We start from the raw sequence: 54960 nt of genomic DNA on the forward strand, positions 1-54960 counted from the left end.
CGCTGATGTGGCGTCGGAACTGAATTTACCAAGGCGCGAGGTGTATCAACGCGCGCTGCGGTTGAGCGAGGAGGATGATGCATGAGTGGATTGGTATCCTATCGGGCCGGACTTGCCGCCGAAGACGCCGTTGCACGCCACTACGCAGACGCAGGGCGCGTGATGGCGGCTTCGCGGTGGCGTGGTGCATCAGGCGAGATTGATTTGATCATGCGTGACGGGGCTGTGATTGTTTTTGTCGAGGTCAAGAAAGCCGCGACCCATGCAGAGGCTGCTTTGCGCCTGACCAGCCGGCAAATGGCACGGATCTATGCGTCTGCTTCCGAATTTTTGGCGGGGGAACCTGCTGGACAGATGACGGAAAGCCGGTTTGACGTGGCTTTGGTTGATAGTTACGGGCGCATCGAGGTTTTGGAAAATGCATTTGCCGCGTGAAAACAATCTGTGATGACGGATTGCATGGCGCGAAGCCATGCGGCAAGTAAAGGCATCACATGAAGGGATGCGCCATGAGCCTGAAAGTCGCTTTGCAAATGGATCCGATTGGGTCCGTAAACATCGACGCCGATAGTACGTTTCGGATTGCCATTGAGGCGCAGGCGCGGGGGCATTCGTTGTTTTTCTACACGCCGGACAAATTGGCTTACCGCGAAGGGCGCGTTGTGGCGCGCGGATTTCCGATTGAGCTGCGTCGCGAAAAGGGAAACCATGTCAGCTATGGCGATGAGGTCGAGGTAGATCTGGCCGATTTTGATGTGGTCTGGCTGCGTCAAGACCCGCCGTTTGATATGGGTTATATCACCACGACGCATTTGCTGGATATGATCCACCCCAAGACATTGGTGGTGAATGATCCGTTTTGGGTGCGCAATTTTCCAGAAAAGCTGTTGGTGTTGCGTTTTCCCGATCTGACCCCGCCAACCTTGATCGCGCGCGATTTGGCCACGATCCGCGCGTTCAAGGCCGAGCATGGTGATATCATCCTCAAACCGCTTTACGGTAATGGCGGCGCGGGGGTGTTTCGCTTGGGGCCAGATGATCGCAACCTGTCATCGCTGCATGAGCTGTTCTCAGGCATCAACCGCGAGCCTTTGATCGCGCAGAAGTTTTTGCCGGCCGTGGCCAAGGGCGACAAGCGGGTGATTTTGGTGGATGGAGAGCCGGTTGGCGCCATTAACCGCGTCCCGCAACCGGGGGAAACGCGGTCCAATATGCATGTCGGCGGGCGGGCTGAAAAGGTTGAGCTAACGCCGCGTGACCGTGAGATTTGCGCGCGGATCGGGCCGACCTTGCGCGACAACGGGCAGGTGTTTGTCGGGATTGATGTGATCGGCGATTGGTTGACAGAGATCAACGTGACCTCGCCCACCGGTATTCAAGAGCTTGAGCGGTTTGACGGCACCAACACGGCCGCCAAAATCTGGGACGTGATTGAGGCCAAGCGGGCCTGAGGCCTTTTGCAGCCTATTTCTCTTTGGGACCAAAGGCGAGGCGAAAGCTGACCGCTTCGGCGACATGCGGGCTGCGGACATCGGTGGAATGGTCCAGATCGGCGATGGTTCGGGCCACCCGCAAAACACGGTGATAGCCACGCGCCGAAAGGCCAAAGCGTTCGGCGACTCGGGTCAGCAACGCTTTGCCCTCGGCATCGGGCGTGGCGATATCTTCCAGCAGCGCGCCTTCGGCTTCGGCGTTCACGCGAATACCGTCGGCCCCTTCAAAGCGTTTGGTTTGCACCGCGCGGGCGGCGGCCACGCGCGCGGCGATGACGGCGGATCGCTCACCTGTGCTGGGCAAGTCAAGGTCGGTATAGGACACAGGCGGCACCTCGACCCGCAGATCGAATCGGTCCATCAAGGGGCCGGAAATACGCCCCAGATAATCCTCGCCACATACGGGAACACGGGCGCAGGCGCGGGCAGGATCTGCCAGATAGCCACATTTGCAAGGGTTTGCTGCGGCAACCAGCAAGAACCGGCAGGGATAGCGCACATGGGCATTGGCGCGGGCAACCACCACTTCACCCGTCTCGATCGGTTGGCGCAGGGTTTCCAGCACGGGGCGCGGAAATTCGGGAAATTCGTCCATAAACAGCACCCCGTTATGGGCAAGGCTGATTTGCCCCGGTTTTGCGCCGCGCCCGCCGCCAACGATTGCCGCCATGCTTGCGGTATGGTGCGGTTCGCAAAACGGGCGTTGGCGCGAAATGCCGCCTTCAGACAGCAAGCCCGCCAGCGAATGGATCATCGAGGTTTCCAAGGCTTCTACGGGTGACAAGGGCGGCAGAATGCTGGGCAAGCGGGCGGCGAGCATGGATTTGCCCGAACCGGGCGAGCCGACGAGCAGCAAATGGTGCCGCCCTGCTGCCGCAATTTCCAGCGCCCGTTTGGCGCGTTCCTGCCCCTTCACATCGGCAAAATCGCGGCCATGGGTTTCGGGTTTTACCTCGCCCGCCTCGGACGGCGTGATCGGCGCTTGGCCGGTGTAATGGCGCACAACTTCATCCAAAGTCGCGGCCCCGAGGACTTGGGTCGCGCCGACCCATGCCGCCTCGGCACCGCAGGCGCGGGGGCACAGCAGGCTGCGATCTGCCTCGGCTGCCGCCATCGCGGCGGGAAGGGCACCGATCACCGGCACCAAGCGCCCATCAAGCGACAATTCGCCCAAAGCAACCGTGTTTTCAACGACATCGCGGGGGATGATTTCCAGCGAGGCAAGCAGGGCCAAAGCGATGGGCAAGTCGAAATGCGACCCTTCCTTGGGTAAATCAGCGGGCGACAGGTTAACGGTGATCCGCTTGGAGGGAAGGGCGATGGACATCGACGACAGCGCCGCGCGCACCCGTTCGCGCGCCTCGGACACCGCTTTGTCGGGCAGGCCCACGATGCTGAACGCGGGCAGGCCGGGGGCCAGCGCGCATTGCACCTCGACGATTCGCGCCTCGACCCCTTCAAAGGCCACTGTAAAGGCCCGTGCGACCATTGCCCAACTCCCGTTAACATTGGTTAATCAGTAGCGGGGCAATGGTTTAGGAAGTATGAACAATTCTAGGAATTAAAGAGCGCCATGAACTTTGGCCAAGCCTGCGGGTCGGCCACGGTTTTATCGCGGCAAAAGGCGTTGCAAAAGCCCCAGATGCGCCCGCTCATTTCCATGAAATGCGTCACAGGCTTGCCCGAATAGGGGCAGTCGGTGTTGACAGAAGGGCCACTGTCCACGGCACGCGCGGGCATTGGCACAGGGCCGGGCCACGGGCGGGTGGGGTAGTCGCGGGCATAGACAGCTTGGTCAGGGCCATCGACAAGCCCCATCGCGCGCCATTGCCGGAACGACGGATGCGCCAGTTGGGCCGCCACAAATTCGGCCAAAGCGGGGCTGACGGGGAGGTTATAGCCAGCAATCCGCGCGGCCACGGGGGCATAAAATACATCCGCCGCAGAGTAGGCGCCGCACAGCCACGGGCCGGAATGGTCGCAGGTGGCGCGCGCCCAAACCAACAGCGTTTCTAGCCGCGCAATATCGGCCAACACGGCCGCAGAGGGCGCGCAATCGGAATAGCTGACCCGCAGGTTCATCGTGCAATGGTTGCGCAGCGCCACAAACCCCGCATGCATTTCGGCGACCAAGGCGCGGGCCACGGCACGCGCGCTTGGATCGCTGGGCCAATGCCCTGCCTTGGGGTGGCGGCTGGCCAGTTCTTCGGCGATGGCAATGGTGTCAGGGACGACTTGGCCATCGGCAAGTTTAAGGGCAGGCACGCTGCGGGCGGGCACAAATTCGGCCAAAAGCGCGGGGAACGCATCGGTATACATCTGCGCCCGTTGGGTTTTGACGGGAATATCAAACGCGTCAAACAGCAGCCAGCCGCGCAGGCTCCAGCTGGAATAGCCGCGGTCACCGATGGCAAGGGTATAGGTCATGGGGTGCATCCTTTATGTTTGATCGCAGTTTAGCGGCCCCAACTGCATAAGAAAACGCAGGTTTGTGCGGCTATCCATCACGGAATGTAATTGATCCGCCCTGCCGACCATTGACCGTCAAAGGTGATTTCAGTCACCGACAGATTGTCGATCTTATGGCTGAACGCCTCGTACCCGCCGATGCCGAGTGCGCGTTGGACCTGAGTCAGGATGACACCGAAATGGGCGACGACGATAATATCCTTATGCCCCATCAGCCGTTCAACGGCCCCGTTCACCCGCCCACAAACCACATCCCAGCTTTCGCCATTGGGCGGGCGGATGGCACCCGGTTCCTCCCAAAAGCGGCGGATCAGGGCTTGGTCTGCGACTTCGGTAAAATGCTGTAACTCCCAGTCACCAAAGTGAATTTCGCGCAGATCGGGGTCATGGGGCAGGCGCGCGCGCTGGGCCACAATGGCATCGGCCGTGGCGCTGGCGCGGATCAAGGTGGACGACACCACAGGCGCATCGGGCAAATGCGCCGACAGCCGCGCGATGGCGGCGGTGTCGGACAGGTCGGCGGGCAAATCGGACCACCCGACAAGCGTTTTGGCATGGGTTGGCCCGTGGCGCACCCAATGAAACGTGGTGCTGTGAAATCTGGTCATAGCGCCCCCTTTAACACCACGGGCAGGCCGGAAATCACCGCGACCACCAGCCCCGCCTGCGCCGCAAGCTGCTGGTTCAGCCGCCCTTGGGCATTTTGAAACCGCCGCGCCAGCGCGTTATCGGGCACAATCGACCAGCCCAGTTCATTCGTCACCACAACAACGGGGGCAGGGCAAGCCGCCAGCGCCGCCAACATGCCTGCCGCCTCGGCCTCGATATCCCCATCGGCCAGCATCACATTGGTCAGCCACATCGTCGCGCAATCCAGCAACACCACCGCATCGGGCGAAACCGTGGCAAGGGCGGCCCCCACATCGCGCGGTGCCTCAACCGTCTGCCAATTCGGCCCACGGCCCTCGCGGTGCGTGTCAACCTTGACCCGCATCTCCTCATCCCAAATCTGTGCCGTGGCGATATAGACGCGCGGGCGGCCAGACTGCACGACCAGCCCTTCGGCAAACCGCGATTTGCCCGATTTTGCGCCACCTGTCACCAGCGTCAGGGACATAAGTGAATTTTTGGTCACGAGGTTTGATCCAATCGGTAAAGCCCAGCGTATGACTTATTGAAACAGCGACAACGCTGGCAGGTTCGCACTTTGGGGGTGTATAATGGCACAAGCAGGATATAGCGACCAAACCATGTCGCGCCAAGCGATGAAGGCAGAACTTTTGGATGCCGAGACGGAATTGCGCCTTGCCTATGCGTGGCGCGACCAACGCGATGAGGCAGCCCTACACCGCCTGATCACCGCCTATATGCGGCTTGCCATCAGCATGGCGTCGAAATTCCGCCGCTACGGTGCCCCGATGAATGACCTGATCCAAGAGGCATCTTTGGGTCTTATGAAAGCGGCGGACAAGTTTGACCCCGACCGTGGCGTCCGCTTTTCCACCTATGCCGTGTGGTGGATCAAGGCGAGCATCCAAGACTATGTGATGCGCAACTGGTCGATGGTGCGCACCGGCTCCACCAGCAGCCAAAAAGCGCTGTTCTTCAACCTGCGCCGCGTGCAGGCAAAAATTGAACGCGAGGCAAACCAGCGCGGTGAAACCCTTGATGGCCACCAATTGCGCGCAATGATCGCAAGCGAAATTGGTGTGCCTGTGCATGATGTGGAGATGATGGACGGCCGCCTTGCAGGGTCGGACTTTTCGCTTAATGTCACCCAATCGGCCGAGGATGAAGGCCGCGAATGGATCGACGCGCTCGAGGACGATACGGCGCAGGCTTCTGAGGTGGTCGAGGACAGCCACGACCGCGCCCATCTGCGCGACTGGTTGGTCAAGGCGATGACTGACCTGAACCCGCGCGAACGCTTTATCGTAACCGAACGCAAGCTGCGCGACGAAGGGCGCACGCTGGAATCCTTGGGCAATGAGCTGGGCCTGTCGAAAGAGCGTGTTCGGCAATTAGAGGCCGCAGCCTTTGCCAAACTCAAGCGCAGCCTTGAAACCCGCACGCGTGAGGTGCATCACTTCTTGTGATGATCAAAGCGATTTCCTTCCTGTCGGCCATGTCCCTGCTCTGTGGGGACATGGCGTTTGCGCAGAAAACAACCCTTGCCGATTTGCCCGCAACGGCACCCGCCGAAATCGTAATCCTCGGCGAAATCCATGATAATCCAACCCACCACCTGACCCAAGCAGACCTTGTTGCGCGGTGGAAACCGGCGGCAATCGTGTTTGAAATGCTGACCCCATCGCAAGCCAAGGCTGTTGGCGGCACGGACCGGACCGATGCCACCGCAATGGAAGCAGCACTTCAATGGAACGGCACAGGCTGGCCCGATTACGACCTCTATCACCCGATTTTTGCGGCCTCTGGCACCGCAAACCTCTACGGCGCGGCGCTGGACATATCAGACGTCCGCCGCGCCATAACTGAAGGCGCCGCCACGGTTTTTGGCCCAGATGCCAGCCTATACGGCCTTGCAACCCCATTGCCCGCCGCCGAACAATCCGCCCGCGAGGCAGATCAAATGACCGCCCATTGTAACGCTCTGCCGCCTGAAATGCTGGCAGGCATGGTTGCAGCTCAACGTCTGCGCGATGCCGCCTTTGCCCGCACAGCCCTTGCTGCCTTGGCCGAAGCGGGCGGCCCCGTTGTGGTCATTACAGGGTCAGGCCATGCCGACCGTGACCGCGGCATCCCTGCGGCCCTGGCCATCGCCGCCCCCGACACATCGGTCTACAGCATCGGCCAAATCGAAGGCGCTCCCGACCCATCCGCGCCTTTCGACGTCTGGATCGTCACCCCACCAACCCCGCGCGATGACCCTTGCGTGGGTTTCGCCAAGCCTTAGGTCACCGCAAACTTCTTTTTCTGTTCGGTAAATATCCATTTGCCTTGTGCGTCATCGGCAGTCTGGTCTTGATTGCGCGCAAACCGCTTCAAGGGGAAATTGCCGTCAGGCAAGCGGGGCAAAGCCCCCGCGTCCCTTGGCCTCGCAAAACACCGTTCACCTCTGGCATAAATATCGCTAGGGTGGCCGTGCAACCCTTCTGAACGGACCCCATCATGTTGACAGGCAAGCGTATTCTTCTGGTGATCGGCGGCGGGATCGCCGCGTTCAAATCGCTTGACCTGATCCGCCGCCTGCGCGAACGCGGGGCCGATGTGACACCTGTGCTCACCAAGGCAGGCGAACAATTCGTGACCCCGCTCTCCGTTTCCGCCCTCAGCGGCTCCAAACTCTACCGTGATCTGTTCGATCTGACGGATGAGGCCGAGATGGGCCATATCCAACTCTCGCGCTCGGCCGATCTGATTGTCGTCGCTCCCGCCACTGCCGATTTGATGGCGAAAATGGCCCAAGGCCGCGCGGATGATCTTGCCTCAACCCTCCTTTTGGCCACCAATACGCCCGTCTTGATTGCGCCTGCGATGAATGTGCGGATGTGGCAACACGCGGCAACGCAGCGCAATCTGGCCATGCTGCAGGATGATGGTATTCGCCTCATCGGCCCGAATGATGGTGATATGGCCTGCGGTGAGTTTGGACCGGGCCGCATGGCCGAACCCTTGGAAATAATAGCCGCGATTGAGGCAGGGTTTGCGCGCGGTCCCCTTGCGGGCAAGAATATTCTGGTCACCTCTGGCCCCACCCATGAACCGATTGACCCGGTGCGCTATATCGCCAACCGATCGTCAGGCGCGCAAGGCACGGCGCTGGCCGCAGCGCTGCGCGATTTGGGAGCGAATGTGACCTTTGTCACTGGCCCTGCCAGCGTGGCCCCGCCATCGGGTGTAAGCGTTCAACATGTTGAAACAGCCGCACAAATGCTGTCAGCAGTGCAAGCGGCCTTGCCCGCCGATTGCGCCATCTTTGCCGCGGCCGTGGCCGATTGGCGCGTGGCCAACGCCGCCGCGTCCAAAATGAAAAAGGACGGCGCAGGCAAGACCCCCGCGCTGGAATTTGCCGAAAACCCCGACATCCTTGCCACTGTGTCGCAGATGAAAACGGGCCGCCCTGCTTTGGTGATAGGCTTTGCCGCCGAAACCGATGATGTCATCGCCCATGCCATTGCTAAACGGTTGCGCAAGGGCTGTGACTGGATCGTTGCCAATGACGTGTCACCCGCCACGGGCATCATGGGCGGGGCAGAAAACGCCGTAACCGTGATATCGGATGCGGGTGCAGACGGCTGGCCACGGATGAGCAAGGCGGAAGTCGCCAAGCGATTGGCGGACCGGATCGCGCAGGCCTTGAACGGCTAGGATGTGTTGCCCCATTGGTGCCTCCGGCGGGGATATTTTTGAACAGAAAAAGATAAGGGACAGCCTATGGGGCCGACTTTGCGGTTTATGTGGGAAGACTGGGCGGACCAAAGCCTTGGCCTGCCATGCTATGAGACATCAGGGGCCGCAGGAGCCGATATTCGCGCAAACCTTGCCCCATCGGATCGAAGCGCAGGGATCACGCTGGCCCCAATGGCGCGGATCATCGTGGCCACAGGGCTGCGGATCGAAATTCCCCAAGGGTTCGAGGTGCAAATCCGGCCCCGCTCGGGCCTTGCGCTGAAACACGGAATCAGCCTCCCCAACACGCCGGGCACAATTGACAGCGATTATCGCGGGCCTTTGGGCGTGGCGCTGATCAATCTGGGGGCTGCCCCCTATACCATCGCGCATGGTGACCGGATTGCCCAAATGATCATCGCCCCCGTTGTCCAAGCGCGGTTTGAGCTGGCAGACAGCCTGTCAGACACTGCGCGTGGCACAGGCGGCTTTGGCTCGACAGGCCGATCATGATCGGGATCTTGGGCTTTGCCGCGTTGTTTTTTGGCCGCCGCTTTCTGCCCCAGCCTTTGGTGATCGCGCTCGTCTTGTTTTGGTGGGCACTTTTGGTCGCCGTTCATGCCCCGATCTTCCCGCAACCCAACACGGCAGCCAACCTGTTCGGGGGTAATTTCATCGCATGGCTGATGCTTGGCGCACTCACCGCCATCGTTTTGGCCTACCGCTTTGGCCTGCAAGCCTTGCGCCGCCGGATTACTGACAAACTGCCGCAACCTGACACCACCCCCGCCGCGTTTAAACCGGTCGAGCTGGAACGCTATGCCCGCCACATCATGCTGCGCGAAATTGGCGGGGCAGGGCAGCGGCGGCTGAAGGATGCCAGCGTTCTGGTCATCGGGGCAGGGGGTTTGGGCAGCCCCGCGCTGATGTATCTGGCCGCATCGGGCGTGGGGCGGATTGGCGTGGTAGACCCTGATGTCGTTGAAAACTCCAACCTGCAACGCCAGGTCATCCACACCGACGACCGTATCGGCATGCCCAAAGTGCATTCGGCGGTGGCGGCGATGCAGGCGTTGAACCCGTTTTTGGACCTGCGCGCCTATGCCCGCCGGCTGGATGCCGAAACAGGTGCGCTGATCGCAGAATATGACCTGATCCTTGATGGCACCGATAATTTCGACACCCGCTATTTGGTCAACCGCCTGTGCGTGGCCGCTGGTAAACCCTTGATTGCCGCCGCTATTACCCAATGGGAAGGGCAAATCAGCCTGTACGATCCCGCCCACGACGGCCCCTGTTTTGAATGCGTCTTTCCCAACCGCCCCGCCCCCGGAATGGTGCCGACCTGTGCCGAGGCCGGTGTCGCGGCCCCTTTGCCCGGTGTCATTGGTACGATGATGGCGATGGAGGCGGTCAAACACCTGACAGGCGCGGGCCAAACCTTGCGCGGGCGGCTGATGATCTATGACGGGCTTTATGCCGATGCACGGGTGATGACCACCAAACAACGAGAGGGATGCGCGGTTTGCGGCGGCGGTACCGCCCTGTAAGCGCAGCACTTTTTCGCTACAACCGCTGGACATTCCCCAAACCACAGCTAACCTAAACCCAACCCTTTGAAACCGGAGCCTGATCGATGAAATTGACCGCCGCACTTGGCCTTGTCGCCCTGTTGTCCGCCCCTGCATTCGCCGCTGACCTGCCCGATATGGCGGGCAAGGACATCACCGTAGTGACCGAAAACGCCTATCCGCCGCTGCAATTTGTCAAGGATGGCGTGGCCGTGGGGTGGGAATATGACGCGGTGGCCGAAATCGCCAAGCGGTTGAACCTGAAGGTAACTTACGAAAATATCAGCTGGGATGCGATGATCCCTGCGGTATCCGAAGGCCAGTTTGATATGGGCATGACCGGCATCACCATCCGCGAAGATCGCCGCGAAAAGGTCGATTTTTCCGATTCTTACATGCGGTCCGAAATGGTCATGCTGGTGCGCGGCGATGAAGAACGCTTTGCCGATGCAAAAACCTTTGCCGCCAACCCTGACCTGCTGATGGCCGCCCAGCCCGGCACCACACCGTTTTATGTCGGCGTGTATGAGGTGCTGGACGGGAATGAGGCCAACCCCCGCATCAAGATGTTCGAAACCTTTGGCGCGGGTGTCCAAGCCTTGCGCAATGGCGATGTAGACCTTGCGTTGACCGACAGCACAGGCGGTGCAGGCTATGTTGCCGCCAGCGAAGGCAAGCTGAAAATCGTTGGTGACACGCTGGGCGCCGAAGATTTCGGCTTTATCTTCCCCAAAGGGTCCGATTTGGTGGCGCCTATCAATGCAGCCATTGCCGCGATGAAGGCAGATGGCACGCTGGATGCCCTGAACAAAACCTGGTTTGTTGACGCAAACACAGGCGGCTAATGCGCCCCGCCCCTGACAGGCCGGAATTTCCGTGGTGGCTGCTGATCCTGATCGGGATTGGCAGCTATCTCTTTTGGCGTGTGCTGTCGGATGATCTGTATTCCCAAGTCCTGACCACATTGTCCAAGGGCATCTGGACCACCATTATGGTGACGGTCGTGGCGTTTTCCATGGCGGCCAGTCTGGGGCTGTTGCTGGCCGTGGCGTCTGGGTCGCGCTGGGCCGTGATCCGGCAGGTCGCGCGGTTTTATATCGAGGTGGTGCGCGGTGTGCCGATCATCGTGCTGCTCCTCTATGTCGCCTTTGTGCTGGCCCCGGCCTTGGTCGATTTTTGGAATTGGGCCACCGCCTATTTGGGCTTTGACCCCATACGCAGCCGTGATTTTTCCTTGCTCTGGCGCGCGGTGATTGCCCTGACCATCGCCTATTCGGCGTTTCTGGCTGAGGTGTTTCGGGCGGGCCTTGCCTCGGTGGACAAGGGCCAGATCGAAGCGGCCGAGGCGCTGGGCCTGTCGCGGTGGCACACCTTCCGGCTTGTTGTCTTTCCGCAGGGTTTTCGGGTGATTTTGCCCCCTTTGGGCAATGATTTTGTTGCAATGGTGAAAGACAGCAGCCTTGTATCGGTGTTGGGCGTCACCGACATCACCCAATTGGGCAAGGTCACGGCGGCGGGCAATTTCAAGTATTTTGAAACCTATAACGTGGTCGCGCTGATTTACCTGACGATGACCATCACCTTGTCGCTGGCCCTGCGCCATTTGGAAAAACGCATGCGGCAAGGGACGGAACGCTAATCCTCCAGCAGTAAATACAGCGCCCCGATGGTCATCACTACACCGGCCAATATTCCCAACGGCGGCAGGCCACGCCCAAGCGCGATTTCCCACAAAATCACCCAGCACGGCGTTAAATAGGTATAGGCCATCACCTTGGCCGCAGGCAGGCGCAGGCTGGCATATTGCAGCAAAACAAACGTCATCGCACTGGACGCGATGGACACATAGGCCAGCGTTATCCACACAATGCGCGGCATTGCGGCCCAATCGGTCGCCAATATCGCAGGCCAAGACCACAGGGCCAAAATAACCGTCCCCGCGACCATCATCCCGAAACTGAACACCACGGCAGGCTCGCCGCGGTTCAACTTGCGCACCATCGGCGCATAAAGGGCGTGCGACGCGCAGCCCCAGAAATAAATCATCTCACCCCGCCCGATGTGGAAATTGCGCAAGGCCTGCCAATCGGCGCGGAAAATCACCCAAGCCGCGCCCGCAGCCCCGATGGCAAGCGCAACGCCCATCCGCGCGGTGGTGATCTGGCGCAGCAAAAGCCAGCCAAACCCCGCCGCCATCACCGGCGTCAGCGTGAACACAGCCGCCGCCGATACTGGGGCCGCCGTTTTCAGCCCTTCAAACATCAACACGAAATACAGCGCCAACAACGCGCCCAGCACCAGATAGCGCCAAGGGGCCGCAAAGGCGCTGCGCTTGATCCCCGTGGTCGCCAGCGCCGCCACCCCCACAATCAGCCCCGCAAAAACAAAGCGCAGCGTGGTCAATGCGGCGGGGTCCACAAAGGGCGCGGCCATCGATCCCAGCGAAAACGACCCTGCAACCAGCGCCGAAAACGAAAGCATCGCCAAATGCCCGCGCAACCCTTCGCGCCGGTCAAAATGCGTTACAGGGTTTGCCATTCCACAGCCGCCTCTTTCAAACAGGCCAAAAAGCGCTGCACTTTCAGCGTGCGGTGCAAGTCTACATGCGTCACCAGCCACAGGTTCGCCGACCATTCCGGCCGCGGCGGCATCACTTCAATCAAATCGGGGTAATGGGCCGCCGCAATGCGCGACATAAACCCAAGGCCTGCACCCGAACTGATCGCATCATAAATCGGCGCAGGCTCGGCCGCGCGAAAGCTCAGCGCCTCGGGCGGGACCAAATTCCGCAACCAATGGTAAAACGGCGCGCGGCTTTCCGCATCATCATTCACCACAAATCGGTGATCGGGCAGCTCGGCATCTTTCTTGGGCAAACCATGGGCCGCCGCATAGGACGGGGCCGCATACAGCCCGTGATGCAAAACCAGAAACGGTTGCACCACATAATCCGGCTCGGACGGGGCAGCCCCCGCCCGCACAGCCACATGCGCCTCGCCAAAATCAAGGCGAAACAGGCGCTGACCCGTCAAAAACCGCACAACCAAGTTGGGGTATTGCGCCTGAAACTTGACCATCACCCCCGACAATTGGCGGCTGATATCGGCAATCGACGTGATCACCAATTCGCCCGTCACCGTTTCGCCATGCCCTCTGATGCGGTTGGCAAGCTGGGCAAACTGATCTTCGGTGGATTGCGCCACGGCCAACAGATCGCGCCCCGCCTCGGTCGCGGTATAGCCCCGCGCGTGGCGTTGAAACAGCTTTTCGCCCAACCGCTTTTCCAAACTGTCGATATGGCGGATCACCGTGGCATGATGCACGCCCAACACATCTGCCGCGCCCGAAACGGTGCCCATGCGCGCCACCTGATAGGCGGTCTTTATCTCGTCCCAATTGTCCATTTGACGCCCCCGTATCAATCCAGCCCGTTTTGGACGTTTTCGCTACGGTATCCGCTTGTCCTGCATGGGAAAAGCCATTTAATGTCGTTATAGCAATGCTGTGGCGCAAATGGCTTTTGGCCGCCTGTGCCGCGCACTGGCCTTGACTCTGCCGCCGCTTGGGCCTATCAGCCCCACAATTCCCGGAAGTTAATCGCTTCCGGTCCCAAGGCTTTTGCCGGGATCGCCATCCGTCAGCGCGCTGCGCCCACGGGTGCCGCCTTGCATTGGCAAATTCGCCGCCGATCCCCATATCGGCATCTTGCAACAGCCCTGACGGAGGCAGCCCATGTTCGAGAACCTATCAGAACGCCTTGGCGGTGTTTTTGACCGGCTGACCAAGCAAGGTGCCCTGTCGGACGCCGATGTCGAAACCGCCCTGCGCGAAGTGCGCGTGGCACTGCTCGAGGCGGACGTCTCGCTGGCTGTGGCCCGCGACTTTGTAAAACGCGTGCAGGTCAAGGCCACGGGCCAGCAAGTGACCAAATCGGTCACACCGGGCCAGCAGGTCGTGAAAATCGTTCATGACGAGTTGATAAAGGTTCTGGCGGGCGACGAAGAACCCGAAGCGCTGAAAATCGACAACCCGCCTGCGACCATTCTGATGGTCGGTTTGCAAGGCTCGGGCAAAACCACGACCACGGCCAAACTGGCCAAGCGGTTCAAGGACCGGATGGGCAAGCGGGTGCTGCTCGCCTCGCTGGATACCAACCGTCCTGCCGCTATGGAACAGTTGCAGATTTTGGCCGCGCAGGTCGGCGTTGACAGCTTGCCGATCGTCAAGGGCGAGTCGGCGGTGCAAATCGCCAAGCGCGCCAAGACCCAAGCGTCGATGGGCGGCTATGACATCGTGTTCCTTGATACCGCAGGGCGTTTGCACATCGACCAAGTGTTGATGGACGAAATCCAAGCGGTCCGCGATATTGCCCAACCGCGTGAAACCCTGTTGGTCGTCGATGGCCTGACGGGCCAAGATGCCGTGAACGTGGCCACCGAGTTTGATGGCAAGGTCGGCATTTCCGGCGTTGTCCTGACACGGATGGACGGCGACGGTCGCGGCGGTGCGGCGCTGTCAATGCGCGCCGTCACGGGCAAACCGATCCGCTTTGTCGGCCTTGGCGAAAAGCTGGACGCGCTCGAAACCTTTGAAGCCGAACGTGTCGCAGGCCGAATCCTTGGCATGGGCGACATCGTGGCGCTGGTCGAAAAGGCACAGGAAACCTTTGAGGCCGAAGCTGCCGAACGCATGGCCAAGCGTTTTGCCAAAGGGCTGTTCAACATGAACGACCTTAAGGGTCAGCTTGAACAGATGATGAAAATGGGCGGCATGCAGGGCCTGATGGGCATGATGCCGGGCATGGGCAAGATGGCGAAACAAGCCGAGGCGGCGGGTTTTGACGATACCATGCTGAAACGCCAGATCGCGCTGATCAATTCCATGACCAAGAAGGAACGCGCCAATCCCGATTTGCTGGCCGCATCCCGCAAAAAGCGGATCGCAGCGGGCGCTGGTTTGGAAGTGCAGGAATTGAACCGTTTGCTGAAACAGCACAAGCAAATGGCCGATATGATGAAAAAGATGGGCAAGGGTGGCGCGATGAAAGCCGCCATCAAGCAGATGATGGGCGGCAAAGGCATGCCCGACCCATCAAGCATGACACCCGAACAGATGGAAGAAGCCGCGCGTGGGATGAAGCAGGGCCTCGGCATGGGGCGGGGCGGATTTCCGGGCATGGGTGGCGGCATGTCGTTGCCCTCTGGCCTGTCGGGGTTGATGAAAAAGAAATGACGCAGATCTGCACCCTCTCCGCTTCGCCGCGCCCGACATACGTATGTACGAATGGCATACGGTTGGCATACGCAAAACATACGCCCCTTTTGGCCCAAGGACGCGCCCAATGACCACTGACGCAACCCGTGCGGCGGCCTTGCTAAAGGACCACCGCGACAGCATTGACCGGCTGGATGCGATCCTTGTGTATACCCTTGCCGAGCGGTTCAAACAAACCCAAGCCGTGGGCAAGTTGAAAGCCGAACATGACCTGCCTGCATCTGACCCCAGCCGCGAGGCCCGCCAGATCGAGCGGTTGGAATGGCTGTCAAAAGAGGCCGATCTTGACCCCGAATTTGCCAAGAAATTCCTGACCTTCATCATTTCCGAAGTCATCAGGCATCACGAACAACTGCAGAAATAACCAACAACGGTGGGTTTCACCCACCCTACCCAAAATTAAGGAGACTATACTATGTCCATGAAAATCCGTCTTGCCCGTGGTGGTTCCAAAAAGCGCCCTCACTATTCGATCGTAGCCACCGACAGCCGTATGCCGCGCGATGGCCGTTTCCTTGAGAAATTGGGCACTTACAACCCATTGTTGGCCAAGGATTCCGAAGACCGCGTAAAAATGAACGCCGAGCGCGTTCAGTACTGGTTGGGCCAAGGCGCACAGCCAACCGACCGTGTTGCCCGTTTTCTTGAGGCCGCTGGCCTGCGCGAAAAGAAAGTCCGCAACAACCCGAAAGCGGCTGTTCCTGGCAAGCGTATGGCTGAATTGACCGCGAAAAAGGCCGCTCGTGCAGCAGCCCCAGCTCCGGTTGAAGCCCCGGCAGAAGCAGCGGTAGAAGCTGCGGCTGACGCTGAATAATCGGCACGGCCCGTGTAAGGTAACCCCGTGCAAGGCCAGTACAACAAGGCCTTTCAGGCCGAGTTACGCGATCTGATGCGCTGGCGGCGCGATGTGCGCCGCTTTCGCACCGACGCAGTTGAGGCAGCGGTTTTGGACCGCTGCCTTTCTGCGTTCATGCTGGCCCCATCGGTGGGCCTGTCCGAACCGTGGCGGGTAATTTCTGTCGAAAGTGACGCCGCCCGCGCCAAAGCCCTTGCCAATTACGAGGTCTCAAATGCTGAGGCATTGGCAGGTTATGGCACTGAAAAAGCTAAACTTTATGCAGGCTTGAAACTGTCTGGCATGCGTGAGGCGCCGGTGCATCTGGCCGTGTTTTCGGATGATGGCACGGCCAAAGGGTCAAACCTTGGGGCGGCATCCATGCCCGAAACGCGGGCCTATTCCGTCGTCGGCGCAATCACTTTGTTCTGGTTGGCCGCCCGCGCCGAAGGCTTGGGGATTGGCTGGGTGTCGATCCTTGACCCCGTGCAACTGACCCGCGATTTGGACGTGCCAAGCGACTGGCGGTTGATCGGATACCTATGTGTCGGCTGGCCCGAAACCGAAGAAAAAACCCCTGAATTGGAACGTGCAGGCTGGGAAAAACGCAGCCCCGCACTGTTTGTGGAGCGGCGATAATGGCAAGTCCTGACCTTGAAAACCGGCTGTGTGTGGGGGCCATTTCCGGCTCTTTCGGTGTGAAGGGCGAGGTGCGGCTGAAAAGCTTTTGCGCCGATCCCACTGCGATTGCGGATTACGGCCCGCTGTTCACCGAAGACGGCAAGCGCAGCTTTAAAATCACCCTGACGCGCCCTGTGGCGGGGGGGCTTGGTGCGCGCCTGACGGGTGTGGACACCAAAGAAGAGGCCGACGCCCTGCGCGGCACCAGCCTCTATGTAAGCCGTGACAAGCTGCCAAACCTGCCCGATGACGAATTTTATCACGCCGATCTGATCGGGCTAGAGGCCCGTGATACCGGCGGTGTTTTGCTGGGCAAAGTGATTGCTGTTCACAACCACGGCGCGGGTGATCTGCTGGAAGTCGGCGGCGCTGGCGCGACATCGGTGTTGCTGCCCTTTACGCTGGCCACCGTGCCAACTGTTGATCTTTCGTCGCAACGGATCGTGATCAATATGCCAGAAGGGCTAGACTAACGCCCCGTGTCGGGTAAACCTTAACGCAAAGTTAATGCGGGGGCGTGGGGTGCACAATCGGTCACGACTGTTGAAAGGTGCGACAGCGCTTTTGTATTTCGGCCCGCTTCTTGCTGGGCTCAGCGGCGCTGGTTGGGCCGTTGTTCCTGTATTTGCAGGCATTTTTCTATTGTGGTTGGTGATTGTGCGCCCGCAAGAGTTTCCGAAAACCTTGGCAGACTGGACCCGTTCCGAGTCTTTGATTGCCATTTCAGCGCGCATGGCGGTGCAACTGCTTCTCGTCCTCGTGCTGTTTGGGGTTGGCCGCGGCATTGGTGGCGTTTTGGGCAGTTTGCCAAGCATTCCTTTGATGCTGCCAATCGGCGTATCCTTTCTGGCCATCCCGATTGCCCGCCTGATCTGGGATCCGTGGAAAGCGGATGCGATGGAGAAGCTGCTGGATGATTCATTGGCAAAGATTGAAGACGGTGCTGCCATGCAAGGCGGCGACCGCGCATATGCCGAGGCCGTAACGGCCCCGTTGAACGGTTTGTCCGATGACGTGACCGAGGCCGAGCTGGAAAGCCATCTATCGGCCCTGCGCGCGCTTGTTGATGAAAGCGTGACATTTGACGTGTTGCTGGCCCGTGTCCAAAGCCAAGAGGCATCGGTCGCAGGCAAACGCGCGCTGATGCTTATGGCGTCTGACGCGGCCTGCGTGGACCGTATTGCAAAGCACCGCATTCCCATGCGGGCGATGGATGCGCTGGCCGGCGAACCCGACCTGATCGCGCGTATGTCCGAGCGTCTGATAACAGCCCTGCGCCGCGACCAAGATATGTGGGATCAATGCCCGGATATGGGCTTTTTAGAAGCACTGCGCATCCGCCTTCCGGCTGCGATAACCGCGATCACGGCCTTGCAGGCCGAAATTGTAGCGCAGGCCCCCCGCGACTAGAAGCCGTGATGAATTGCCGTGTCTAGCCCCCTTTTCGGCAGGTCGTGAACCGGATACACAGCGCGCATGACTAATGATGACACCCCAGCCCCAAAGCAAAAGTCGCATGGCCGCATTTCTGTGCAGGCCAGCCTGAAGCCGCGCGACCTGATGGGCGATTTGCGCGTTGCAGGGGCATGGCGCGCCAAAATTATCACCTTGTTCCCCGATGCTTTTCCGGGCGTTTTGGGCCTGTCGCTTACGGGCAAGGCGCTGGACCTTGGCCTTTGGGCACTGGAAACGATTGATCTGCGCCAGTTTGGTATTGGCAAACATAAGAATGTCGATGACACGCCAGCGGGGGGCGGCGCAGGCATGGTGCTGCGCGCCGATGTGGTGGCAGCCGCCTTGGACCACGCGGCCGAGGGCACGCCGGACCGTGCCGAATGGCCCGTGATTTACCTGTCGCCCCGCGGCAAACCCTTTGACCAAGCGATGGCGCGCCGATTCTCTGCCGCCAAGGGGATGACCCTGCTGTGCGGCCGTTTTGAAGGCGTGGACGAGCGTGTTTTGCACCATTACCGCGTCGAAGAGGTGTCTTTGGGCGATTTTGTCCTGACAGGGGGCGAGATTGCCGCAACGGCCTTGCTAGATGCAACTGTGCGGCTTATACCGCGCGTGCTTGGGAATGAAACGTCCACCGAAGAGGAAAGCTTTTCGGACGGGCTTTTGGAGTTTCCACAGTTTACGAAACCGGCCGTTTGGAACGAGCTTGAGATACCGGAAGTGCTTCAATCCGGCCATCACGGGAATATCTCGAACTGGCGGCAGGCAATGGCCGAAAGGCTAACAAAGGAACGCAGGCCTGATCTCTGGCGGGCTTACTGTGCATCGCACGGTAGGGACCCGATTGAAGACCAAGAGCAATAGGGCGGCATCATCTTCGTGGGCAAACCACGAGCAATTGAGAGGACCAGGTATGAACCTGCTCGCACAACTTGACGCGGAACAGATCGCCGCACTCGGCAAGATTATCCCGGACTTTAAAGCCGGTGATACGATCAAAGTCGGTTACAAAGTGACCGAAGGCACGCGTTCGCGCGTACAGAATTATGAGGGCGTTTGCATCTCTCGCCGTGGGGGCGCCACTTTGGCGGCTTCGTTCACCGTTCGGAAAATCTCCTTCGGTGAAGGCGTGGAACGTGTGTTCCCGCTCTATTCGACCAACATCGACAGCATCGAAGTCGTGCGTCGTGGCCGCGTTCGTCGCGCCAAGCTGTACTATCTGCGCGACCGTCGCGGTAAATCTGCGCGTATCGTCGAAGACACCAATTACAAAGCCCCCAAGGCATAAGGAGCGGACCGATGAGAGATGGAATCCACCCCGATTACCACATGATCAACGTCAAAATGACGGATGGTACTGTGTTCCAAACCTATACAACCTGGGGCAAAGAAGGCGACCAGATGTCGTTGGATATCGACCCACTGGCACACCCTGCCTGGACCGGCGGCAACGCAAAGCTGATGGATACCGGCGGCCGCGTGTCCAAGTTCAAGAACAAGTACGCAGGTTTGGGCTTCTAAGTTTTTGCCTTTGCAGATGATATGCGCCGTCCCTTTGGGGGCGGCGTTTTTCGTTTTGAAAGGCGAATTGTCTGGTTTGTGCAAGTCTTGCCCCCTTGCAAGCAATGATTTCAGGTAGCGGTTTCAACACAAGGTTCGAAATTTGCCAAAAGGGCCTTTCCCTTTGTGCATCACATTGTCATTGGAAAACGGACAAGCCCAAGATAAACCCCTAGGCTATGACTGCGGGGGTAAAGAGGAACGCAATGGCGCATATTATCGTTGTCGGAAACGAAAAGGGCGGGTCGGGCAAATCCACCACCTCGATGCATGTAGGTACGGCGCTGGTCCGGATGGGGCACCGCGTCGGCGCGCTTGACCTTGACCTGCGTCAGCGCAGCTTTGGCCGCTATATCGAGAACCGTTTGGCCTATCTCGCGCGGATCGGGATTGAACTGCCAACACCAGATTACCGTACCTTGCCAGAAATCGCGCCCGAGACCCTAGCGCAGGGCGAAAACCCTTATGATGCGCGCTTGTCGGCTGCGGTCACGGGCCTGGAGGCCGTTTCGGATTTTATCATCATCGATTGCCCCGGCTCGCATACCCGCCTAAGCCAAGTCGCCCACAGCCTTGCCGATACGCTGATCACCCCGCTGAATGACAGTTTTATCGACTTTGACCTGTTGGCACAGGTGGATTCGGAAACCGGCAAGGTAACGGGCCCGTCGATCTATTCCGAAATGGTGTGGCAGGCGCGGCAGTTGCGGGCGCAGGCCGGATTGCGGCCGATTGACTGGATTGTGGTGCGTAACCGTTTGGGTGCGCAGCAGATGCACAACAAGAAAAAGGTCGGTGCGGCGCTAGAAGACCTTGCGCGCCGTATCGGGTTTCGTGTGGCGCCTGGATTTTCCGAGCGGGTTATTTTTCGTGAATTGTTTCCGCGCGGGCTGACCTTGCTGGACCTGAAGGATACTGGCGTGGATCAGTTGAACATGTCGAACCTTGCCGCACGGCAAGAATTGCGCGACTTGATAGCCGAACTCAGGCTGCCCGGCGTTTCGATCGACTTTTAAACAAAACAAGGCTGGGCAAAAGTGCCGCGCGGTTACGATCCAACCGCAGCAAACGGTTCATGAAACTGTCCCCTATCTGGGCTTCGCGGCGGCGACGGTCGGTGATCAGGGCGCGGGCGGTTGTCATGGCAAGTATCCTTTGGCTGCGTTGGTCTGTCCAAATTCGCGCCAGATCAGGGCACAAATGTGGCAGCAAGGCGCTGGGACCAAGCGGTTTACCGCAACTTTGATGCAAAGGCTGTGTGGTTGACAGGGCGGGGGGCTGTCTGCCCCCCAATCCGGTTTTGCCAGATTGGCAAAACCTTCCCCCCCCCGAGGATATTTTTGCCGAAAAGAATGCGGGTCAGGGGGCTTGGATGGTGTCGTTCAGTTCGCTTTCTAGGAACCGTTCAAAGGCATCCAGATTGACAGGTTCAAACTGTCCGAACCCTTGCATCCACACGGTTGCCGCGCGCAGGGCATCGGGTTCCAGCTTGCACCATTTCACCCGCCCGCGCTTTTCCTGACTGATCAGGCCCGCATCGGCCAGCACTTGCAGATGTTTTGAAATCGCAGCCAGTGAGGTGGTGAAGGGGGCGGCGACATCGGTGACGGCCATGTCATCTTCGAGCAGCATCGACAGAATCGCGCGGCGGGTCGGGTCTGACAGGGCGGCGAAGATGATGTCGAGTGTGTGGGCCATAGGGGATGTTGTGCAATGGCGCTGGGTAATCGTCAACTGAATGGTTGAATATGCCAAAATGCGTGAATTTGGGGTTGGCGGCAACAGACCCGATGCAAACACGCAGCAAAAAAATAAAAAATGTTTATTAATCAAAGTGTTGTGTTAATTTTTCTTTTGCATCGCTCGCTTGACTCGGGCTGCGCGCCTGCGTAATTAGTCCAAGACTGTTCAAGGGGCATCTTTGTGATGACAGACGAACCTGACGCAGCGCGATTGAAGGCCCTGGAGGCACGGATCGCGCAAGTAAAAGGCAAGCCTGTCGCCGCGCGCACTGAGAGTGGAAAAGCATTCTCGCAGGGCGAGATGGCTTGGAGGATGGTGATCGAACTGGTGTCTGGCATGTTGCTGGGCCTGTCGATTGGGTTTGGGTTGGACTATGCGTTCGACACGCAGCCCGTCTTTCTGGTGATCTTTGTCCTGCTTGGTTTTGTGGCTGGTGTGCGAACAATGTTACGGACCGCACAAACCATGGCCATCGAGCCGAACCAACCAAGCGGGGACAAGCGCCCCGGTAACGACAGGGGCGACGATGTCTGAAGAAGCAAGCACCGGGTTCCACATCGATCCGATGGGCCAGTTTATCGTCAAGCCGTTGTTCGGCGGCGACCATATTGCCTGGTACACCGTGACCAATGTGACCATGTGGATGGCGGTTGCGGTTGTTGTGATCGCAGCCCTGCTGGTTTTGGGCACGCGTCGGCGTGCGATTGTACCATCGCGCAGCCAGTCAGTTGCCGAATTGTTGTATGGTTTCATCTATAACATGGTTGAAGAAGTTACGGGCCATGAGGGGGTCAAGTATTTCCCTTATGTAATGACGCTGTTCCTGTTCATCTTGTTCTCGAACTTGCTCGGCCTGTTGCCGATGTCCTTTACCACGACAAGCCATGTGGCTGTTACCCTGACGTTGGCGATGCTGGTGTTCGTGGGGGTGACGGTTCTGGGTTTTGTCAAGAATGGTATCGGTTTTCTCGGTATGTTCTGGGTCGCATCCGCTCCGTTGGTGATCCGCCCGGTTCTGGCAGTGATCGAAATTATCTCTTACTTCGTGCGCCCTGTATCCCACTCCATCCGTTTGGCGGGGAATTTGATGGCGGGTCACGCGGTAATCAAGGTTATCGCAGGCTTTGCAACACTTGCTGTTGCGTCGCCTGTTATTGTCGGCGCAGTGACAGCGATTTATGCGCTGGAACTGCTGGTAGCCTGCGTGCAGGCCTACGTCTTTACCATCCTGACTTGTGTGTACCTGCGGGACGCTGTTGGCGGCGCGCATCACTAAAGTCTTTTAACCAACCAACCAATCTATAATTCCATAAGGAGCAAAAGCTATGGAAGGCGATATCGCAGAAATGGGTAAATACATCGGTGCAGGTCTGGCCGCGTTCGGTCTTGGCGGCGCTGGTATCGGCGTGGGCAACATTGCAGGGAACTTCCTTGCAGGCGCATTGCGCAACCCTTCGGCAGCAGCAAGCCAGACGGCAAACCTCTTCGTCGGCATCGCGTTTGCCGAAGCATTGGGGATCTTCTCGTTCCTGATAGCTCTGCTGTTGATGTTCGCGGTCTGATCCACGCTTTCTGACAGTTCGGCCGGGCGCGCAAATCTGTGCCCGGCCTCGTCTTGAGAATGCTGGAGAAACGATATGGCGACTGAAGCGCAGGACGCTGGCGCAGTAACCCACGCAGCCGCAGGCCACGAGGCCGCAGCTTCGGGGGGGATGCCACAGCTTGACATCACGACCTGGCCGAACCAGATTTTCTGGCTTTTGGTCACTTTGGTCGCAATCTACCTTATCCTGACTCGGGTCGCATTGCCCCGGATCAGCGCCGTTTTGGCAGAACGCCGTGGCACGATCACCAATGATCTCGCCGCAGCCGAAGAGTTGAAGCAAAAAGCGACCGAGGCAGAAGCGGCTTATAACAAAGCACTCGCGACAGCGCGTACCGAAGCGGCTAAGATTGTCGCAGCGGCACGCGCCGAAATTGAGGCTGATTTGGCCAAGGCCACCGCCAAAGCCGATGCTGACATCGAGGCTAAAACCGCCGTTTCCGAACAGCGAATTGCCGAGATCCGGGCCAACTCAATTGAAAGCGTGACCGAAGTGGCCAAAGATACTGCCAAGGAGCTGGTTTCGGCTTTGGGTGGGGCTGCGGATGCTCGGTCCATTACAGCGGCGGTTTCCGCCCGTTTGAAAGGATAATGCCATGAAAAAGCTGATCCTTTTGGCAAGCGTGATTGCGACCCCTGCACTGGCCGCGACAGGCCCGTTCTTTTCGCTTGCCAACACGAACTTTATTGTGACGATTGCCTTCCTGCTGTTCATCGCCGTGCTGCTAAAGTTTGGCGTGCCCGGTATGTTGACAGGGATGCTGGACAAGCGCGCCGAGCAGATCAAAGCTGATCTAGACGAGGCGCGTGCTTTGCGCGAAGAAGCCAAGGCCATTTTGGCCAGCTACGAGCGGAAAAAGAAAGAAGTCCAAGAGCAGGCCGACCGTATCGTCGCCTCTGCTACGGACGAAGCAAATGCGGCGGCTGTTCAAGCCAAAGCTGATCTGGCCAATTCGATCGCGCGCCGCGTGGCCGCAGCCGAAGAGCGGATTGCATCGGCCGAAGCAGGTGCTGTGCGTGCGGTTCGGGAACAGGCCGTCGCGATTGCAGTTGCCGCAGCGGGTGATGTGCTGGCCAAGCAGGCAACGGCTGCAACGGCCTCTGCCTCGATTGATGAGGCTATCAAGCAGGTTGGCGCCAAGATGCACTGACCCCCGTTTGGTGGTGTAAAATGCCTAAGACCCGGCAGAACATGCCGGGTTTTTTTATGCCTTAGGCGCTTACGTTAGCGCGACACTTCGTGTTGATACCGCTGTTGGGCAATCGCCTCGTTCTTTTCGGCCTTAAGCTGATCGGCCAACGCCACTTCCACAAAATCCAGATGGGCATTCACCGCATCACGCGCCGCCGCTGGGTCGCGGGCCTGCAAGGCCGTGTTTATGGCGCGGTGCTGGTCCAGCAACACGGTCCGGATGGATTTGTTGCGAAACATCACTTGGCGATTGTAAAATACGCCCTGTTTCAACAGGTCATACATCGACCGCATCATATGCAGCATAATCACATTGTGGCTGGCTTCGATAATCGCCATGTGAAAGGCCGCGTCCAATTCCGCCTCATCGGCTGACGCACGTTTGCCATGGGCTGTCTCCATCTTTGCGAAAATTGCGTCAATAACTTTCAGGTCAGTATCAGACCCCAGTTTCGCGGCACGCTCGGCAGTAAGTCCCTCCATATCGCGGCGAAAGGCTAGGTAGTCGAACACCGCCTCTTCGTGCTGGGAAAACAGCTTTGTCAGCGCCTCGGAAAAGGCCGATCCCAAAACCTCGGCCACAAAAACCCCTGACCCGGGGCGGCTGTCCAGCAATCCGCGGTCTTGCAAATCGGCAATCGCGTCGCGCAGGCTGGGTCGCGATACGCCCATCCGCTCTGCCAATTCGCGTTCTGATGGCAGCCTGTCACCCGGGCGCAAGATGCCACGCAAAATCAATTGCTCAATCTGGCGAACGACGGCAGCGGACAGCTTTTCAGATTGGACAGGTTCAAACGGCATGGCGCGCTCCAAGCATGTATTGGTCAAATTCTATGACCAGGCGGGCAAAGTCTCAATGCCCTTTCGACAGCTTCGATGCGGGTAACAAAAAAAGGGGTGGAAAACCCCACCCCTTCATAGTCATGCGCCAAGGCTCAGTTCGGGCGAATGATAATCTCGACACGGCGGTTTTGCGCGCGGCCTGCCTCGGACAGGTTCGAAGCGATGGGCTGGTCCTCACCCCGACCAAAGGCCTGAATGCGGCCGCCGGGTACACCATTGGCCTGCAAAACGCTCGCCACAGATTGGGCGCGGCGCTGCGACAGATTTTGGTTATATGCAGCCGAACCTGTGTTGTCGGTATGGCCAACAACCTGCACGGTCGAGTTTGGATAGTTCAACAAGCTGCGGGCCACGGCTTGCAAATCCTGGGTCAAGTCGCCGCGCAGCGTGGCGCTGTCAGTGGCAAACAAAATGTCCTGCGGCAGGTTTACGATCAGCTCGGACCCAGTGTTGGTCACGCTAACGCGGTTGTCGCCGATGGAGTTGCGCAAATCGGCGGCTTGCTGATCCAGCGTTGCCCCAATCGCCCCACCAATCGCGGCACCGATACCTGCGCCGACAACGGTTTTCAGCAATTTGTCATCGCCATTTGACGTGGCACCCAAAGCACCACCCAGCAGCGCACCGGCCACAACCCCGGTTTGGGTGCGGCGATTGTCTTCGGTGGCAGCGGGCACGACGCAACCGGCCAAGGTCATGGCACCCAGCGTCAGCAGGATCATTGGTGTTTTCATGGTCATCTCTCAGCCTTATATCATTGGCATCCACTGTGGGCGCAATTCTTCATACACCGCAATGCGTGGGCATGCACCTGAATTGCCCGTGACTTCGGCGGAATTTGGCCAATCAGCGCGCGGCCTCGTGATCGGCACGCGCGCTTTCCCATGCCAAGAGGGCGCGTTTGACCGGCAGCCCCCAATGATACCCCCCCAGCGCCCCCGATTTGCGCAAGGCACGGTGGCAGGGGATCAGCCAGCTTACAGGGTTGCGCCCTACGGCTGTACCCACGGCCCGCACAGCGCGGGGATGACCGATCGCTGCGGCAATCTCGGAATAGGTTGTGACATGGCCTGACGGAATGCGCATCAACGCCTCCCACACTTTAATCTGGAACGGTGCGCCGATCAGATAAAGCGGGGCCTTGTCATGGGTCGCCGTTGCCCCAAAGGCGGTTTTTACCCAAGGCGCAAGCCGTGCGGCATCTTCGACAAAGCGGGCTTGCGGCCAGCGTGTTGTCAAATCCTCCATTGCCGCCGCTTCGGTGGTTTCAGACGCAAAGCCGATGCCGCAAATGCCCCGATCCGTGCCCATCACAAGGGCAGGGCCAAAGGGACTGTCAAACCATCCCCACGCAATCGTCAACCCCGCCCCGCCAAGCGCATAGTCGCCCGGGCTCATCGCCTCCCAGCGCAAGAACAGGTCATGCAAGCGGCCAGCCCCCGACAGATTGGTAGCAAGGCTGGTTTCCAGCACGGTAAAGCGGTCGGCCAGCAGACGGCGCGCGTGGTCCAGCGTCAGGTATTGCTGATAGCGTTTTGGCGACACGCCAACCCATTGCGAAAACAGCCGCTGAAAATGCGCGGGGCTCATCCCCATTTGCGCGGCCAGCTCTTCCAATGACACAGGGCCATCTTGTGCGTCGATCGCATCAATCGCGCGGCGCATTACGTTGAAATGGTATCCGTCGCTCAGATCATTGGGCATGGCCGCCTCCTTCACTTGCCCCAACCCTAGCGCCGCGCGGGGCCATATGCGACCCGTTTCCTGCGCAAATCCAGCCCCATAAGGCTTGCAGCATGGCGCTAACTTGGGCATAGCGGTGGGCATGGCAAAGCAGCTTGACTATCAAACGATGCACGCAATTTTCACTCGGTTTCAGGCGTTAGAGCCGGAACCGAAAGGCGAGCTTTTCCACACCAACGCCTATACATTGCTGGTGGCGGTGGCGCTATCGGCGCAATCTACCGATGCCGGCGTGAATAAGGCCACACGGCCCTTGTTTGCCACAGTGGATACCCCGCAAAAGATGCTGGATTTGGGGCTTGAGGCGCTGACCGAGGCCATCAAAACCATCGGCCTGTATCGCAACAAGGCCAAGAACGTGATGAAAATGGCCGAGATATTGGTGGCCGATTACGGCGGAGAGGTGCCATCCAGCCGTGCCGCGCTGCAATCTTTGCCCGGCGTGGGGCGCAAAACCGCCAATGTTGTGCTGAACATGTGGTTCCATATGCCTGCGCAGGCCGTTGACACGCATATCTTTCGCATCGGCAACCGGACTGGCATTTGCCCCGGCCGTGATGTCGACGTGGTCGAACGCGCGATCGAGGACCATATTCCCGCAGAATTTCAACAGCATGCACATCACTGGCTAATCTTGCACGGGCGTTATATCTGTATCGCGCGCAAACCCAAATGCGGCATCTGCCCGATCCGCGATCTCTGCCCTTATGAGGATAAAACGATATGAAAAAGTTCCAAGTCGTCGGTATCGGCAATGCTATGGTCGATGTGCTGTCCAACGCAGATGATGCGTTTTTGGACGCTAACGGCATCGGCAAAGGCATCATGCAGCTGATTGATATGAGCCGCGCGGTGGAACTTTATGGCCAGATCGGGCCTGCCAAGGAAATCTCGGGCGGCTCAGCGGCCAACACGATTGCAGGCATCGCGCATCTGGGCGGGCGCACCGCCTATGTTGGCAAGGTCAAGGATGACCAGCTGGGCGCGATTTTTGCCCACGACCTGCGGGCCCAAGGGGCGGTGTATGAGACGAAAATGGCACCCAAGGATGGCGGCCATGAAACGGGGCGCTGTATTGTCATTGTGACGCCAGATGGCGAGCGCTCGATGAACACCTATCTTGGGTGGTCCGAATTTCTGACCCCCGCCGATATCGATGCGGACCAGATGGCAAACGCCGAATGGATTTACCTCGAAGGCTACCGCTTTGACGGTCCAGAAAGCCACCAAGCCTTTGCTGATGCGATTGCGGCGTGCAAAGGGGCGGGGGGGCGCGTGTCGATCACCCTGTCCGATGCGTTTTGTGTCGAACGTCACCGCGATGCGTTTTGCAAGATGATCGTCGAGGATGTGGACCTGCTGTTCGCCAACCGTGCCGAGATTTTGTCGATGTATCAAACGACTGACTATGATGCAGCCTTGCAGGCGGCGGCCAAGGACGTGGCGATCGTGGCATGTACCGATGGGTCTAATGGCGCGCATGTGCTGTCGGGCGGCCAGCATTGGCACGTGCCCGCGATCCCAACGCAGATTGTCGATGCGACCGGCGCAGGGGACCTGTTTGCAGGCGCTTTCCTCTGGGGCATCACCAACGGCCATGATCTGGAAACCGCCGCCCGTATGGGCAATATCGCGGCCTCTGAAGTGATTAGCCATATCGGCGCCCGCCCTGAGGCTAAGCTGATGGACCTGTTCAAACAACACAGCGTAATCTGAAACGCAGGGGGCGCAGGCTTCAAGCCCCGCTGGGGCCCTCAGCCTGCGCCTTTGGCCCTTGTGACGAGTGCAGTCTTGCCTTGATACCGCAAGCCAGGCCCTACTGATTTCATCTTTGCGAAAATACTCCCCAGGGGGTGCGGGGGCGGCGTACGCCCCCGCTTTGTCAGTCGCCCAGCTTGGCGTGAACTTCATCCAGATCAATCTCGCCAATCGGCAGCTTGTTCCCTGGATTTTCAAAGTCATATTTGAACAGCTGAAAATCGCGCTTATAGATTTCCCAGACCAGATGCTTTGACAAATCGTCAAAATAATCTTCGACCGGATGCGCCCGCGTTGGCCCGTGCCCTTCGCTCTCGTTGAACTTGGGGATCTTTTTCAAATCCACCTTATGCGGCGTTTTGATATGGTCCAGCATCTCCCTCATACCGTCGTTAAACGTCTCGGTATAAAAGATTTTATCATAGCGCCCGCCATTGGCGATGTAAGTCGAGACATGGCCCGACATCGCCGACCAATGGATGTCGGGGTCCATCGGTTTGCGCCAGCGAATGGTGTCACGCGCGAACAGCAAGAACCGCCGAAAGCTTTGGATTTGGTCAAACTCTTGCTTGCCATCATCGCCGCCCACTTCGATCCCGTATTTCTGCACCAACAGCGGCACAAGGTTGCCGCGGTACCGTTTGCCATTGCGTTGGATGCCGCAAATCTTGTCGAAAAACGACGACAGGATGCGGGTATAAGGATTGCGCACACAGGTAAAGGCATAAGTCTTTTGCGCTTTGACCGTCCGTTCGATCAGCGCCTGGCTGTCCTCTTGCGCCCATTTGTGCAATCCGGCCGTCGAATCGTGGATGTCGCCATCAAAGAAACGCCCGTGATCGGAATAGAACATGATCTGACCAATCGTCGAACATGCACATTTCGGCACCACCCGATAGATGACGCTTTCGCTCTCTGTCATCCATGTACCCGGAAAACCCATAAACCTCTGCCTCCATACTCCTTCACACCGCATATTCAGCAAATGCAAAGATTTCATAGCTAAAAAGCAAAGAAACTCTGTCTTTTCAATGGCCGATAAAGCTATTTAGGGAAACAATAGCGTAAAAAAGGGCTTAGAGTTTCCTAAATGGCAAGAATCGCCTATATTTTGTTAAGCCACAAGGACCCTGACGGGATCATTGCGCAGGCCGAGCGGCTGACCGAAGGGGGCGATTATGTCTCGATCCATTTTGATGGACGGTCCCGCAACAGCGATTTCGATCGGTTGAAGGCCGCGCTTTCGGATAACCCCAATGTCACCTTTGCGCGCAAACGTCTGAAATGCGGCTGGGGCGAATGGAGCCTTGTCGCTGCCACCTTGCTTGCTGTGCGCGCCGCCGTCCATGCCTTTCCGCGCGCCACCCATTTTTACATGCTGTCGGGGGATTGCATGCCGATTAAGTCGGCAGAATACGCGCATGCGTTGCTGGACCGCGACGATGTGGACTACGTCGAAAGCTTTGATTTCTTTAAATCAGACTGGATCAAGACCGGTATTAAATCAGAGCGGCTGATCTATCGGCACTATTTCAACGAACGCAGCCATAAACGCCTTTTCTACGCCTCGATGGCGCTGCAAGACAGGCTTGGCATGGCCCGCAAGGTGCCGGTCGATTTGCAAATTCAGATTGGCAGCCAATGGTGGTGCCTGCGTCGCCGCACTGTTGAGGTGCTGTTAGAGTTTTGTGACCGCAGGCGTGATGTGATGCGGTTTTTTAGTACAACATGGATCCCGGACGAGACGTTTTTTCAAACCCTCGTGCGCCATCTGGTGCCAGAACATGAGATACAGGCCCGCACGCTGACCTTTCTGATGTTCACCGATTACGGCATGCCGGTGACATTTTACAATGACAACTATGACCTTCTGGTCAGTCAGGATTATCTGTTCGCGCGCAAGATTTCGCCTGATGCACTCGATCTGAAAACGCGTTTGGGCCAACTTTATGCCGCGACCGGCGTGGATTTCCCGATTTCGAGCGAAGGCCGCAGCTTGTTTCAGTTTCTGACAGGGCGGGGCCGTATTGGCCGCCGCTTTGCGCCGCGTTTTTGGGAAACCGAAAGCAGTCTGGGCCGCGAACGCACCTTGTTGATGGTGATTTGCAAGAAATGGCATGTGGCCAAGCGCTTGGTCGACCGGATGCGCACGGTGACGGACTTGCCCGCGGTGGATTATGTGTTCAACGAGGCCTCGACCCCTTTGCCCGATCTGGGCGGCATCCAATCCACGCTGGAAAAACGCACGCGGCACCGGCGGGCACTTGTGCGCATGCTGTTCGACTATTGGGAGGCCGACACGCTTATCGTCTGCATCGACCCTGCAAATGTCGAACTTATGCAGGACTTCGTGGCCGATAAATCCACCGTGCGCTTGCTTGAAGTGGACTGCGAATTTTCAGATGACTATCTGGTTGGCCATGCCCGCCGCGTGGGTCTTGCGGGGGAACGCACCCCGAAAGAGGTTATCGACCGCCTGTTGCCGACGATCCGCTATGATGTGAAGTTTGAAAGCGACAAGATCCGCGACGCCGACTTCAGCAATCTGTTGCGGATCCGAGAGGCGGCGTCGTCTAACGATAATGCCGTGGCCTTGGCTGCGTTTCTTGATATTACTATCGAAAAGGCGCGCGAGATTGCGGAAACCAATTATCTGTTTATGGATTAAGACATGGCCTATACCTACGACGACACCAATATTTTTGCCCGTATTCTGCGTGGGGAAATTCCCAATAAAACCGTGTTGGAAACAGACCATACACTGGCGTTCCACGACATCGCCCCTTCGGCGCCTGTGCATGTGTTGGTGATCCCAAAAGGGCCATATGTCAGCTTTGATCATTTCGCCTCTGCTGCGTCCGATGCCGAGATTGTCGATTTCCACCGCACTGCTGCTTCGGTTTGCACAAAGATGGGGGTCTCGCTGGACACAGGCCAAGGCTTTCGCGCCATTACGAATGCGGGCGAAAACGGGGTCCAAGAAGTGCCGCACTATCACCTGCACATTCTGGGCGGTCGCCCGATGGGCCGGATGGTTGCCAAGTAAGGCCGCTTTAGCCGCAAGAAACGGGTCGCCCTTGATCAGTTATGTACCCTAAAAAAGTGCCAGCACAGCAGGAGGCCAAGATGCGAATCCGTTTCACCCCGATCCCCACCGACACCGTCCGCGCCTATCAGGCGGGCGGGCCAGATGCGAACGGTCAGATGCCCGAACGCCAAGTATCGGATGGCGACGGCAACCCTTGCCGCCATTGCCTGCAGATGATCCCTGCAGGGCGCGCGATGCTGGTTCTGGCCCACCGCCCGTTCCCGACGCTGCACCCTTATGCCGAGCTTGGCCCGGTTTTCCTGTGTGCCGATGCGTGTGCGGCAGGGGGCGGGGCGGATGTGCCAGAGATCCTGAATTCGCCCAGCTACATCCTGCGCGGCTATGGTGACGATGGGCGCATCGTTTATGGGTCGGGGGCCGTCGTAAGCTTGGCCGACATATCCGCTGCCGCTGCATCGCGCTTTTCCGACTCGCGTATCGCCTATGTGCATGTCCGCTCGGCCAGCAACAATTGCTATCACCTGCGCATTGATCGGGTGTGAGCCGTTGGGAAACGGAGGTGCTGCGCGCCACTGATTTGGTTTGCGCTGGCCGCGCGGGGCGTGCTCCGCACGGGGATATTTAAGAACAGAAAAAGGGCAGGGGCATTAATGCGCCTCGGCCCAGTTTGCGCCTTTGCCTGCATCGACGGTGATGGGCACTGTCAAATGGACGGCGGGGTGGGCCGCGCCTTCCATAATGCCGCGGGCGGCCTTGATCAACGGGTCCACGGCATTTTCCGCCACCTCGAACAGCAGTTCGTCATGCACTTGAAGCAGCATTTTGGCGTCGATATCGCGGATAGCATCCGGCATGCGGATCATCGCGCGGCGGATGATATCGGCGGCGGTGCCTTGGATCGGGGCGTTGATCGCGGCGCGTTTGGCAAAGCCTGCGGCAGGGCCTTTGGCGTTAATCTCGGGCGTATGGATTTTGCGGCCAAACAGGGTTTGGACATAGCCTTTATCCTTGGCGAATTGCACCGTGGCATCCATATACTCGCGAATGCCCGGGAACCGTTCAAAATAGCGGTCGATAAAGCCCTGTGCTTCAGACCTTGGGATACGCAGATTGCGGGCAAGGCCAAAGCCGGAAATGCCATAGATCACGCCAAAGTTGATGGCCTTGGCTTGGCGGCGGATCATGGGGTCCATGCCTTCGACCGGCACGCCGAACATTTCGGCAGCGGTCATCGCATGAATATCAATCCCGTCCTTGAACGCTTGTTTCAGCGCGGGAATATCTGCGACATGGGCCAGAATCCGAAGTTCGATCTGGCTGTAATCGAGGCTGACAATCACCCGACCTTTGGGGGCCACAAACGCCTCACGGATGCGGCGGCCTTCATCGCTGCGCACGGGGATGTTTTGAAGGTTCGGATCAGTGGAGGACAACCGCCCGGTAACCGCGCCAACCAGCGAATAGGATGTATGCACCCGCCCGGTTTCCGGGTTGATATGGGTTTGCAGCGCATCGGTATAGGTGGATTTCAGCTTGGCCAATTGCCGCCAATCGAGCACGAGGCCCGGCAGTTTGTGTTCTGTCGCCAGATCCTCCAGCACATCGGCGCCTGTTGCATAGGCGCCGGTTTTGCCCTTTACGCCGCCCGGCAAGTTCATCTCATCAAACAGAATCTCGCCCAGTTGCTTGGGGCTGCCCACATTGAACGGGCGGCCTGCCATTTGCTGGATTTCATCCTCCAGCCCCGCCATTTTCTGTGCAAACGCGTTGGACATGCGCGACAAGGTATCGCGGTCGACTTGGATACCCGCCATTTCCATCTGCGCCAGCACGGGCACCAAGGGGCGCTCCAGCGTTTCATAGACCGTCGTCACTTGCTTGGTGTGCAGCAAGGGTTTGAACAATTGCCACAGGCGCAGGGTGACATCGGCATCTTCGGCGGCGTATTTCACCGCCTCATCCACCGGCACGCGGTCAAAGGTAATCTGCGCTTTGCCTGCGCCCAAGAGCAATTTGATCGGGATCGGAGTGTGGCCGAGGTAAGTATCGGCCAGAGTGTCCATACCATGATTGTGCAAACCTGCGTTCAGTGCCGAAGACATCAGCATCGTGTCATCAATCGGGGCCACGGCCACGCCCTGACGCGCAAAGATTTTGGCGTCATACTTCATGTTCTGACCGATTTTCAGTATGCTGGGATCCTGAAGCATCGGGCGCAGCATGTCCAAGGCGCGGGTCAGCGGCATCTGCCCCTCCATCAAGTCGGTCGACCCGAACAGATCGCCGCCGCCTTGCTTGTGGCCCAGCGGGATGTAACAGGCTTGCCCTGCCTCGATGCACAGCGAAATCCCCACCAACTCGGCCTGCATTTCATCCAAGCTGGTGGTTTCGGTATCCACGGCGACATAGCCGCGCGCATAGGCGTGGTCGATCCACGCCTGCAACGCCATCTCGGTGCTGACATTTTCGTATTTCGCATGGTCAAACGGCAGGGCAGGGGCGTCTGCGGTCACCGCTTCGGGCGCCACGGGGGCTGCCACTTTCAGGCTGTCGGCCACCCGCTTGGTCAGGGTGCGAAACTCCATCTCGTTCAAAAACGCCAGCAGCGGTTCGGCATCGGGCGCGCGCACCTCCATGCTGTCCATTGTAAAATCCAATGGTGTGTCGCAATCCAGCTGAACAAGGCGTTTGGAAATGCGGATCAAATCGGCATTGTCTTGCAAGGATTCGCGGCGCTTGGGTTGCTTGATTTCACCCGCGCGGTCCAGCAGAGTTTCCAAGTCGCCGTATTCCTGAATAAGCAAAGCGGCGGTTTTTATACCAATGCCCGGCGCGCCGGGCACGTTATCCACCGAATCCCCCGCCAGCGATTGCACATCGACCACGCGGTTGGGCGCCACGCCGAACTTTTCAAATACCTCATCTGGCCCGATCAGCTTGTTCTTCATCGGGTCGAACATCGACACACCGTCGCCGACCAGCTGCATCAGGTCCTTGTCCGAGCTGATGATGGTCACTTGCCCGCCCGCATCACGCGCGCGGCACGATAGGGTGGCGATGATGTCATCGGCCTCAAACCCTTCGGTTTCAATGCAGGCGATGTTGAACGCTCGGGTTGCGTCGCGCGTCAGTGGGAATTGCGGGCGCAAGTCTTCGGGCAATTCGGGGCGATTTGCCTTGTATTGGGGGTAGATGTCATTGCGAAAGGTTTTTGACGAATGGTCAAAGATAACAGCAACATGTGTCGGCGCATCGCCGGTTTTATTGCCTTCCAGATAGCGAAACAGAATGTTGCAAAATCCGGCCACAGCGCCCACTGGCAGGCCATCGGATTTGCGGGTCAGGGGGGGGAGCGCGTGATAGGCGCGGAAAATATAGGCCGACCCGTCGATCAGATGCAGATGGTGGCCTTTGCCAAATGTGTCGGTCATATCCAGATCCCCCAGCGTTTTGCCATTCATCGCATGGACGCGGGCAAGGGTCTACCTGTCGAATGCAAGGCGGCGCCAGGGCGGGGCCAATTTCGCACGGCCCAAGGCCAAGGACGGATTCGGGAGAAGGGGGTCCAGCGCACAAAGGGCAGACCCGCCGCCCGCAACACGGACCCAATCCAAGTGTTGCAGGTATCGAATAGGTTAAACCGCGCTTTAGCCGCGAAAAACGTATCTGTTTCGGTAAAACCGGCCAAGGGCAGGGTGGCCCTATCGGAAAAGCTGGCCAGAACGGCCGTAACCAAGGCGGTAATTTCAGCATCGGTTGGGGAAATCTGGTCAATGCCGTCAAAGGTATCTATTTTGCCCAACACATCCAGCCGTATTACCGCAGTGTCACCCGTCGCCGCCCGCCAAGCGGTCGCAGCCTGCATATCGGCCAAGGTGGCGGTCGAGGTGTAAAAGCCACGCGCCCCCCAACCAGCAGCCAATCCGCCGCCGCGTTGTCCACAGGCACACCCGCCGCTTGGGCAAAGTCAAAGCGGGCACGGGTGTCAGGCGCAAGTGGGATCAGCAGATCATAGTGGATAGGCCCAGCAATCAGGCCGATGTGCACGTTAGGGTTTGCCCCATTGCGCGCGCCTGCTGTCAGCCACAAACCGCCCGCAAGGCCAAGGGCTACATAAAGCATAAGGAAGGGCTGGCCCTGCAAGCGCGGCCCAAAACAGGGCGCGGCGCATGGGTTTACTTTGCTTTGGCCGCAGCGCTTTCGTGCACAAAGCGGCGGTCACAATAACCGCATTCGACAAACCCCTTTTCTTCGGGGATGCTCAACCAGACGCGCGGATGCCCCAAGGAAGGGCCATCCCCATCGCAGGCGATTTTCCACTGTGAAACGATTTTGGTTTCGGGGGCTGGTGCGGTCATGCTTGAGTCTTTCTGCGACTGTCTTTGCAAATTTTCTGCGAAATGAGCATTTGGTCCATGATAACGATCTGAACGAGTGCTGCAAGGGGTGGTGGCATCCTACCCGCACTTGTACCAAACGGGGCTTCTCCCGCCTTTCGTTGCCTTTGGCAAAAAACGCCTCAATGTTGGGCCTAGCCACGCGCAATGCGCGTGGCTAACGAGGCTCTGGCCCCGTTAAATTGCTTGGGGTCAGGGTAGCTCATTGCTTCACTGGCGGCAGTAAGGGGGGCTGCCATGACCGAGATGATCCTGCTTTCTGAAGACCAGATGGCGCGGATTTCGCCGTTCTTTCCGCTGTCGCACGGGATGCCGCGTGTCGATGACCGCAGGGTAATCAGCGGCATCAACTTTGTGATCCGTTACCCGGTAACACATCTTTAGATGTGTGAGAGGGCGCGATGGCCTGCGATGGCGTGACGTGCCGGCAAGCTACGAGCCACACAAGACACTTTACAACCGTTTCATCTATTACCTGACAGGTGATTGCATGCAATCATCGAGAGGGCGCTGGAGCGAGATGGGCGTTTTCGGGCGTATCTTCATCGAGCTTGCCAAAGGCGGTGGAGATACCGAGGAAATCATGATCCCCTCTCATTGATTGCTTTGCAATCAATTGCCGGGCAACGGACGCTACCCACCTCAAGGCGCACCGGACAGCAGCCAGCCTGCTCAAAAAGGGGCTCTTCCCCGGTTTATTGGGCGCACCAAAGGCGGGTTGAACTCAAAACTGCACGCGGTCTGCGACAGTCAGGGACGGCCCCGCACCCTGTTTCTGACCGCAGGCCCCCTCTCGGCGATGCAAGCATCGCCTGCCGGGCAACGATTCAGCGACTATACCGGAGCGGCGGCCCCGCTCTCGACACTGCCCCCGGCGAAGGCACTCCTGGCAGACAAGGGCTACGATGCCGACTGTTTCCGGGATGCTCTTGCAGATCGCAACTATGAGGCCTGCATCCCATCGAGACCAAACAGGACAATCCAGATACCCCATGACAAGGCGCTCTATCGCAAGCGCCACAACCTTCTCGGGCATGTAAACATGCCCTGCCAGGCAACGGATCGAGAACATGTTCGGAAAGCCCAAGGATTGGCCAATCGTTGGGAAAACAGTCCCCCGGACTGTTTTCTGACCCTCCTCATACATCCACACCCGCTACGACCGCTGCGCTCACACCTTTATGTCCGCCATAGCAATCGCGGCCATCGTCATATTCTGGATATGATCAATGGGCCCTGAGCCTAGCTTGGAAACCGATCCGCAAGTCTGCGGCTTGCGGCGATCAGCCTCGCACCAAACGCGCGACAAGGCGCTGCATGATCGGCGCCACGATTTGCTCGGCGGTAAACGCAATCTCCTAGCTGGTCAGCCAAGACCCCAACCCGTTCATTGAAAATTCGGCGTTCATTCCCAGCGCGCGCCATGTAGCGATTGCCGAGACCACCGCTGACATCAGCCCAGACAGAATAAACCAAACAAAACAGAGGCAAAACGCGCAGGGATCATCAGAAAGCTCCGTTGTTGGCGCGGTCAAAACATCCCATCGCCATGTCATCTTGGTTCAAAAAACTATCAACCACGGACCACTTCAGCCCTGTCAGGTCATGCAGCAGCACGTCGAATCACACCAGATCAGCCGAAGGAATCACCGGAAAAAACGCTCCGCCCGACCAAAGGCCAAACCAATCGGCCCCCGCATGGCGATGATGCACCCCCAATTCCACCAATCGGTAAAACGACTTGCGGTCGATCAGCGCCTCCAACCCCGCGCGCACCATGACGTAGGGTGACGGCTCGCCGCTTTGGACATCCCTTACCACACGAATGGGATTCTCCACGCCCGCACGAACACGGTCCCCCACCTGCGTCTCGAACTGCAACGCCTGCGCCTCGCCCGCACCGCTTACCGTAAAATCCACAGCCACAAACGGCGCGTCCTCAACCGTGATTCCTACCTTTTCCACCGGAGTCACAAGAAAATACTTCCCCCCCTCCAGCTTCAATATGTTGGAAAACAGCTTGACCAGCGCAGGCCGCCCGATCGGGGTGCCAAGGTAAAACCACGTCCCGTCCCGCGCGATCCGAATATCCAGATCCCCACAAAACGGCGGGTTCCACAGGTGCACGGGCGCCGGACCCGCCCCTTTGCCAGCCCCTTTTCCGGCCGCCATCGCCGATGCCATCAAACCTTCCGCCGTTGGTTTCACAATCAATTGTTCCCCAAACCCTTTTGCCATTTGTACCCGGCGACATAAATCGCTCTAATAGACGCAATATAACCTGTGCCCGAGGAATGTCATGCCCCATACCCAAGATGCCGCCCAATTGGTCACCGATATCGAAGCGCTTGGCGAGAAGTTGAAGGCCGCCAAAGCCTCGATCAATCAGCGATTCATTGGCCAAGATAAGGTGGTCGACCTCGTGCTCGCCTCGCTTCTCTGCGGTGGCCATGCGCTGCTGGTCGGCCTTCCGGGCCTTGGCAAAACCCGTCTGGTCGATACGCTCTCGACCGTCATGGGCCTGAACGGAAACCGCATCCAGTTCACCCCCGATCTGATGCCCGCCGATATTCTGGGGTCCGAGGTGCTTGACGGTTCGGACGGTGCGCGCGCCTTTCGCTTCATCGAAGGCCCGATTTTCTGCCAACTTCTGATGGCGGATGAGATTAACCGCGCCAGCCCCCGCACCCAATCGGCCCTGCTGCAAGCGATGCAGGAACGCGAAGTCACCATCGCAGGCAAACACCGCCCGCTCGGCAGCCCCTTCCACGTCCTCGCCACCCAAAACCCGATTGAACAAGAAGGCACCTATCCACTGCCCGAGGCGCAGCTGGATCGGTTCCTTGTGCAAGTCGACGTGCATTACCCCGACCGCGCCACCGAACGCGACATCTTGCTGGCCACCACGGGCGCGAGTGAGGCGCAGGTTCACGGCGTATTCACCGCTCCCGAACTCCTTGCCGCACAATCCGTGCTGCGCCGTATGCCCGTGGGCGACCAAGTGGTCGAGGCGATCCTTGATCTCGTCCGCGCCTGTCGCCCCGATGAACCCGAAGGGGCGGCTCTGCGGGGGCAACTCTCATGGGGGCCGGGCCCCCGCGCGGCCCAAGCCCTCATGCTGACTGTCCGCGCGCAGGCCTTGCTGGATGGTCGCCTTGCCCCGTCGGTTGCCGATGTGGCCGCCCTCGCGCGCCCTGTCCTTATTCACCGTATGGCGCTGTCATTCGCCGCGCGCGCGCGGGGCGAAAGCCTTGCAGGCCTGATCGACGCCACCGTGACCCGCACCTTGGGGCTCGAGGCCGCAGCGTGACCCAAGCCGCCCAAATGGATCTGCGCGCCCGCGCTGAAAGCCTGGGCGAATCGCTGCCCGCGCTTTTGGCCGCCGCCGATCATTTGGCGGCCACCGTCATGCTGGGCGAACATGGCCGCCGCCGTGCAGGCATGGGCGATGAATTTTGGCAATACCGCCCCGCCCATGCCGGCGACAGCGCCACCCAAATCGACTGGCGGCGGTCCGCACGGTCGGACGAACAATTCGTGCGCGAACGCGAATGGCAAGCCGCCCAAACCGTATCCCTTTGGGTTGATCCCGCCCGTTCCTTGCAGTTTTCCGGCGACACGTCTCGCCCCACAAAATCCGACCGCGCGCAGCTTTTGGCACTGGCCCTGTCGGTGCTTTTGCTGCGCGGCGGTGAACGCGTGGGCCTGACGGGTGACGCCGCGCGCCCCCGTGCAGGCCGCGCCCAACTGCTGCACTTGGCCCAAGGCATGGCGTCAGATGCCGCCTCCCCCGATTATGGCCCCGCCGACTATGGCACCCCCGATGTGGCGAACCTGACCAGCCACAGCCGCGCCGTGTTCATCTCTGATTTCTTTGGCAATCTCGAAGACGTCGAAACCGCCTTAGCCATGGCCTCGGATCGCGGCGTGCGCGGCGCGTTGGTCCAAATCCTCGATCCGGCCGAAGAGGACTTTCCATTTGACGGTCGCACGATTTTCGAATCGATGGGCGGCAGTTTGCGTCATGAAACCTTGCGCGCTGGCGATTTGCGCACCCGCTACCTCGACCGTTTGGCCGAACGCAAGGCGCGGCTGGAAACCCTTGCCCGCGCGTCCGGCTGGCATTACCTGTGCCACCATACCGGCCAATCGGCGCAATCGGCGCTTTTGTGGCTGTTCACGGCACTGGAACGGGGGCGCTGATGTTTATGATTGGCCCTGTGGGGTTCACCGCGCCGCTTTTACTCTTGGGCCTGATAGCCCTGCCCATCCTGTGGCTTCTCCTTCGCGCCGTCCCTCCCGCGCCCATCCGCCGCCGCTTTCCCGGTGTGGCGCTGCTTTTGGGCCTAAAGGATGATAAGGCGGAAACCGATAAAACCCCGTGGTGGCTTTTGCTCTTGCGCATGGCGGCCATCGCCGCCGCAATCATCGGCTTTGCAGGGCCAATCCTGAACCCCGACACCCGTGATCAGGCCGAAACGGGCCCGCTTTTGGTGCTGATGGATGCGTCTTGGGCCGATGCCCGCGACTGGCCCCGCCGCATCGACCGCGCAACGGCTTTGATAGATGAGGCGGGTCGCGCGGGCCGCCCCGTGGCCCTGATCCGGCTAACCGATACCCCCGCCGATGTGGTGTTCCAAGCCGCAGGCGCGCTGCAACCCTTGATGGCAGGCATCACGCCCCACGCATGGACACCCGATTTCGCAGGCTGGGCCAAATCCTTGCCCACAGGTGATTTCGCCACCTACTGGCTGTCGGATGGGGTGGATCATCCTGCCCGCGCCGATCTGCTCGCGGCCCTTCAATCGCGCGGGTCGGTCACAGCGTTTGAAAGCCCGCGCCCCGTGATTGCCCTTCGCCCCGCGCAATTCAAAGACGGTGTGATTCAGCTGTCTGCTACCCGCCTGCCTGCCAACGACGCGGCAACCGTCGAAATCTCTGCCCGTGGTCTTGACCCCGCAGGCATTGAACGCGAACTCGCCCGCATCCCCCTGACCTTTGCCGCAGGTGGGGCAGATGCGGAAACCGCCCTGTCGCTGCCCCCCGAACTGCGCAACCGCGTCAGCCGGTTTGAAATCGCAGGCATCCGCTCTGCCGCCGCTGTAACCCTGACCGATGACAGTTTGAAACGCCGCAAAGTCGCGCTTATATCCGGCTCAGGTGGTGCCGAAGGCCTGCAACTGCTCTCGCCCACCCACTACTTGCGCCAAGCGCTGGAACCCGTGGCGGAACTGATCGACGGCAGCATCGCCGATGTTGTGCTGGCCAATCCCGATGTGATCGTGCTGGCCGATGTCGCCACCCTCTCGCCCGATGAAAACGACACGATTTTGGACTGGCTCGACAAAGGCGGCTTGCTGTTGCGCTTTGCAGGCCCTCGCCTTGCCGCGTCCGATGTCAGCCGCGATACCGAGGACGATCTGATGCCCGTCCGTCTGCGCATCGGTGGCCGCAACGTCGGCGGCGCGATGAGCTGGGGAGAGCCGAAATCCCTCGCCCCCTTCGCCGAAGGCTCGCCCTTTTACGGCCTGCCCATTGCGGATGATGTAACCGTCACCGCCCAAGTCCTCGCCCAACCCGATCCTGACCTTGCCAACCGCACCATCGCGGCCCTTGCCGATGGCACGCCGCTGGTCACGCGCAAAACGGTGGGGCAGGGGCAGGTCGTGCTGTTCCACGTCACCGCCAATGCCGAATGGTCCAGCCTGCCGCTCTCGGGTCTGTTCGTGCAAATGCTGGAACGGCTTGCCGTATCAACCCGCCCCACCGCCCCCGATGCCGCCGATCTGGCAGGCCAAACCTGGGTGCCCCAAGTCGCGATGGATGCCTTTGGCACGCTGGGCGATGCGGGTGAAATGGCAGGCGTTGACGGTGCAAACCTCGCCGCCGCCTTGTCGCAAACCGGCCCTTCGGCCACCATGCCGCCCGGCCTTTACGCAGGCGACGACCGCCGCATCGCGTTGAATGTCATCAACGCCGAAACCCAACTTGCCGCCCCCGCTTGGCCCGCAACCGTTGCGCGCGAAGGGTTGGATGTGCAAACCGAACAGGCTCTCAAAGGCACCGCCCTCACCACGGCCCTGTCACTCCTTCTGATCGACGTTCTGGCCGCCCTCGCGCTGTCGGGCCGCCTTTTGGGCAGCCTGCGCAATGCGGCTGTTCTGGCCGTGGCGCTCCTGATGCTTGCCCCCACCCAACCCCATGCCCAAGAAACCCTGCCCGATGATCTGCGCGCGATCGAGGCGACGAATGCGGTGCGCCTCGGCTATGTCATAACTGGCGACGCGCGGGTGGATGAGGTGTCACGCGCAGGCCTGCGCGGGCTTGGCCAACGCCTGTTTGAACGCACCACCATTGAACCAGAAGACCCGCTTTCGGTGAACCTTGAAACCGACGAGCTTTTGTTTTTTCCCTTCCTTTACTGGCCAATCACCACCGATCAACCTGGCCCCTCTGCTGCTGCCTATGCCAAACTAAACCGCTATTTGCGCACGGGTGGGATGATCCTATTCGACACCCGCGACGGCGATGTCGCAGGCGGTGCGCAAACCCCGCAGTCGCGCAAACTGCAACTGCTGGCCGCCCCGCTTGATATCCCACCGCTGGAAATTCTGCCCGAAGACCACGTGCTAACCCGCAGTTTTTACCTGCTACAGGATTTCCCGGGCCGCTACACCAACCGCAACCTCTGGGTCGAGGCCGCCCCCCCGAACGCCGAACTGGCCGAGGGGATGCCCTTTCGCAACCTGAATGATGGCGTCACCCCCATTGTCCTTGGCGGCAATGATTGGGCCGCCGCTTGGGCGCTGAATGACAACGGGACCGAGATGTTCCCCATCGGGCGCGGCTATGCGGGCGAACGCCAGCGCGAAATTGCCACGCGCTTTGGCATCAACCTGATCATGCATGTGCTGACCGGAAATTATAAATCCGATCAGGTCCATGTGCCTGCCTTGCTCGAAAGGTTGGGGCAATGACGGGAACCCTTGTCCTCGACCCGCTTATCCCGATGCTGGCGCTTTACGTGCTGGCCGGTGCGGCGTTGCTTATCATCGGCTACGGCCTTGTGCGCGGCCTGTCCGGCTGGGCTTTGCGCGGGCTTGGCGCGCTGGCCCTTCTTGCTGCCATCGCCAACCCGTCCTTGCAACGCGAAGACCGCGAACCCTTGTCCGACATCGTCATCGCCGTGGTCGATGACAGCGCAAGCCAACGCATCGGCAACCGCCCTGCGCAAAGCATCACGGCGCTGGCCCGTGTGCAGGCCGAAATCGCCGCCTTGCCCAACACCGAACTGCGCGTGGTCCGTGTGGGCGATGGTGACGGCGACTCTGGCACCCAACTGATGACCGCATTGGCCGAGGCATTGGCCGAAGAGCCCCGCGCACGCATCGCAGGCGCAATCCTGATCACCGACGGGCAGGCGCATGACATGCCGCTGGCCCCCGATATGCCCGCGCCGCTACATGTGCTGCTCACAGGACAAAACACCGATTGGGACCGCCGCCTGATCGTCAAAAACGCCCCCGCCTTTGCAATCTTGGGCGAATCCGTCACCCTCACTTTGCGCATTGATGACCAAGGCGCTGTGCCTGCCGCAATGGCTGGCTCTGCCATGATTTCCATCGCCATCGACGGCGGCGAACCCCAATCCTACCGTGTGCCCGTGGGCGAGGATCTAGAACTTCCCGTCACACTCCCCCACGGCGGCATGAACGTGCTGCAATTTCAGGTGGCTGTGACTGAGGGTGAGCTGACAGACCGCAACAACGCCGCTGTCGTGCAAATCAACGGCGTGCGCGACCGTCTGCGCGTGCTGCTGGTATCGGGCGAACCGCATGCCGGTGAACGCGTCTGGCGCAACCTCTTGAAATCCGACCCCTCGGTCGATCTTGTGCATTTCACCATTCTACGCCCGCCGGAAAAGCAAGACGGAATCCCTGTGTCGGAACTGTCGCTGATCGCCTTTCCAACCCGCGAGCTGTTTGTCGAAAAAATTGACGAATTTGACCTGATCATCTTTGACCGCTACCGCCTGCGCGGCATCCTGCCCAATTCCTACCTGCAAAGCGTGCGCGATTACGTCACGCGCGGCGGTACCGTACTGGTCGCGGCTGGCCCAGAATTTGGATCGGCGGACAGCCTGTGGCGGTCGCCCTTGGGTGAAATTATGCCCGTCGATGCCACCAGCCGTGTGTTTGAACAAGGCTATAAGCCCGAACTCACCGACCTTGGCAAACGCCACCCTGTCACCGAAGGGCTTGAAAAACTGGCCCCCGCTGGCGGTTGGGGCCGCTGGTTCCGCCAAATCGGCATGACGCCGAAATCGGGTCAAACCGTGATGACGGGCATCGATGGCCAACCCCTTTTGGTGCTGGACCGGGTGGACGAAGGCCGCATCGCCGTGCTGGCCTCCGATCATATGTGGCTTTGGGGGCGCGGCTATGAAGGCGGCGGCCCACAGCTGGAACTGCTGCGCCGCCTTGCCCATTGGATGATGAAAGAGCCCGAACTGGAGGAGGAAGCGCTTGTCGCCTCCGCCATTGGCCAAAAACTGACCGTCACCCGCCGCACCATCGGCGATGCGCCCGCGCCTGTCACCATAACCGGCCCAGACGGCACCACAACTGACCTTATACTGCCCGAAATCGCCCCCGGCCGCTATTCCGCGCAATATGACGCGCCGGAAATGGGCTTGTACAAACTGACCCAAGGCGACCTTTCCACCGTCATGGCGCTTGGCCCCTCGGCCCCGAAAGAGTTTGAAGAAACCATCGCCAGCGGTGACAAGCTGGAACCCGTCGTCACCCCTTTGCGCGGCGGCATTTTGCAGCTGGAAAATGGCACAGCCGACATTCGCACGGTGGCCGAAGGGCGCGTGGCCGCAGGTCGCGGCTGGATCGGCATAACCCCGCGCGGCGCATATCTAACGCAAGATATTCGCGTGGCCGCCTTGCTGCCCGCTTGGGTCTGGTTGCTGCTTGCGGCAGGCTTCGCGCTTGCGGCGTGGTTGGTTGAAGGGCGGCGCGGGCCAAACGGCACGCAGTCCAATAGCGTTTCGACTTTAACTTGACCTAGCATACATCACATAACGCATTGAAATCTTTGATTTCAGGCAGCGATATGTGATTCAGGTTTAAATCGAAACGCTTTAAGGCGGTTAGCCCGTGACGCTTTACTGCGGCAAATCCAGCCGAAACACCGCGTCCGACCATCCATCCACCAAACACCGTGCGCGGATCATCACATAATGCGTCCCCACGGGCACCGAAATCCCCGCCAGTGATCTTGTAAACGGTTGCTCCTCCACATGCGGATGGGTCAGCACCCGCAGGCCAAGCGAGGCCCCATCCGGTGCCAAAACCTCCCATGCATCGGCATAATGGTCCCAGCCAGTATCGGGATGGGCCAAGGTGACATCAAACCGCCATGCATCGCCCGAACGGGTGGCCGCAACCGTTTCGATCACAGGTGGGGCAGACAAGGCAGGGGTGGCAAGCAAGGCCAACAGGGGGATGATATTTTTCATAGCACGACCCTGTCACAAACATTACAAAAACCCAAATCAACCCTGCGTGCGCCGCAAGATAATCTCGCGCGATGCGCTCATGAATTCCCGCCGCAAAAGCACCGATGCGGTAACCAGCACAGTCGCCACCAACCCCCAAGGCCCCAACAACCACCCCAATGATCCCAGCGCGAAATAGATCGACCGCAGCCCTTTGTTGAAACTGCGCGCCGCCGTGATGTTTATCTCGGCCGCATCTGCCGCGCGGGCATAGGCGGTGGTATCTTCGGCGTTATTCGGCACTGCCGCCATCATAATGGTGCAATAGCCGAACAACCGATGCGCCCAGATGAATTTCAGCAAGGCATTGGCGACAAAGATCAACACCAATGCCACTTTCAATTCCAACGCCACCCCTTGCGCCTCCAGCGTCAGGTCGGCCGCCAGCATATCCAGCCGCTCGCTATTGCCAATCACGGCAATCCCGCCACCCAGCGTAATCATGCACGCCGAGGCGAAAAACGCCGTGCCCTGCCGCAAACTGTCCAGTACTGTCGCATCAAAAATGCGCGGCTGGCGGGTGACAAACTGCACCATCCAATCGCGCCGGTACTGCTTCATCAGCACTGTCACCGATGGCTTTGCTGCAGGTGGGTTTTCCACTACCCATCCAATCACGACAGCACTTGCCAATAAAAATGCCACCGCCGCCAGATCATAGGCGCTGAACGCCGCCAGCATCGCGGGGGAAAAGTTCGGAAAAGACATGGCACCGCCTGCGTGTTGCTAAAGAAAGATGCTCTTACCGCGGAATCCCCGCGCCAGAAACACTCTTCTGATCCGCCTGCGACAGAACGCTTGATTTATGGGTATATTGGTTATATAAATTTACCAGTTGGGGTGAATTGAAAAGGCGCAGACTATGGAAATGCCACGGATTGATGCCGCTATCGTCGCGCGCAAACCCGCTATCGTCGCCGCCTTGCAAGAGGTGCTGCCCCCCGATGCCGTGATTTTCGATGAGATTGAGGTGCGCGCCTATGAATGTGACGCGCTGACCGCTTACCGCTGTCCGCCCCTTGCCGCCGTGCTGCCCCGTACCACAGCCGAAGTATCGGCTGTTCTGCGGATTTGCCACAAAATGGGCGTGCCCGTTGTGCCGCGCGGGGCAGGGACATCGCTTGCGGGCGGGGCGCTGCCCACGGGCGATTGTGTGATTTTGGGCGTGGCGCGGATGAACGGTGTGCTGGAAACGGACTATCCCAACCGCTTTATCCGCGTGCAATCGGGCCGCACCAACCTGTCGGTGACAGGTGCTGTCGAATCGGACGGGTTCTTTTACGCCCCCGACCCGTCCAGCCAGCTTGCCTGTGCCATTGCAGGCAATATCGCGATGAACTCGGGCGGCGCGCATTGCCTGAAATACGGGGTGACCACGAACAACCTGCTGGGCGTGACCCTTGTGCAAATGGACGGCACTGTGCTGGAAATCGGCGGCGCGCATTTCGATGCGGGCGGGTTGGACCTGTTGGGCGTGATCTGCGGGTCCGAAGGGCAGCTGGGCGTTGTGACCGAGGCGACCTTGCGCATCCTGCCCAAACCCGAAGGCGCGCGCCCCGTGCTTATGGGGTTTGATAGCAACGAAGTCGCGGGCGAATGCGTGTCCGACATCATCAAGGCTGGCATCTTGCCAGTGGCGATTGAATTCATGGACCGCCCCTGTATCGAGGCGACCGAAGCCTTTGCCAAAGCCGGCTATCCGATGTGCGAGGCGCTGCTGATTGTCGAGGTCGAAGGATCGAAGGCCGAGATTGACGAGCAATTGGCCCTGATCATCGAAATCGCCAAGCGCCACAACCCTGTGGAACTGCGCGAAGCAGCGGATGAGGACCAAGCCAAGCGCATCTGGCTGGGCCGTAAATCCGCCTTTGGCGCGATGGGCCAGATCAATGATTACATGTGCTTGGACGGCACAATCCCCGTGTCATCGCTGCCTTACGTGCTGCGCCGGATTGGCGAGATGTCCAAGCAATACGGGCTTGCCGTGGGCAATGTGTTTCATGCAGGCGATGGCAACATGCATCCCCTGATCTTGTATGACGCCAACAAGCCGGGTGATCTGGAGCTGTGCGAGGCGTTCGGTGCCGATGTGCTGAAACTCTGTGTCGAAGTGGGTGGCTGTTTGACAGGTGAACATGGCGTGGGGATTGAAAAACGCGACCTGATGAAGGTGCAATTCGCGCCCGAGGACATGGAGGCGCAGCTGTGGGTCAAGGATGTGTTTGACCCGCAGTGGCTTTTGAACCCTGCCAAGGTGTTTCCGTTGGATGTGACGGCCAGCCGCCGAGCTGTGTGACGAGCGCCGGGGGTTTTCCACCCCCGGACCCCCGAGGATATTTTTGCCGAAAAGAAAGGGCAGAGGGATGAAACCTGCCAATGAGATGGAACTGTCCGAAGCGATCCGTGGGGCGAATGGGCCTTTGCGCATTGTTGGCGGGGGAACGCGGGCGATTGGGCCGGACCGGGCGGGTGAGGTTTTGGAAACCGGCGCGTTGTCGGGGATATCGCTGTATGAGCCAGGGGCGTTGACCATTGTTGCAGGCGCGGGCACGCCATTGGCCGAGGTTGAGGCGGCTTTGGACGGCGGTGGGCAGCGCTTGCCGTTTGAGGTGCCGGATCTGCGCGGGCTTTTGGGGCGTTCGGGGGCATCGACGATTGGGGGCGTCGTGGCGGCCAATGGCTCGGGGCCACGGCGCATTCAGGCGGGGGCCTGCCGTGACAGTTTGATTGGGGTGCGGTTTGTTGATGGTGCTGGGACCATTGTGAAAAATGGCGGGCGGGTGATGAAGAATGTCACCGGCTATGATTTGGTCAAGCTGATGGCGGGAAGCCACGGCACGCTTGGGGTGTTGACCGAAGTGGCGTTCAAGGTGCTGCCGCGCCCCGAGGTCGAGGCGACGTTGACCCGTGACGGGGTTGACCCTGCCGCAGCGGTGGCGGCTATGGCGCAGGCGCTTGGTTCGCCTTATGAGGTGACGGGGGCCGCGTATTTTGGTGGTCAGATCCGCTTGCGGATTGAAGGCATGATTGGGTCAGTGGCCTATCGCTCGGGCGCATTGCGTAAATTGCTGGGCGCAGGCTGGGATGTGGTTGAGGCGGCGCAAAGTGCTATCCTTTGGCGCGAAATCCGCGATGTTGCCCCCTTTATGGGCCAAGCGGGTGCCGTGTGGCGCATTTCCATAAAACCATCGGATATGCCGCAAGTCTTGGCCGTGTTGTCTCAGGCGCAAACTCTGTGTGATTGGGGCGGCGGGTTGATCTGGGCGCTGGTGCCGGATGCAGGCGATGCGCAGGCAGGCGCCCTGCGCGGGGCTTTGGCTGCAATGGGGGGCCATGCCACCTTGGTGCGGGCGGGGGCGGCGGTTTATGACACCACACCCGCCTTTCACCCTGAACCCGCCGCCCTTGCCACCTTGTCGAAAACGTTGCGCGCGAAATTCGACCCGCGTGGGATTTTGAACCCCGGCATGATGGGATAAACTATGACAAACCTTGTATTCCTCGCCCTGCCTTTGGTGATTTACCTATCGCTTGCGACCTTGCCCAAAGGTCGCCCCGCCGCCACAGGCCTTGCGATCGCATTGGTGTTTGTCGCCATTCTACGGCTAACCATGCCCGTAGCTGGCCCAGCATCTTTTGTGGCCCTTGCAGGGATCGCGATGGCTGCCATTGCCCAAGGCCTGCGCACAGCCTTGGGTCCACGCCTGCCCCCCCGCTTGTACTTCGCTTTGTTGGGCGTCTTGCCCCTTATCGCCATTGCCCTGCTGACGCTGACTGTCGGAGACTAACATGCAAACCACTTTCACCCCCGAACAGCTGCAAGACCCCGGCATCAAGCTCAGCAATGACATCCTGCGCACTTGCGTGCATTGCGGGTTTTGCACCGCGACTTGCCCCACCTATCAGGTGCTGGGCGATGAGCTGGACAGCCCGCGGGGCCGGATTTACCTGATCAAGGATATGCTGGAACAAGGCCGCCCCGCCGATGCGAAAACCGTGAAACACATCGACCGCTGCCTAAGCTGCCTTGCCTGCATGACCACCTGCCCATCGGGCGTGCATTATATGCACTTGGTCGATAACGCGCGGGAATATATCGAAAAAACCTACAAACGTCCGTTGATGGACCGCCTGCTGCGCTGGACCTTGGCGCAGATCATCCCACACCCCATGCGGTTCCGGCTTGCTCTGTTTGCCGCCAAGCTGGGCCGCCCTTTTGCCTTTCTCATGCCCGACGCCCGCTTGCGCTCGATGCTGGAAATGGCCCCTAAAACCATCCCCCCCGTCAGCCGCAATGATGACCCGCAAACCTTTGCCCCCACGGGGCCCCGCAAATTCCGCGTGGCGCTGATGACGGGTTGCGCGCAAAAGGCGCTTAACACCGATATCAACGATGCCACCATCCGCATCCTGCGCCGCTTGGGCTGCGAAGTGGTTGTGGCAAAGGGCATGGGCTGTTGCGGCGCGCTGACCCATCACATGGGCAAGGTCGATCAATCCCACGCCTCTGCCGCCGCCAATATCAACGCTTGGATGGTCGAAAAACGGGCAGGGGGCTTGGATGCCGTGGTCATCAACACTTCGGGCTGCGGTACCACGGTGAAGGATTACGGCCATATGTTCCGCAATGACCCGCTGGCCGCCGATGCCGCCGAAATCTCGGCCATGACGATGGATATTTCCGAACTTTTGGTCAAAATCGGCCTGCCCGAAGGCGCGGACAAGGGCCTCAAAGTCGCCTATCACGCCGCCTGCAGCCTGCAACATGGCCAGCAGATCAAGAACCACCCCAAAGACCTGCTCAAACGCGCAGGCTTTACCGTGGTGGAACCTGCCGACAGCCACCTGTGCTGTGGATCCGCTGGCACCTATAACCTGCTGCAACCCGAAATCAGCCAGCAGCTGAAAGCGCGCAAGGTTCAAACGCTCGAGGCAAAACACCCCGACATCATCGCCGCAGGCAATATCGGCTGTATGATGCAAATCGGCTCGGGCACCAAAATCCCTATCGTCCATACGGTCGAACTCCTCGATTGGGCCACGGGCGGGCCAAAGCCTGCCGCATTGACAATTGGTTAATTTTTGCAGAATTGGCCATAAATCTGCCGTAAAGCGTCCCTATCGCTTGGGTTGAGTGTGCGGAGGTTCTATGTCTGTTTTGTCCATCCTGTCTCGTGTGGCCCTATGCGCCATGATGGTGTTTGCATTGCGCGGTGCCGCAAGTGCCGAAGAATCCGCGCTGCTTCGCCTTGATACGGGCGATCAAAGCAAGGGTTGGAATGCGGTGGGCCGCTTGAATATGGGCAAACGCAGCTTTTGCACGGGCGCGCTGATTGCGCCGAACCTTGTGCTGACCGCTGCCCATTGCCTGTTTGATGCCAAGACCGGCGTGCGCATTAACCCTGATGAGATTGAATTTCTGGCTGGCTGGCGCAATGGCCGTGCAGCAGCATATCGTGGCATCAAACACGCGATTGCCCATCCCGAATATGTCTATGGCGGCGGGGACAAACTGACCCGCGTGTCCTTTGATCTGGCGCTTTTGGAACTGGACCAACCCATCCGCATGGTCAGCATCCCGCCGTTTGAAACCGACCTGACCCCGCTTAAAGGCGATGAGGTGGGCGTTGTGTCCTATGCGAAGGACCGGTCCGAGGCCCCCAGCCTGCAAGAAGTCTGCCATGTGCTGAACCAAGAGGAAAAGCTGTTGGTTCTGTCGTGCAACGTCGATTTTGGGTCTTCGGGCGCGCCGATCTTTTCTATCCGTGACGGTGTGGCGCGTGTTGTCTCGGTCGTGTCCTCCAAGGCCGATTATGGCGGGGCCGAGGTGGCCTTGGGCACCAGCCTGCAAGGGCCATTGGTGGCCTTGCGTGCAACCCTTGCCGCCGAAAGCAGCCCGTTCCAAAAATCCGACCCCGCCTTGCGAGAGCTGGAAACAGGGGCCGGCAATACTGCGAAATTCATGAAACCATGATGCGGATAAAATCCCCTTTTGCCACAGTCGTCTTGGCGCTCCTTGTGGCGTTTTCGCCCGCCGCAACCCAAGCACAAGATCAAATCAGCACGGCGCTTGAATCGCTTGATCGCCGTGATCAGGTTTTGGGATGGGAGGCAGTGGGCCGTATCGACATGGCCAATGCCGCCTTTTGCACCGGCACCCTGATTGCGCCCGATCTTGTGCTTACGGCTGCGCATTGCCTATTTGATACACGCACAAAACAACCCTACGACCCCGCTGGTATGCAGTTCCGCGCGGGCCTGCGTGATACCAAAACCATCGCCGTAGGCCGCGTGCGCCGCGCCGTGCCGCACCCCGGTTATGTCCCCTTTACCCCTGTCAGCACCGCCAGTATCGCGCATGATATCGCGCTGTTGGAATTGGCCGAACCCATCCCCGCAGGCCGTGCCGCCCCCTTTGCCGTGGCGGCCCCCAGCGCGGGCGGCAAGATCAGCGTCGTATCTTACGCCCGCAACCGCGCCGATACCCTGTCGTGGCAGCGCGCTTGCAACATCAAGGACCGCAGCGCCACCATTCTCGCCTTTGATTGTGATGTCGATCACGGATCGTCTGGCGCGCCGGTCTTTGACCTGTCGGGCAACCGCGCCAAGATTATCTCTATCATTTCGGCGGGCCACCGCGACAAAGACGGCGCTGTGTCCTATGGCATGCAGCTGCCCGATCTGGTCGCCGACCTGAAAGCCGCCTTGCGCAGTGGCAAGGGCGTGGTGCTGGCCCGCGGTGATGCCCCCCGTGCCCAAATTCGCCGCATCGGTGTGGGCAGCGATGACAAAGCCACCACCGGCGCGCGTTTCGTCAAGGCGCGGACCGCGCCCTAAGGGTCTTGAAACCCCGCCACTCCCTCCCCAAATCTTGTGTACGGGTGCCGAAATCGGGCCCGTACAAACCCATCGGCCCGTCCACATAACCGGAGGGCCGCCAACGCATCGCTTTACGGAGGATGATATGCGTACATTCGATCTTGCCCCCCTTTACCGCGCAACTGTCGGCTTTGACCGCATCGCCGATATGATGGACAGGGTTTTGACCACCGATGTGGCCCAACCCAGCTATCCCCCCTACAATATTGAAAAGACAGATGAAAATGCCTATCGCATTTCCATTGCCGTTGCAGGCTTTACCCCTGATGAACTGTCGGTCGAGGTGAGAGAGGCCACTCTGGTCATTTCCGCCCGCAAGGCCGACGACGACAAGCAAACCCACTACCTGCACCGCGGCATCGCCACCCGCGCGTTTGAGCGCCGCTTTGCGCTGGCCGATCACATGCGCGTCACGGGGGCGGCCCATGAACATGGTATGCTGCATATCGAACTGATCCGCGAAATGCCCGAGGCGTTAAAACCCCGCCGCATCGAAATCGCCCGCGCGCCGGCCAAACCGGCCCAACCGCAAATCGACATGAAGACCTTGCCAGAAACGGTTGAAACCTAACACAAAAAGGCCGGGCGCAGCACATGCGCCCGGTCCTTTTCAGTACACCCGAATTTCCACCAATCGCGGGCCCCGCGCAGCCACTGCGGCCTGCAACGCCTCAACCTCGGGTGCGATGCAAACATACCCCATCCCACAGGCCGCCGCGAACGCCTCCAGCCCCAAGGGCGATGGCGTACAGCCAATCACCTCGGTATTTGCCGCCCGCATCGCACTTGCAATCTCGCCATATCCGGCGTTGTTCCAAACCACATAGGTCACGTCCAACCCTTCATCCACGGCAACCCGCAGCTCGGCAGGCGAAAACTGCAAACCACCATCCCCGATCAGGCAAAATACCCGCGCATCCGGTGCCGCCACAGCCGCGCCCACCGCCGCCCCGGGCGCAAATCCAAGCGCCCCAAACCCCGTCGCCGCATTGAACCACCCACCCGCGCGGTCGTGGTCATACAGCAGATTGCCCGCATAAACCGGCTGCGTGCTATCCCCCACGATAATCGCTCCGGGCACGGCATCGCGCAGCCCTTCCAGCAGCGCGATCTGCCCAAGGCTCTCGTCCGACAATCCCGCCACCTCGGCCCGTGCAGCAGCCATCGTGGCCGCAGCACGACCGGTTCCATCGCTCTTGCGCGGCACAACTTGCGCCAACAGCGCCGCCATAACCGCCCCCGCATCGCCACAAATCCGCACCGCCGCCGGATGCCGTGCCAATTGCAGCGGGCAAATGTCCACGCGGATCATCCCTGCCATATCGGGCAACCCACCGCGCACATACATGTCATAATCGGTCGGCCCAAATTCGGTGCCGATTGCCACAATCTGATCGGCCCCTGCAATCAGCCCCCGTACCGCATCCAAGCTGGGCGATGCCGCAACGGCCAAACCACCCGCCCGCAACCCTCGCGCATTTACCGTTTGCACCACCGGCGCATCCAGCGCTGTCGCCAAGGCGCGCAGCCCAGCCCCCGCCGCCCGCGCCCCGCCGCCTGCCAAAATCACCACCCGCTTGGCGCGGTTCAACGCCACCGCCGCCTCGGCCACATCCGGTACACCCCGCGCAACAGCCACAGGCGCACCCGCCAAAACAGCCTCCATCCCCATCACATCGGTCGGCACCTCGATATGCACAGGCCCCGGCCGCCCCGAAAGCATGGCGGCAAAGGCCAGGTTCAAACACCGCTCCAACACCTCTGGTCCCGTTACCTGAAAACTCGGGCACAGCGCGCGCACCAACCCTGCCTGATCGGGCAGTTCGTGCAGCAGCCCCAACCCTTGCCCCAAACTGTCCCGCCGGTTCACGCCCGAAATCACCAGCATCGGCACCGAATCCGCTTTTGCCTGCGCCATCGCGGTCAGCGTATTGGTCAGCCCCGGCCCCGTAATCACAAAGGCCACCCCCGGCTTGCCCGAAACACGGGCATAGCCATCGGCCATGAACCCCGCCCCCTGCTCGTGGCGCGGCGTGATATGGCGAATCCCCGACCCAGACAAGCCGCGATACAGCTCAATCGTATGCACCCCCGGAATGCCGAAAACCACCTCGACACCCCGCGCGCGCAGGCCTTCGGTCAAGGCGTGCCCAACGGTTTTCATGGCTTATACCCCTTGGCAAATTCCGCAATCCGGCCGCAGGCCACCTCGATCACATCATCCGGTTGCGTCAAACTCAGCCGCAACCAGCTTCGCAATGCCTCACCAAACGACGCGCCCGGCATCACGGCCACGCCTGCCTGTTCCAACAGCGCCAACGCAAACGCCTCACCATCCGCCGTGACTGCGCCTACGTCAACCAGCGCAAACATCCCCGCATCAGGGCGATGCACGCGCACCCCCGCAACCCCGTCCAACACCCCATGCACCAATCCCGCGCGCCGCGCGAACCGCTCCACCATACCTGCCGCCACGGGGCTGCCCTCGGCAATCGCTTGC

61 protein-coding genes and 1 pseudogene (2 of these 62 only partly in view) are annotated in these 54960 nt (G+C 59.6%); 42 read left to right on the forward strand and 20 right to left on the reverse strand.

Annotated elements, in window-relative coordinates:
• From rsmI to gshB, 3 genes are all read left to right on the forward strand, one after another.
• A protein-coding gene (gene rsmI, locus G560_RS0108825; RefSeq protein ID WP_022703957.1) for a 16S rRNA (cytidine(1402)-2'-O)-methyltransferase crosses the window boundary here: on the forward strand, positions 1-85 show its 3' portion. It extends 836 nt beyond the left edge of the window; the window shows 85 of its 921 coding nt (coding positions 837-921); its start codon lies off the left edge, out of view; its stop codon occupies positions 83-85.
• Entirely contained in the window at positions 82-435 is a 354-nt protein-coding gene (locus G560_RS0108830; RefSeq protein WP_022703958.1) for a YraN family protein, read from the forward strand. The genes rsmI and G560_RS0108830 overlap by 4 nt, the downstream gene beginning before the upstream one ends.
• Before the next feature lie 74 nt (positions 436-509).
• Entirely contained in the window at positions 510-1451 is a 942-nt protein-coding gene (gene gshB, locus G560_RS0108835) for a glutathione synthase (protein WP_022703959.1), read from the forward strand.
• A 13-nt stretch (positions 1452-1464) separates the two neighbouring features.
• Here the strand turns inward: gshB and G560_RS0108840 are convergent, their stop codons facing one another.
• From G560_RS0108840 to cobU, 4 genes are all read right to left on the reverse strand, one after another.
• Positions 1465-2982, reverse strand: coding sequence for a YifB family Mg chelatase-like AAA ATPase (locus G560_RS0108840; RefSeq protein ID WP_022703960.1), 1518 nt, complete (start codon positions 2980-2982; stop codon positions 1465-1467).
• Between the two features lie 65 nt (positions 2983-3047).
• Positions 3048-3920, reverse strand: a complete 873-nt coding sequence (locus G560_RS0108845) for a glutathione S-transferase (RefSeq protein ID WP_022703961.1) — start codon at positions 3918-3920, stop codon at positions 3048-3050.
• 77 nt (positions 3921-3997) lie between these two features.
• Complete coding sequence (locus tag G560_RS0108850) at positions 3998-4570, reverse strand: histidine phosphatase family protein (protein ID WP_028913900.1); 573 nt, start codon at positions 4568-4570, stop codon at positions 3998-4000.
• On the reverse strand, positions 4567-5079 hold the full coding sequence (gene cobU / locus G560_RS0108855; RefSeq protein WP_050525169.1) for a bifunctional adenosylcobinamide kinase/adenosylcobinamide-phosphate guanylyltransferase: 513 nt from the start codon (positions 5077-5079) through the stop codon (positions 4567-4569). Before cobU ends, G560_RS0108850 begins: the two co-directional genes overlap by 4 nt.
• A 103-nt stretch (positions 5080-5182) precedes the next feature.
• On the opposite strand from cobU, the gene G560_RS0108860 reads away from it, so the two are divergent.
• From G560_RS0108860 to G560_RS0108895, 7 genes are all read left to right on the forward strand, one after another.
• On the forward strand, positions 5183-6058 hold the full coding sequence (locus tag G560_RS0108860) for an RNA polymerase factor sigma-32 (protein ID WP_022703963.1): 876 nt from the start codon (positions 5183-5185) through the stop codon (positions 6056-6058).
• Positions 6058-6876, forward strand: a complete 819-nt coding sequence (locus tag G560_RS0108865; protein ID WP_022703964.1) for a ChaN family lipoprotein — start codon at positions 6058-6060, stop codon at positions 6874-6876. The genes G560_RS0108860 and G560_RS0108865 overlap by 1 nt, the downstream gene beginning before the upstream one ends.
• Positions 6877-7091: 215 nt before the next feature.
• Positions 7092-8291, forward strand: a complete 1200-nt coding sequence (gene coaBC, locus G560_RS0108875) for a bifunctional phosphopantothenoylcysteine decarboxylase/phosphopantothenate--cysteine ligase CoaBC (RefSeq protein ID WP_022703966.1) — start codon at positions 7092-7094, stop codon at positions 8289-8291.
• A gap of 66 nt (positions 8292-8357) precedes the next feature.
• A complete protein-coding gene (gene dut, locus G560_RS0108880; protein ID WP_022703967.1) occupies positions 8358-8825 on the forward strand; it encodes a dUTP diphosphatase in 468 nt (155 codons plus the stop codon).
• Positions 8822-9862: a HesA/MoeB/ThiF family protein gene (locus tag G560_RS0108885; RefSeq protein WP_022703968.1), complete on the forward strand. Its 1041-nt coding sequence runs from the start codon at positions 8822-8824 to the stop codon at positions 9860-9862. Before dut ends, G560_RS0108885 begins: the two co-directional genes overlap by 4 nt.
• A gap of 86 nt (positions 9863-9948) precedes the next feature.
• Positions 9949-10728 (forward strand): transporter substrate-binding domain-containing protein, encoded by a 780-nt coding sequence (locus tag G560_RS0108890; RefSeq protein WP_022703969.1) that lies wholly within the window; start codon positions 9949-9951, stop codon positions 10726-10728.
• Positions 10728-11522 carry an amino acid ABC transporter permease gene (locus tag G560_RS0108895; RefSeq protein WP_022703970.1) on the forward strand — a complete coding sequence of 265 codons (795 nt, stop codon included), beginning with the start codon at positions 10728-10730 and terminating at the stop codon, positions 11520-11522. Before G560_RS0108890 ends, G560_RS0108895 begins: the two co-directional genes overlap by 1 nt.
• Here the strand turns inward: G560_RS0108895 and G560_RS0108900 are convergent.
• Both G560_RS0108900 and G560_RS0108905 read right to left on the reverse strand, forming a co-directional pair.
• A complete protein-coding gene (locus G560_RS0108900) occupies positions 11519-12421 on the reverse strand; it encodes a DMT family transporter (protein ID WP_022703971.1) in 903 nt (300 codons plus the stop codon). The two genes, G560_RS0108895 and G560_RS0108900, sit on opposite strands and share 4 nt — an antisense overlap.
• Positions 12406-13287, reverse strand: coding sequence for a LysR family transcriptional regulator (locus G560_RS0108905; RefSeq protein ID WP_022703972.1), 882 nt, complete (start codon positions 13285-13287; stop codon positions 12406-12408). Before G560_RS0108905 ends, G560_RS0108900 begins: the two co-directional genes overlap by 16 nt.
• Before the next feature lie 328 nt (positions 13288-13615).
• On the opposite strand from G560_RS0108905, the gene ffh reads away from it, so the two are divergent.
• From ffh to G560_RS0108960, 10 genes are all read left to right on the forward strand, one after another.
• On the forward strand, positions 13616-15115 hold the full coding sequence (gene ffh / locus G560_RS0108915; RefSeq protein WP_022703974.1) for a signal recognition particle protein: 1500 nt from the start codon (positions 13616-13618) through the stop codon (positions 15113-15115).
• 109 nt (positions 15116-15224) lie between these two features.
• Positions 15225-15521, forward strand: coding sequence for a chorismate mutase (locus G560_RS0108920; RefSeq protein ID WP_022703975.1), 297 nt, complete (start codon positions 15225-15227; stop codon positions 15519-15521).
• 51 nt (positions 15522-15572) lie between these two features.
• Complete coding sequence (rpsP, locus tag G560_RS0108925; protein WP_022703976.1) at positions 15573-15971, forward strand: 30S ribosomal protein S16; 399 nt, start codon at positions 15573-15575, stop codon at positions 15969-15971.
• Between the two features lie 27 nt (positions 15972-15998).
• Complete coding sequence (gene bluB, locus G560_RS0108930) at positions 15999-16631, forward strand: 5,6-dimethylbenzimidazole synthase (protein ID WP_022703977.1); 633 nt, start codon at positions 15999-16001, stop codon at positions 16629-16631.
• On the forward strand, positions 16631-17146 hold the full coding sequence (rimM, locus tag G560_RS0108935) for a ribosome maturation factor RimM (protein ID WP_022703978.1): 516 nt from the start codon (positions 16631-16633) through the stop codon (positions 17144-17146). The genes bluB and rimM overlap by 1 nt, the downstream gene beginning before the upstream one ends.
• 34 nt (positions 17147-17180) lie before the next feature.
• Positions 17181-18083, forward strand: coding sequence for a hypothetical protein (locus tag G560_RS0108940; RefSeq protein WP_022703979.1), 903 nt, complete (start codon positions 17181-17183; stop codon positions 18081-18083).
• A gap of 66 nt (positions 18084-18149) precedes the next feature.
• Positions 18150-18992, forward strand: a complete 843-nt coding sequence (trmD, locus tag G560_RS0108945) for a tRNA (guanosine(37)-N1)-methyltransferase TrmD (protein WP_022703980.1) — start codon at positions 18150-18152, stop codon at positions 18990-18992.
• A gap of 49 nt (positions 18993-19041) precedes the next feature.
• Positions 19042-19416, forward strand: a complete 375-nt coding sequence (gene rplS / locus G560_RS0108950; RefSeq protein ID WP_022703981.1) for a 50S ribosomal protein L19 — start codon at positions 19042-19044, stop codon at positions 19414-19416.
• Between the two features lie 11 nt (positions 19417-19427).
• The gene (gene rpmE / locus G560_RS0108955; RefSeq protein WP_022703982.1) at positions 19428-19649 is read left to right on the forward strand and encodes a 50S ribosomal protein L31; all 222 of its coding nucleotides are present in this window, start codon (positions 19428-19430) and stop codon (positions 19647-19649) included.
• 245 nt (positions 19650-19894) lie between these two features.
• A complete protein-coding gene (locus G560_RS0108960; protein ID WP_022703983.1) occupies positions 19895-20704 on the forward strand; it encodes a division plane positioning ATPase MipZ in 810 nt (269 codons plus the stop codon).
• Here G560_RS0108960 and G560_RS20980 read toward each other — a convergent pair.
• Both G560_RS20980 and G560_RS0108970 read right to left on the reverse strand, forming a co-directional pair.
• Complete coding sequence (locus G560_RS20980; RefSeq protein ID WP_022703984.1) at positions 20673-20831, reverse strand: hypothetical protein; 159 nt, start codon at positions 20829-20831, stop codon at positions 20673-20675. The genes G560_RS0108960 and G560_RS20980 overlap by 32 nt on opposite strands.
• 216 nt (positions 20832-21047) lie before the next feature.
• Positions 21048-21386 (reverse strand): ArsR/SmtB family transcription factor, encoded by a 339-nt coding sequence (locus G560_RS0108970; RefSeq protein ID WP_028913904.1) that lies wholly within the window; start codon positions 21384-21386, stop codon positions 21048-21050.
• A 228-nt stretch (positions 21387-21614) separates the two neighbouring features.
• On the opposite strand from G560_RS0108970, the gene G560_RS0108975 reads away from it, so the two are divergent.
• The 5 genes from G560_RS0108975 to G560_RS0108995 all read left to right on the forward strand — a co-directional run bounded on the left by G560_RS0108975 (position 21615) and on the right by G560_RS0108995 (position 24185).
• Positions 21615-21965: an AtpZ/AtpI family protein gene (locus G560_RS0108975; protein WP_022703986.1), complete on the forward strand. Its 351-nt coding sequence runs from the start codon at positions 21615-21617 to the stop codon at positions 21963-21965.
• Positions 21958-22707: a F0F1 ATP synthase subunit A gene (locus tag G560_RS0108980; protein ID WP_022703987.1), complete on the forward strand. Its 750-nt coding sequence runs from the start codon at positions 21958-21960 to the stop codon at positions 22705-22707. Before G560_RS0108975 ends, G560_RS0108980 begins: the two co-directional genes overlap by 8 nt.
• A gap of 49 nt (positions 22708-22756) precedes the next feature.
• Entirely contained in the window at positions 22757-22993 is a 237-nt protein-coding gene (locus tag G560_RS0108985; RefSeq protein WP_022703988.1) for a F0F1 ATP synthase subunit C, read from the forward strand.
• A 75-nt stretch (positions 22994-23068) separates the two neighbouring features.
• On the forward strand, positions 23069-23626 hold the full coding sequence (locus tag G560_RS0108990) for a F0F1 ATP synthase subunit B' (protein ID WP_022703989.1): 558 nt from the start codon (positions 23069-23071) through the stop codon (positions 23624-23626).
• A gap of 4 nt (positions 23627-23630) precedes the next feature.
• A complete protein-coding gene (locus tag G560_RS0108995; protein WP_022703990.1) occupies positions 23631-24185 on the forward strand; it encodes a F0F1 ATP synthase subunit B in 555 nt (184 codons plus the stop codon).
• 74 nt (positions 24186-24259) lie between these two features.
• Here the strand turns inward: G560_RS0108995 and G560_RS0109000 are convergent, their stop codons facing one another.
• The 3 genes from G560_RS0109000 to G560_RS0109010 all read right to left on the reverse strand — a co-directional run bounded on the left by G560_RS0109000 (position 24260) and on the right by G560_RS0109010 (position 26773).
• On the reverse strand, positions 24260-25027 hold the full coding sequence (locus G560_RS0109000; protein WP_022703991.1) for a FadR/GntR family transcriptional regulator: 768 nt from the start codon (positions 25025-25027) through the stop codon (positions 24260-24262).
• A gap of 134 nt (positions 25028-25161) precedes the next feature.
• Positions 25162-25809: a YiaD family glycine zipper/OmpA-like lipoprotein gene (locus G560_RS0109005; RefSeq protein WP_022703992.1), complete on the reverse strand. Its 648-nt coding sequence runs from the start codon at positions 25807-25809 to the stop codon at positions 25162-25164.
• Between the two features lie 106 nt (positions 25810-25915).
• Positions 25916-26773 carry a methylated-DNA--[protein]-cysteine S-methyltransferase gene (locus tag G560_RS0109010; RefSeq protein ID WP_028913905.1) on the reverse strand — a complete coding sequence of 286 codons (858 nt, stop codon included), beginning with the start codon at positions 26771-26773 and terminating at the stop codon, positions 25916-25918.
• A 121-nt stretch (positions 26774-26894) separates the two neighbouring features.
• Here G560_RS0109010 and nth point away from each other — a divergent pair, with 121 nt between their 5' ends.
• Both nth and G560_RS0109020 read left to right on the forward strand, forming a co-directional pair.
• Positions 26895-27539: an endonuclease III gene (gene nth, locus G560_RS0109015; RefSeq protein ID WP_022703994.1), complete on the forward strand. Its 645-nt coding sequence runs from the start codon at positions 26895-26897 to the stop codon at positions 27537-27539.
• Positions 27536-28528, forward strand: coding sequence for an adenosine kinase (locus tag G560_RS0109020; RefSeq protein ID WP_022703995.1), 993 nt, complete (start codon positions 27536-27538; stop codon positions 28526-28528). Before nth ends, G560_RS0109020 begins: the two co-directional genes overlap by 4 nt.
• Positions 28529-28694: 166 nt before the next feature.
• On the opposite strand, the gene G560_RS0109025 is transcribed toward G560_RS0109020, so the two are convergent.
• Positions 28695-29513: a sulfotransferase family protein gene (locus G560_RS0109025; protein ID WP_022703996.1), complete on the reverse strand. Its 819-nt coding sequence runs from the start codon at positions 29511-29513 to the stop codon at positions 28695-28697.
• A gap of 147 nt (positions 29514-29660) precedes the next feature.
• On the opposite strand from G560_RS0109025, the gene G560_RS0109030 reads away from it, so the two are divergent.
• From G560_RS0109030 to G560_RS0109040, 3 genes are all read left to right on the forward strand, one after another.
• Positions 29661-31238, forward strand: coding sequence for a DUF5928 domain-containing protein (locus G560_RS0109030; protein ID WP_022703997.1), 1578 nt, complete (start codon positions 29661-29663; stop codon positions 31236-31238).
• A gap of 3 nt (positions 31239-31241) precedes the next feature.
• The gene (locus tag G560_RS0109035) at positions 31242-31616 is read left to right on the forward strand and encodes a histidine triad nucleotide-binding protein (RefSeq protein WP_022703998.1); all 375 of its coding nucleotides are present in this window, start codon (positions 31242-31244) and stop codon (positions 31614-31616) included.
• An 80-nt stretch (positions 31617-31696) separates the two neighbouring features.
• The gene (locus G560_RS0109040) at positions 31697-32161 is read left to right on the forward strand and encodes a DUF1203 domain-containing protein (protein ID WP_028913906.1); all 465 of its coding nucleotides are present in this window, start codon (positions 31697-31699) and stop codon (positions 32159-32161) included.
• Positions 32162-32266: 105 nt separating this feature from the next.
• On the opposite strand, the gene polA is transcribed toward G560_RS0109040, so the two are convergent.
• The 3 genes from polA to G560_RS0109055 all read right to left on the reverse strand — a co-directional run bounded on the left by polA (position 32267) and on the right by G560_RS0109055 (position 35977).
• The gene (polA, locus tag G560_RS0109045; protein ID WP_028913907.1) at positions 32267-35050 is read right to left on the reverse strand and encodes a DNA polymerase I; all 2784 of its coding nucleotides are present in this window, start codon (positions 35048-35050) and stop codon (positions 32267-32269) included.
• A 26-nt stretch (positions 35051-35076) separates the two neighbouring features.
• Positions 35077-35541, reverse strand: a complete 465-nt coding sequence (locus G560_RS20300) for a DUF2459 domain-containing protein (RefSeq protein WP_050525170.1) — start codon at positions 35539-35541, stop codon at positions 35077-35079.
• A 253-nt stretch (positions 35542-35794) separates the two neighbouring features.
• A complete protein-coding gene (locus G560_RS0109055) occupies positions 35795-35977 on the reverse strand; it encodes a zinc-finger domain-containing protein (RefSeq protein WP_022704001.1) in 183 nt (60 codons plus the stop codon).
• 276 nt (positions 35978-36253) lie between these two features.
• Between G560_RS0109055 and G560_RS20620 the strand changes: the two are divergent.
• Positions 36254-37242: pseudogene (locus G560_RS20620) on the forward strand (IS5 family transposase).
• A gap of 397 nt (positions 37243-37639) precedes the next feature.
• On the opposite strand, the gene G560_RS0109080 reads toward G560_RS20620, so the two are convergent.
• Positions 37640-38230, reverse strand: a complete 591-nt coding sequence (locus G560_RS0109080; RefSeq protein ID WP_028913908.1) for a DUF1285 domain-containing protein — start codon at positions 38228-38230, stop codon at positions 37640-37642.
• Between the two features lie 85 nt (positions 38231-38315).
• Here G560_RS0109080 and G560_RS0109085 point away from each other — a divergent pair, with 85 nt between their 5' ends.
• The 4 genes from G560_RS0109085 to G560_RS18900 are packed head-to-tail and all read left to right on the forward strand — an operon-like array spanning position 38316 to position 45086.
• Positions 38316-39326: an AAA family ATPase gene (locus G560_RS0109085; protein WP_022704004.1), complete on the forward strand. Its 1011-nt coding sequence runs from the start codon at positions 38316-38318 to the stop codon at positions 39324-39326.
• 14 nt (positions 39327-39340) lie between these two features.
• The gene (locus tag G560_RS0109090) at positions 39341-40219 is read left to right on the forward strand and encodes a DUF58 domain-containing protein (RefSeq protein ID WP_022704005.1); all 879 of its coding nucleotides are present in this window, start codon (positions 39341-39343) and stop codon (positions 40217-40219) included.
• The gene (locus G560_RS0109095; protein WP_028913910.1) at positions 40219-42993 is read left to right on the forward strand and encodes a DUF4159 domain-containing protein; all 2775 of its coding nucleotides are present in this window, start codon (positions 40219-40221) and stop codon (positions 42991-42993) included. Before G560_RS0109090 ends, G560_RS0109095 begins: the two co-directional genes overlap by 1 nt.
• Positions 42990-45086 (forward strand): hypothetical protein, encoded by a 2097-nt coding sequence (locus tag G560_RS18900; protein ID WP_050525171.1) that lies wholly within the window; start codon positions 42990-42992, stop codon positions 45084-45086. Before G560_RS0109095 ends, G560_RS18900 begins: the two co-directional genes overlap by 4 nt.
• A gap of 102 nt (positions 45087-45188) precedes the next feature.
• Here G560_RS18900 and G560_RS0109105 read toward each other — a convergent pair whose 3' ends face one another.
• Positions 45189-45542, reverse strand: a complete 354-nt coding sequence (locus G560_RS0109105; RefSeq protein ID WP_022704007.1) for a hypothetical protein — start codon at positions 45540-45542, stop codon at positions 45189-45191.
• A gap of 36 nt (positions 45543-45578) precedes the next feature.
• Positions 45579-46289, reverse strand: coding sequence for a DUF599 domain-containing protein (locus G560_RS0109110; protein ID WP_022704008.1), 711 nt, complete (start codon positions 46287-46289; stop codon positions 45579-45581).
• 154 nt (positions 46290-46443) lie between these two features.
• On the opposite strand from G560_RS0109110, the gene G560_RS0109115 reads away from it, so the two are divergent.
• The 7 genes from G560_RS0109115 (at position 46444) to G560_RS0109145 (ending at position 53031) form a co-directional block, all read left to right on the forward strand.
• Positions 46444-47877 carry an FAD-linked oxidase C-terminal domain-containing protein gene (locus tag G560_RS0109115; RefSeq protein ID WP_022704009.1) on the forward strand — a complete coding sequence of 478 codons (1434 nt, stop codon included), beginning with the start codon at positions 46444-46446 and terminating at the stop codon, positions 47875-47877.
• 67 nt (positions 47878-47944) lie between these two features.
• The gene (gene glcE, locus G560_RS0109120; RefSeq protein ID WP_022704010.1) at positions 47945-49060 is read left to right on the forward strand and encodes a glycolate oxidase subunit GlcE; all 1116 of its coding nucleotides are present in this window, start codon (positions 47945-47947) and stop codon (positions 49058-49060) included.
• A gap of 3 nt (positions 49061-49063) precedes the next feature.
• Complete coding sequence (locus G560_RS0109125; RefSeq protein WP_022704011.1) at positions 49064-49369, forward strand: hypothetical protein; 306 nt, start codon at positions 49064-49066, stop codon at positions 49367-49369.
• Position 49370: 1 nt separating this feature from the next.
• Positions 49371-50660, forward strand: coding sequence for a glycolate oxidase subunit GlcF (glcF, locus tag G560_RS0109130; RefSeq protein ID WP_022704012.1), 1290 nt, complete (start codon positions 49371-49373; stop codon positions 50658-50660).
• Between the two features lie 70 nt (positions 50661-50730).
• Positions 50731-51555 (forward strand): trypsin-like serine peptidase, encoded by an 825-nt coding sequence (locus G560_RS0109135; protein ID WP_028913912.1) that lies wholly within the window; start codon positions 50731-50733, stop codon positions 51553-51555.
• Entirely contained in the window at positions 51555-52418 is an 864-nt protein-coding gene (locus G560_RS0109140; protein WP_028913913.1) for a trypsin-like serine peptidase, read from the forward strand. The genes G560_RS0109135 and G560_RS0109140 overlap by 1 nt, the downstream gene beginning before the upstream one ends.
• Before the next feature lie 127 nt (positions 52419-52545).
• Positions 52546-53031 carry an Hsp20 family protein gene (locus G560_RS0109145; RefSeq protein WP_022704015.1) on the forward strand — a complete coding sequence of 162 codons (486 nt, stop codon included), beginning with the start codon at positions 52546-52548 and terminating at the stop codon, positions 53029-53031.
• A 39-nt stretch (positions 53032-53070) separates the two neighbouring features.
• Here G560_RS0109145 and G560_RS0109150 read toward each other — a convergent pair whose 3' ends face one another.
• Positions 53071-54624, reverse strand: a complete 1554-nt coding sequence (locus G560_RS0109150; RefSeq protein ID WP_022704016.1) for a 5-guanidino-2-oxopentanoate decarboxylase — start codon at positions 54622-54624, stop codon at positions 53071-53073.
• Positions 54621-54960, reverse strand: the 3' end of a protein-coding gene (locus G560_RS0109155) for a pyridoxal phosphate-dependent aminotransferase (RefSeq protein WP_022704017.1). 839 nt of this gene lie beyond the right edge of the window; the window shows 340 of its 1179 coding nt (coding positions 840-1179); its start codon lies beyond the right edge, outside the window — the gene reads right to left on this strand; its stop codon occupies positions 54621-54623. Before G560_RS0109155 ends, G560_RS0109150 begins: the two co-directional genes overlap by 4 nt.

This window comes from Pseudorhodobacter ferrugineus DSM 5888, assembly GCF_000420745.1.
GTDB classification, from domain to species: Bacteria; Pseudomonadota; Alphaproteobacteria; order Rhodobacterales; family Rhodobacteraceae; genus Pseudorhodobacter; species Pseudorhodobacter ferrugineus.

Bases quoted from the DNA above. Each gene is read 5' to 3' on its own strand.
- G560_RS0108830 (WP_022703958.1), top strand. From the start codon at position 82: ATGAGTGGATTGGTATCCTATCGGGCCGGACTTGCCGCCGAAGACGCC.
- gshB (WP_022703959.1), top strand. From the start codon at position 510: ATGAGCCTGAAAGTCGCTTTGCAAATGGATCCGATTGGGTCCGTAAAC.
- G560_RS0108840 (WP_022703960.1), bottom strand. From the start codon at position 2,982: ATGGTCGCACGGGCCTTTACAGTGGCCTTTGAAGGGGTCGAGGCGCGA.
- G560_RS0108845 (WP_022703961.1), bottom strand. From the start codon at position 3,920: ATGACCTATACCCTTGCCATCGGTGACCGCGGCTATTCCAGCTGGAGC.
- G560_RS0108850 (WP_028913900.1), bottom strand. From the start codon at position 4,570: ATGACCAGATTTCACAGCACCACGTTTCATTGGGTGCGCCACGGGCCA.
- cobU (WP_050525169.1), bottom strand. From the start codon at position 5,079: ATGTCCCTGACGCTGGTGACAGGTGGCGCAAAATCGGGCAAATCGCGG.
- G560_RS0108860 (WP_022703963.1), top strand. From the start codon at position 5,183: ATGGCACAAGCAGGATATAGCGACCAAACCATGTCGCGCCAAGCGATG.
- G560_RS0108865 (WP_022703964.1), top strand. From the start codon at position 6,058: ATGATCAAAGCGATTTCCTTCCTGTCGGCCATGTCCCTGCTCTGTGGG.
- coaBC (WP_022703966.1), top strand. From the start codon at position 7,092: ATGTTGACAGGCAAGCGTATTCTTCTGGTGATCGGCGGCGGGATCGCC.
- dut (WP_022703967.1), top strand. From the start codon at position 8,358: ATGGGGCCGACTTTGCGGTTTATGTGGGAAGACTGGGCGGACCAAAGC.
- G560_RS0108885 (WP_022703968.1), top strand. From the start codon at position 8,822: ATGATCGGGATCTTGGGCTTTGCCGCGTTGTTTTTTGGCCGCCGCTTT.
- G560_RS0108890 (WP_022703969.1), top strand. From the start codon at position 9,949: ATGAAATTGACCGCCGCACTTGGCCTTGTCGCCCTGTTGTCCGCCCCT.
- G560_RS0108895 (WP_022703970.1), top strand. From the start codon at position 10,728: ATGCGCCCCGCCCCTGACAGGCCGGAATTTCCGTGGTGGCTGCTGATC.
- G560_RS0108900 (WP_022703971.1), bottom strand. From the start codon at position 12,421: ATGGCAAACCCTGTAACGCATTTTGACCGGCGCGAAGGGTTGCGCGGG.
- G560_RS0108905 (WP_022703972.1), bottom strand. From the start codon at position 13,287: ATGGACAATTGGGACGAGATAAAGACCGCCTATCAGGTGGCGCGCATG.
- ffh (WP_022703974.1), top strand. From the start codon at position 13,616: ATGTTCGAGAACCTATCAGAACGCCTTGGCGGTGTTTTTGACCGGCTG.
- G560_RS0108920 (WP_022703975.1), top strand. From the start codon at position 15,225: ATGACCACTGACGCAACCCGTGCGGCGGCCTTGCTAAAGGACCACCGC.
- rpsP (WP_022703976.1), top strand. From the start codon at position 15,573: ATGTCCATGAAAATCCGTCTTGCCCGTGGTGGTTCCAAAAAGCGCCCT.
- rimM (WP_022703978.1), top strand. From the start codon at position 16,631: ATGGCAAGTCCTGACCTTGAAAACCGGCTGTGTGTGGGGGCCATTTCC.
- G560_RS0108940 (WP_022703979.1), top strand. From the start codon at position 17,181: ATGCGGGGGCGTGGGGTGCACAATCGGTCACGACTGTTGAAAGGTGCG.
- trmD (WP_022703980.1), top strand. From the start codon at position 18,150: ATGACTAATGATGACACCCCAGCCCCAAAGCAAAAGTCGCATGGCCGC.
- rplS (WP_022703981.1), top strand. From the start codon at position 19,042: ATGAACCTGCTCGCACAACTTGACGCGGAACAGATCGCCGCACTCGGC.
- rpmE (WP_022703982.1), top strand. From the start codon at position 19,428: ATGAGAGATGGAATCCACCCCGATTACCACATGATCAACGTCAAAATG.
- G560_RS0108960 (WP_022703983.1), top strand. From the start codon at position 19,895: ATGGCGCATATTATCGTTGTCGGAAACGAAAAGGGCGGGTCGGGCAAA.
- G560_RS20980 (WP_022703984.1), bottom strand. From the start codon at position 20,831: ATGACAACCGCCCGCGCCCTGATCACCGACCGTCGCCGCCGCGAAGCC.
- G560_RS0108970 (WP_028913904.1), bottom strand. From the start codon at position 21,386: ATGGCCCACACACTCGACATCATCTTCGCCGCCCTGTCAGACCCGACC.
- G560_RS0108975 (WP_022703986.1), top strand. From the start codon at position 21,615: ATGACAGACGAACCTGACGCAGCGCGATTGAAGGCCCTGGAGGCACGG.
- G560_RS0108980 (WP_022703987.1), top strand. From the start codon at position 21,958: ATGTCTGAAGAAGCAAGCACCGGGTTCCACATCGATCCGATGGGCCAG.
- G560_RS0108985 (WP_022703988.1), top strand. From the start codon at position 22,757: ATGGAAGGCGATATCGCAGAAATGGGTAAATACATCGGTGCAGGTCTG.
- G560_RS0108990 (WP_022703989.1), top strand. From the start codon at position 23,069: ATGGCGACTGAAGCGCAGGACGCTGGCGCAGTAACCCACGCAGCCGCA.
- G560_RS0108995 (WP_022703990.1), top strand. From the start codon at position 23,631: ATGAAAAAGCTGATCCTTTTGGCAAGCGTGATTGCGACCCCTGCACTG.
- G560_RS0109000 (WP_022703991.1), bottom strand. From the start codon at position 25,027: ATGCCGTTTGAACCTGTCCAATCTGAAAAGCTGTCCGCTGCCGTCGTT.
- G560_RS0109005 (WP_022703992.1), bottom strand. From the start codon at position 25,809: ATGACCATGAAAACACCAATGATCCTGCTGACGCTGGGTGCCATGACC.
- G560_RS0109010 (WP_028913905.1), bottom strand. From the start codon at position 26,773: ATGCCCAATGATCTGAGCGACGGATACCATTTCAACGTAATGCGCCGC.
- nth (WP_022703994.1), top strand. From the start codon at position 26,895: ATGGCAAAGCAGCTTGACTATCAAACGATGCACGCAATTTTCACTCGG.
- G560_RS0109020 (WP_022703995.1), top strand. From the start codon at position 27,536: ATGAAAAAGTTCCAAGTCGTCGGTATCGGCAATGCTATGGTCGATGTG.
- G560_RS0109025 (WP_022703996.1), bottom strand. From the start codon at position 29,513: ATGGGTTTTCCGGGTACATGGATGACAGAGAGCGAAAGCGTCATCTAT.
- G560_RS0109030 (WP_022703997.1), top strand. From the start codon at position 29,661: ATGGCAAGAATCGCCTATATTTTGTTAAGCCACAAGGACCCTGACGGG.
- G560_RS0109035 (WP_022703998.1), top strand. From the start codon at position 31,242: ATGGCCTATACCTACGACGACACCAATATTTTTGCCCGTATTCTGCGT.
- G560_RS0109040 (WP_028913906.1), top strand. From the start codon at position 31,697: ATGCGAATCCGTTTCACCCCGATCCCCACCGACACCGTCCGCGCCTAT.
- polA (WP_028913907.1), bottom strand. From the start codon at position 35,050: ATGACCGACACATTTGGCAAAGGCCACCATCTGCATCTGATCGACGGG.
- G560_RS0109055 (WP_022704001.1), bottom strand. From the start codon at position 35,977: ATGACCGCACCAGCCCCCGAAACCAAAATCGTTTCACAGTGGAAAATC.
- G560_RS0109085 (WP_022704004.1), top strand. From the start codon at position 38,316: ATGCCCCATACCCAAGATGCCGCCCAATTGGTCACCGATATCGAAGCG.
- G560_RS0109090 (WP_022704005.1), top strand. From the start codon at position 39,341: ATGGATCTGCGCGCCCGCGCTGAAAGCCTGGGCGAATCGCTGCCCGCG.
- G560_RS0109095 (WP_028913910.1), top strand. From the start codon at position 40,219: ATGTTTATGATTGGCCCTGTGGGGTTCACCGCGCCGCTTTTACTCTTG.
- G560_RS18900 (WP_050525171.1), top strand. From the start codon at position 42,990: ATGACGGGAACCCTTGTCCTCGACCCGCTTATCCCGATGCTGGCGCTT.
- G560_RS0109105 (WP_022704007.1), bottom strand. From the start codon at position 45,542: ATGAAAAATATCATCCCCCTGTTGGCCTTGCTTGCCACCCCTGCCTTG.
- G560_RS0109110 (WP_022704008.1), bottom strand. From the start codon at position 46,289: ATGTCTTTTCCGAACTTTTCCCCCGCGATGCTGGCGGCGTTCAGCGCC.
- G560_RS0109115 (WP_022704009.1), top strand. From the start codon at position 46,444: ATGGAAATGCCACGGATTGATGCCGCTATCGTCGCGCGCAAACCCGCT.
- glcE (WP_022704010.1), top strand. From the start codon at position 47,945: ATGAAACCTGCCAATGAGATGGAACTGTCCGAAGCGATCCGTGGGGCG.
- G560_RS0109125 (WP_022704011.1), top strand. From the start codon at position 49,064: ATGACAAACCTTGTATTCCTCGCCCTGCCTTTGGTGATTTACCTATCG.
- glcF (WP_022704012.1), top strand. From the start codon at position 49,371: ATGCAAACCACTTTCACCCCCGAACAGCTGCAAGACCCCGGCATCAAG.
- G560_RS0109135 (WP_028913912.1), top strand. From the start codon at position 50,731: ATGTCTGTTTTGTCCATCCTGTCTCGTGTGGCCCTATGCGCCATGATG.
- G560_RS0109140 (WP_028913913.1), top strand. From the start codon at position 51,555: ATGCGGATAAAATCCCCTTTTGCCACAGTCGTCTTGGCGCTCCTTGTG.
- G560_RS0109145 (WP_022704015.1), top strand. From the start codon at position 52,546: ATGCGTACATTCGATCTTGCCCCCCTTTACCGCGCAACTGTCGGCTTT.
- G560_RS0109150 (WP_022704016.1), bottom strand. From the start codon at position 54,624: ATGAAAACCGTTGGGCACGCCTTGACCGAAGGCCTGCGCGCGCGGGGT.